The following is a 57,671-nucleotide window of genomic DNA, read 5'->3' as shown; positions in this document are numbered from 1 at the left end:
GGATTTCCCCCTTTTGTTAAAATAAACATCGTTTTAACATTTATTTTGTAGTCTGTAAATCATATTAAAAAATATAATCAACTGATATAAAATACATTAATAACATAATTCTTGTAAGAATTTTTATTTATATTTTGTAGATAATCTTAAAAAAAAGTGATTTTTTCCCTCAAAAAGCATCTTTTTATGGTTTTAACATAGAATTACTCTAGAAAAAACCGTCAGATTTTAGCTTGTTTTAAAAACACCTCTTTTTATTAAAACAAAAAAATATAAAAACATTTATTACTAGAATTCGTTTTTTTGAACAGCAAGATTATGCATCAATTCGATTAAAAAATTATCTTTGCTACCTTGAAATTTTATATCCTTTATCTGGTAAAAAAAGAAAGTTAGGCATATAACCTAATGAATTGATTAAATTAAAAGTAGTGGTAGTATTATGAGGAAGATAATACTAATTTGCTCATATCATCGAATCGATGTAAAACAAATAAAATTAAACTGATGAAACATACCAAAGTAATAGACGTACTGCAGAGTGATAAACTTTTACAGCCTATCATTGTAAAAGGATGGGTTCGTTCTTTTCGTAACGATCGATTTATAGCTATAAATGACGGATCTACCATTAAAAACATTCAATGTGTTATTGATGACAATACTATTGACACTACTATTACTAATAAAATAAGCGTTGGCGCAGCTCTTTCTATTACAGGTACACTTACAGAAAGTGAAGGAAAGGGACAGCGAGTAGAGATTAAAGTTACCAGTGTTGAAATAGAAGGCGAAGCTGATCCTGAAGAATTAAAATTAACAATCCTTTCTCCTAAACGTCATAGTTTAGAAAAACTAAGAGAGCAGGCTCACTTAAGAGTTCGCACAAATACTTTTGGAGCTATTATGCGTATGAGATCAAAATTATCATTTGCCATACACGAGTACTTTCAGAAAAATGATTTTTATTATGTACACACTCCTGTGATTACTAAAAGTGATGCAGAAGGAGCTGGAGAAGCCTTTAAAGTAACCAATTTAGATCTTAATAACGTTCCTAAAGATGAGAATGGTGAGGTTGATTATAAGCAAGATTTCTTTGGTGGTGAAACCAACCTAACAGTTTCTGGACAATTGGAAGCAGAAACCTATGCAATGGGATTAGGCCAAGTATACACTTTTGGACCAACATTTAGAGCAGAAAACTCTAATACTTCACGTCACTTAGCCGAATTCTGGATGGTAGAGCCAGAAGTTGCTTTTTGTGATCTGGATGGCAATATGGATCTTGCAGAGGATTTTATAAAATATGTAATCCAATTTGTTTTAGATAACTGCCAGGACGATCTTGAGTTTTTAGAAAACAGACTAGTTCAAGAAGACAAACAAAAACCTCAGGCTGAAAGAGCTGAAATGTTACTTAGAGATAAACTAAAATTTGTTTTAGAGAACAACTTTAAGCGAGTAAGCTATACCGAAGCTATCGAAATACTTAAAAACTCTAAACCTAATAAAAAGAAGAAGTTTAAATTTCCAATTAACGAATGGGGTGCAGATTTACAAAGTGAACACGAACGTTTTTTGGTTGAAAAACATTTTAAGTGCCCGGTAATATTATTTGATTATCCCGCAGATATCAAGTCTTTTTATATGAGACTTAATGAGGATGGTAAAACTGTTAGAGCAATGGATATTCTTTTTCCAGGTATTGGAGAGATCGTAGGAGGTTCTCAACGTGAAGAGCGCTTAGATGTTCTTAAACAAAAAATGGCCGCTTTAAACATACCAGAAGAAGAATTATGGTGGTATCTGGATACACGCCGTTTCGGAACTTGTAAACATAGTGGCTTTGGGCTAGGTTTTGAAAGATTGGTATTATTCGTTACTGGAATGGGTAATATTCGTGATGTAATTCCTTATCCAAGAACTCCATTAAATGCTGAATTTTAAAATATAGTTTAATTTCTATGTTTCTTTAATAAAATCTCAGAAATTAGATCATCAATTATACTTTGATTATAATCTGATTTCTGAGATTTGTTTTTTGCTTTTTGAATTTTTTCCGAATGTGGAACCTTTCCTGTTTCAGCCAATAACTTCATTGTATTTTCGAAAAAGGTATTCAAAATAGGCATTACATATTGACTTCGAGTGTTTTTATCTCTAAGATGAATAAATTTCTTAGCATACGCCAAAAACAGCTGTGGATACTGAGCAAAAGTTATGATCGCTTCAGTAAAACTCTTTTGCACCTCTTCTTTACCAACAGAATTTCTAAATTTCAGTTTTGTAGCATCAATATGCTTTAGTATATATAGAAGAGCACTTTCTTTTATAAAATTGCTGTAGTCGGTACTTGAATAGTAATAAACCTCCATACCAATATTAGTATTTATAATGAGTACTTCATCTCCTATACTATCCTTAAGAAAAGACTGAAAAGTATCTGCTGTAAATGAAGACATTAATAGACGTCTTTTTATACCGGTAGAACGTATATTGACAGATTTTATATTTTCTATTGTTTCATGTATACTCACTTGGTAACATTCAATAATTCAGAAAAATCAATTCCTTGATTTTTTGCGTGCATCTCCGCGGTGTGTCCACTATTATCCTGTGCAGTAACATCTGCGCCATTCTGTATTAGTAATCGCATAATCTCTTTCTGACCAAAAGTAGCTGCAAAAATTAACGCCGTAGCTTCGTTATAACTCTTTATATTGACATCAGCGCCAGATGCAATCAACAATTCTGCTATTTCATAATATCCTTTAAAACAAACGCCCATCAATGCTGTGTTTCCCGAAGCATCCTTTGCATTAACATTAGGATTATAACTAAGAATCAGTTTTGTAATTTCCATAAACCCATAATACGTAGAGAGTAAAAGTGGTGTAGAACCTCTTTGATCCTTTATATGTATCAAGTCTTTATCCTTATCAAGAAAGCTTTTTACTGCTTCTAAGTTTTCAGACCTTATTGCATCAAAAATTGTATTCATTGAAATAAAGTTGTAATATTCATAATACCTAAGCGATACCGCTCATATTATTTTTGAAGATATCAAAAAAATATATCAGGAATACTCTAATTAGCAGAAATTTATAATTTCAAAGATAAAACTACTCTTCTATCCATTTTCGGAACTCGGATGTAGTGGCAGAACTTGTCATTACCTTTTCTTTTACACCTTTTAATTTTATCAATAATCTATTTTTAAAATGATTTTCGATCGTTTCGATATACTCAATATGAAGAATCTGACTTCGATTAATTCTAAAGAATTTTTTGGGGTTTAGTTGTTCCGTTAAGACTCCAATTTTTTCTAAAACAGGATGTGTTTTTCCGCTTAGATCCGTAGCAACACAAAAATCCCCAGATGCCGCGATCAGACTTATATCAATAACATTTAATAATTGTATTCCCTTTGCTCGTTTAATTACAAAACGTTTTTTGTATTTAACCTGCTCCTCCTGTATTACAGATTTCAAGATATTAATTGTAGTACGATCTAATGGGTTATAAATGCCTTGTTTAAATAAAGACTGGTACTTTTCTAAAGCTTTTTTGAAATCATTCTGTGAATAAGGTTTTAAAATATACGCTACGCCATTGGTATTAAAAGCCTGAAACAAATATTCATCATGTGCTGAACAAAAGATTATAGGACACTCCACCTTTACTGTATTGAATAAATCAAACGACGTACCATCTAATAACTGAATATCTGATAATATAAAATCATATTTGTTATTACTCAGAAATGTGGTTCCATCTGCAACAGTACGGGACCAATCATGAGTGATTTGCTCTTCAAAAAAAGTATTCAAACTTGATGTCAATTTTTGATATGCAGGAATTTCGTCCTCTAAAATTAAAATATTCATAGCCTTAAGATTCATTGCTTAATTTCAAAATCGGAATAGAAACTTTGAATTTTGATTCCGTATTTATAACCTTTACCTCTTGATCAGATAATAATTTGTAGCGTGCTTTTAAATTCTTTAAACCTGTTCCAAAAGATTCTTCTCCGGATTGAATTTTAGTTTTAGTATTTATTACTATTAACCAATTCTCTTCTATACGAACTACTACCTTAATAGTATTCGTTTGCCCAGCTTTATTGTGTTTCACAACATTTTCGAGCAGTGCCTGTATTGATCCGGTAGGAATGAACTTATCTGTAAGCGATATATCTCTTTTAATCTGAAAATCATAATCGCTACCAAATCTGGTTTCTATTAAAAAAATATAATTCTCCGCAAAAGCAATTTCTTCAGAAAGTTCCATCACCTCAGCATCTTTGGTTCTTATCAAATAACGATAAATTAACGATAAGCGATTAATGTATTCCTTAGCTTTTATAGTATCACTATCAATTAATGCATCTAAAGTATTAAGATTATTAAATAAAAAATGAGGGTCTATCTGAGATCTTAATAATTTCAACTCATTCTCCTTTTGTTGTTTTTGTACATTAAAAAACTGAGCCTGACCTTCGTAAAACTTTTTAGCTAATAAAATACCAAACACAAAACCAGCATCATCAGACAACCGAAAGAAACTTCGGAGCAAAAAATCATACCATTTTGGAAATTTACTCCAATCCCCTCCACCAGTCCAATATCCTGATATGTAATCAATAGCTCCAAAAAAACATAGCAATACAAGCCCAAAAAACACAAATTGAGTGTATTTTTTCTCTTTTACCACATAATTAGGAATAAGCCAATACATAAAAATTAAAATGATAACAAAAGAAAGTATAGCTGCTAAAGGAATATCAATAAGATACTCGATAAGGTCGTTATCTTCTCTATAGTAATCAATACAATTAAAGATAATTGTAACTGTATAGACAATAGCTACGATAATATAATCTGATTTGTTTAGCCTGGTATTCATACTCTAAATCTTCTGATTTTTACGTTTTCCAATACGTCGAATAATCCTCTTTACGAAAAACACTATCACAAGAATAAGTAAAATCGAGAAAACACCTATAGTGATATATAATTTTGTATTACCAGGATCTGCTAATAAATAGAAAAACATATCTTGCCCCAATTGTTCACCGTATTCAGAATTAGTAAATAACACGTATCCCCAATCCTTTTCTGTATCTAAAAGGAACCAACTGGTAAAGCCAATATTATTCCCTCCATGACAATAAATATTTGTAAAAGGTATTTGGATATTTGTAAAACCAAGTGTATATCTAACATCAAATTCATCATACGGTACTTTGGAATGAGGTTTTAATAATTCTTCATAGCTATTCTCAGATAAGACTTCCTCATTCATAACAGCAATCATCCATTTAGAAAAATCCACTGATTCAGAATGTATAGAAGCTGGCGCTGAAAATATCCCATCTTCTTTTTTAACCCAATAGTTATTCTCCCAATCCACCCGATTGTTGTCTTCATCATAAGGTTCTGCCTTGTGTTTTCTGGTATACTCATTCTGAATGTAAACCGTGTGATCCAAGCCAATTGGTTTTCCTATTCTTTTCTGAAATTCTGCTTCCAAACCTGCATCATCTATACTTAAAATATGTTTTAAGACTTGAGTTATATATTGGTACCCTTCTCCTGAATAAAAATAATCTGTCCCCGGTTCGAATTGAATTTTCAACGTATTATCTTCATCATCCTCTCTCCAATTCTGAAAACCTGTTTGATGACTTAAAGCCATACGCGTCGTTATTTTTTTGTAACGTTCATCATGAGCAATATCAGGATATTCCATATATTCATATAATGGTTTATCGAGATCAAGAATCCCTTCTTCTACAAATGTCATTACAAAAAAACCAAATACGGGTTTTGATATAGAAGCGCCTTCGAAAATAGTTTGCTCTGTAATTGGTAATTTTTTTTCTACATTAGCATATCCTTGGGTTTTATGGTAAACAACTTCTCCTTCATTAATGATGGCAATAGAAATTCCAGGAATTTTATATTCAGCCATTTTGGAACTTATAAAAGTATCTAAAGAGTCCTTCGGAATATCGAATCTTAAATAACTGTCAACTGAATCATTATTTACGGAAGTACAACCGGTAATTAAAATACCAAGCAGTACAATCTTGCTAATCTGTTTTACAAAGTTTTTCATATTATTATTTTAGTTTTTATCATCTATTCTATCCCGCTCCTCTTCAGAAACATTACTTCTCTTTTTCTTTTTACTAAACTTAGATCCAAAATTATAATTCAACTGAAGAAAAATATTTTGTCGTGGCCAATCATTTACGATCGTTGCATTTACATTATCATAATTTATAGCTCCTAAGAATTTTCTATTCAGAATTTCTTCAAATTCCAAACTCACCTTTAAGCGATCATTCATAAATTTCTTACTTACAGCAACATCAATTCCCGCTATCCATTTATATTCTATTTGTCCTTCTAAACCCCCTGTAGAATAATATCCTGAGATTTCAGAGTTTATACCCCAAGGTAATTTATATTCTGCACTTGTATACCAGGTCAAACTCCATTTTGATACATCCAACGCTGGAGTTAACCGCTCTGATTTATATTCATTATAATTCACGATTACTCCCGTATATCCATCCAATCCTTTTATAAAATCTAATGGCCCAAATAAACTAGCATTAAAATTATTATTCTCTGCAAGATTGATTACAGAGCGAGAGGTTTCTGCAGAAGAATCATTCTGAGTTATGATTTCGAATAATACATCTTTCGTTTGTCCATAACTAACACTAAAAAAAGGTTGATCATCATAGGTTAGATTAAAACGAAAACTATTAGTAAAAGCTGGTTTTAGGTTTGGGTTTCCTTCTTCAAAAGTAAATGGATCGTAATAGTATACAAAGGAATTTAAAGAACTATATGAAGGTCTTTGAATTCGATAACTATACCCTACATTAACTCCTAACTCTTCCGTTATTTCTCTTCCTAAACTTAGACTGGGAAATAACTTAGAAATCTTCCTTGATCTTGTTTCATTCTGTGTTACTGAGGTACCTTCAGTATCACTTTCTTCCCAACGCAATCCTCCCGAAAACGACCATTTATTATATTTTGCATTAAACTTTGAGTAAACTGCTAGGATGCTTTCATCTATTAAAAATCGATTACTTTGATTTACATTATTTATGAATTCACCCTGATCATTCTCCGTTAGCGCTTGTAAATCACTATCAGAATTTACCTGTGAATATTTTGCTCCTGCCGCCCAACTAAAATTATCACTTTGTGTTCGTTTATAATCTCCTTGATAAGTAAAAATTTCATAATAAGCATTCTGAAAATATCGTTGATTATCGTATTCAACCGGACTTACTTCAGTCTTGAATAAATTATTCTCATTTTCAAAAGTATAATCGATATAATTAAAATCTAGAGTCACCTTATTCCTCTGATCATCGTACTCATAATATGGATTTAATGTATACGTTACCCTATCTCTATCATAACTATTATCAGTTAATAGCTCAGTTGATGACGTACCATCGATTATCGTGGTATTATTTTTTGTGATTCGATCTGACAGCGACTGAATTCTATTTGCATTTAAACCAATAGTATTTTTATCATTAACATAATAATCAAAACCACCACTTATTCTAAACGTCTCTGGATCATATGGAGAAATTGATGTTTGATTATAAGTCTCATCCAATACTTGTCTGGAAATTATTAAATCTTCTCGCCAGGAAGATCTATTATATCCAGCACTAGCTTGCCAATTGAGTTTGTTTTTATAACTAGCAAGAGACGCACTAGTTCCGTAAGTAAAGTCATTAACATACCCAATTGTACTTTTTATACTTCCGTGAGTTCCCAATTTCACATTTTTCTTTAAAATGATGTTAACTATAGGACCTGAACCTTCTGCATCATATTCAGCTCCTGGTTGCTGAATAAGCTCCACTCTTGCTATATTATCTGCTGGCATTTCTCGCAGCAAAGACGAAACATCCATATAATCCGTTGTTTTACCATTAATTAGTATTCGTATATTTCCTTGTCCCCCATAATTTAAGTTACCATTAGTCACAATTACTCCAGGAACCTTTTTCATTACATCTTGTAGATTGGTATTGATCATTTCGGATTTTTCGATATCTACAATTAATTTCTCGGCAGTTTGCTTAATAATTGGTTTCTTATACGTAATTAGTACTTCATCCAACTGCTCTGATTGTAACACAAAATCCATAGATAGTTCTTGTGCATCATTGTTAAAACTAAAAGCTTCCGATACCTTTGTTTCATAGCCCAACATTGATACTTCGATTCGGTAGGTCCCTGCTTTAATACTTTCGAAAAAATACGCTCCTTTTTCGCTAGTAGCCATCGCTGAAATTGCTGTGTCAGTTTTGTCTGTGTATAAAATCACATTGGCAAAAACCAAAGGTTCTTTGTTTTGATCTGTAACATTTCCTGTAATCACGTTCTGTCCGCTCATAGTTTTCACTACGATGAGTAAAATAAATAATAGTATTTTTTTGAATCCCATAACTTTTTGTTTCTTGATTGATGATGAAACAAATGTAGATTCATAGGATCCTAATATATAGTCCATTCTGTCCAAAAAGGTTAAAAAAAGGACTAATTGGGTTTAATTCACTTTTAAAATGCAAAACAAAAAAAGGAGCTGTTCGCTCCTTTATTATTTGTTGAATGTATGAATTAGACTAGCCTAGCTTCTCTTTCATTCTAAGCAATTCTTGCTCGATCATTTGTAATTTACCCTCCATTCCATCTGCAAATTCGGGAATACGTTTACAAAAGACATAGCGAACCCTCCACATTTCTTTAATTTCAGAAATCGGATATTCATCATCTTCAATATTCTTATGATCTGCACGCAGCACGACACTATTCTTAGTAATATACAATCTTCTAAAAGTTAATTTTGTATCAGTTAATGCAACTACTAAGGTTCCGTTATTTAGCTTTTTGATGACATCAGAAGGTACCTTTTCACCAATAACGATATCCTTAGGATAAAATCCTTGATCATGATTGGTCATTTCTAAATTTAGCACGGTATACCCTCTAAATTCTTTGGATGGATTTACCGGTAATTGGATAGTAGGCAATTCTTTTATAAAATTGCTCTTATCATATAAAGTTATATACTCACTAGATGTACTCTCGGTAATACAGGGAATTAATGCAAATTGTTCTCTTTTTAAATCTTGTGCATAGGTAGTAAGATCTCCCTTAAACTTCAAAAGTTCATTTACAGTTAGCTCACTAGTTAGTAATTTATCTATTTCTATGCTAAAATAATTAGCTATTTTTATAATAGTATCTATTTTAGGTTCGCTCCTTCCCTCTTCATAAGCCCCTAATGTACCTCGTTTTAGGTCAAAAAGCTCGGCAAAAGCTTGCTGACTCAAACTCTTAACGCTTCTAATTTTTTTAATATTTTTTCCAAAAAATGACATTTTTGCTAATTTTATTTGCAATTATAAAAATTTGTTGTACATTTACACTAACAATATTAGCTAATATATTTAAAAAATGCTAATTTTAGTAGAAATACTTTTCTAAAGTAACTTGATTTTGGGCGAAATCATTAAGAATACTAAAAACCTTAGCAAACAACTAATTCATTAACATAAAACAACAACATACCCATGATAGCAGTAGCAGAATATATTGCCAATTTAGCTGTCGATATAGTAGAAAAGTTATCTCACTTTTTGTAATATTGATACAAGGTCAGAAACAAGAAATAAATTACTAATTATCAATCAAAAAATAACCATCACATGCAAGATCATTTCCAACAGGTGAAAGATTATTTACTGAAACTTAATTTCAACATAATTCACGAAAACAAAAAAGATGGAATTATAATGATCAGTAAAGAGAACGAAGGGATTAAAAATCTCATTCTTGGTGTAGCATTACCAATTTTAATTATTGAGCAACATATTTTCAATATCAAAAACAAAAACGAACTAGTATATCGTAGTTTACTTCAGAAAAACCGAGATATCGTTCACGGAGCATTTGTTCTTGATGAAACAGGAGAAAAAGTAATCTTCAGAGATACGTTACAATTAGAAAATCTGGACCTAAATGAATTGGAAGGAACATTAAATTCTTTAGGCCTATTATTGAGTGAATACTCGCAACAAATTATAAATTTTTCAAAATATTAATACTATGAACTTTTTTAAAAGACTATTTAAAATAGGTGAAGCTGAGGCAAATTCTGCTATCGATAAAATGGAAGATCCTATAAAAATGACAGAACAAGGGATCCGTGATATGAAAGTTGATCTCGAAAAAAGCCTGGAAGCATTGGCACAAGTAAAAGCATTAGCTATCAGGTCTAAAAATGACACTGAAGAATTTGCCGCAAAAGCAGAAGATTATCAACAGAAAGCAATGCTAATTCTTAAAAAAGCACAAAGTGGAGATCTTGATACTGCAGAAGCAGATAGATTAGCAAAAGAAGCATTGATCAAAAAAGAAGAATCACTACAACACGTAAGTCGTGGAAAAGGGGAAACAGAAAAATTTGATGGTTCCGTATCTCAGTTAGAAAAAAATGTGGAAGAGATCAAACAGAATATCAGCAAATGGGAAAATGAATTAAAAACCCTGAAAGCAAGAGTAAAAGTTTCTGCAGCCACTAAAAATGTAAACAAGCAAATGGCAGAAATAGATAGTTCTAGTACGGTTTCTATGTTAGAGCGTATGAAAGATAAAGTAAATCAGGAAGAAGCATTAGCAGAAGCCTATGGGGATATCGCAAATGCATCTAAGTCTATTGATGATGAACTTGATAAAGCTGCAAATACTACAGAAACGAATGCAGAAGATGATTTAGCAAAGCTAAAAGAGCAATTAGGACTGAATGACAAAAAGAAGTAGAAACAACTAATAATCAGACACTTTTAGTCCATTCAGCAAATTATTAACAAAAAAACTAATAAATCATGGTAACATCTACGACAGAAACGATACCTAATAAAGAAGTAATTCAAATTTTAGGAATAGCAAGAGGAAGTACAGTGAGAGCACGAAATATTGGTAGAGATGTTTTTGCAGGACTAAAAAATATAATTGGTGGAGAAATAGAAGAATACACCAAATTACAGGCACAATCCAGAGAACAAGCTATGCAAAGAATGAATCAGGATGCGCAACGATTAGGAGCAGATGCAGTTGTTAATGTTAGACTTACTACGTCTATGGTAATGCAAGGAGCATCAGAAATCCTTGCCTATGGGACCGCTGTAAAACTTAAATAATAAGAATATGGAAATTTTATTTATAGGACTTTTTTGGACATTTCTTATTACATCTCTAATCTATTTAATTATTAGAAGAATTAAAGTTCACAAAACAGAAGATTTTGAGAAAAGAGACAACTAAATAACTATTAATTAACTAAACAACTAAAACATTGAAGGAACTCGTAGAGATAGCATTTTCGCAAGTAAATATGGTATTAACCATACTTATGCTCTTACTAATTTTATATTGGTTATTCACAATGATCTCAGGAATTGATTTTGATCTAGATGTTGACGTGGATATCGATATTGATGTTGATGCGGATGTTGATCTGGATATGGATGCTGATAGCAATATTGAAGGAGGAAATCTTGATTTTGAAGATATCGCTAATACAGAAGTTAATAAAGAAGATGTTGTTGGCAAAAGAAGAAAACCTTTAAAATGGTGGCAAATCTTATTGATTTATTTCAATTTTGTTGGATTACCTTTTATGTTCACATTTACCTGTTGGATATTTATCTGGTGGCTCTGCACAACAATAACTACCACGTTAACCAATAGTTATGACAACAACTTTGGATTCATTTTCTTTCTTGGAGCAATTATTCCATCTTTATTAATAACTAAAATTTTCACTACTCCATTTAAAAGCTTTTTTCGAAACCTCAATAAAGATGGAGATGCACCAATTGATTTACTCGGTAGAAAAGGGATCATACAATCAACCATTTCTAAAGATAAAATGGGCTCGGCAGAAGTAGTAGCAGACGGAAACCCTATGTCCATCTATGTGAAATCATTGAATGGCGAACAAATAGATTATCATCAAGAGATTTTGATCATTAAACAATCAGAAGATAAGAACTTCTATTATGTGCAATCTTATAACGATTAAACAAATTCATAATGCCAGAGAACTTAATTCAGTTGATTAGTATAGCGATTAGCTTTATAATAATACTCATTCTATTTAATTTTGTAATTCTTTTAGTCTTTTATAAAAAGCCTAAACAAGGACAAGCAATAGTAAGATCGGGATTAGGAGGTGTTCGAATTGGAATACATAAAGGAATATATGCTATACCTATTTTTCACACAATGGAACAAGTTGACCTTACCATTAAAAAGATCAATATTCAACATAAAGAAAAAGAAGGGATTATTTGTAAAGATTTTCTAAGGGCGGATATCAATATGAATTTTCATCTAAGAATACCAAATACACCAGATAGTATCTTACAAGTCTCAAGTGCTATTGGTTGCGAAAAAACATTTGACGAAAATAAAATGAAAGACATATTTCAAGCTAAGTTCTCCGAGGCGATAAAAACCGTTGCTTTTACATTTGAATATGAAGAACTACATCAGAAACAAACCGAATTCAGAGATGAAATTTTGCTTCTAATAGGAACAGATCTTAATGGATATAGTATTGAAGATTGTGTTATTGAATATATAAAACAAACACCGATCTCATTTCTAAATCCTAATAATATATTAGATGCAAAAGGAATTAAAAAGATAAAAGAATTAACAGAAATCGAAAATAAATAAAACTAATAAACACTAAACTATTATGACAGGCATTTTACCATTTATTGGCATCGGGATAGGCTTGATTCTATTCTTAATCATTGTATACTTTGCGATCATCGCAATGTTCTACAAAAAAATACCCCAAGGACAAGCACTTGTACGAACTGGATTCAAAGGCACACAAGTAGCAACAGATAAAGGACTATATGTTGTTCCTGTATTTCACAGAGTAGAAATCATGGACATATCCGTTAAGAAAATTCAAATAGAACGTTTAGGAGGTGATGGGTTAGTCTGTAAAGACAATATGAGAGCCGACATTAAGGTAGCCTTTTTCGTTAGAGTAAATAGTGATGTGGATTCTATTAAAAAAGTAGCGCAGACTATTGGTTGTGAAAGAGCTTCAGAGGTATCAACATTAGAAGAATTATTTGAAGCTAAATTTTCTGAAGCTTTGAAAACTGTTGGAAAGAAATTTCAATTCACTGAATTATATGAAGCAAGACGTGAATTCAGAGATGAAATCGTGAATATTATTGGTACAGACCTTAATGGATACACCCTAGAAGATTGTGCTATCGATTACTTAGAACAAACACCTGTTTCGTTTTTAAAAATGGACAACATATTAGATGCAGAAGGTATTAAAAAGATTACTGAATTAACCGCTGCGCAAAACATGAAAGCTAACCTTATCAAACGTGATGAGGAAAAGGTAATTCGTAAGCAGGATGTAGAAGCGCGTGAAGCAATTTTGGAATTAGATAAACAATTAGCAGAAAAAGAGGAACAACAAAGACGTGAGATTTCGAATATCAAAGCTCGTGAAGAAGCAGAGATACTAAAAGTATCCGAAGAAGAAAGACTAAAATCTGAAACAGCTCGTATCTCTACGGAAGAAAAAGTAAAAGTTGCAGAAGAAAATATGCAACGTCAGATCATTGTTGCTGAGAAAAATAAGCAACGTACCGATGCTGTAGAAACAGAAAGAGTAGAAAAAGATAGAATGTTAGAAGCTACGGAACGTGAGCGTATCGTAACTCTTGCTCAGATAGAAAAAGAGAAAGTAGTAGAAGTTGAGAAGAAAAACATTCAGGATGTAATTCGTGATCGTGTTACTCTAGAAAAAGGTGTGGTAGAGGAGCAAGAAAATATGAAAGATATTGAAGCTTTTAAAACTGCTGATCGTGAGAAACAAGTAAAAATTACAATTGCCGAAGCTAATGCGGAAGAAGCATTAATATCAACTATAAAAGCTGCAGAAGCTCAAAAAGAGGCCGCTAAACAAAAAGCAGAAGAAATTAATATAGAAGCATTAGCGCATAAAGAAGCTAGCGAAAAAGAAGCAGCTGCAAGAAAAACACTAGCAGAAGCGCAAGCAAAAGAAGAAGCTACCATTGGTATGTCTGAGGCTCAGGTAATGCATGCAAAAGCAGATGCTCATGAACGTCAAGGAGTTGTAGAAGCATCGATTATTGAGAAAAAAGCCAAAGCCGAAGCTGCTGGTATTTCTGCAAAAGCAGAAGCCTTAAAAGAAGAAGGTGTTGCAGAAGCTGAAGTAATCAAAGAAAAAGCACTTGCCAAAGCAATTGGTGATAAAGAAATTGCATTAGCAGAAGCTGTTGGAATCGAAGAGAAAGCGGAAGCGATGAAAAAACTGGATGGTGTAGGAAAAGAACACGAAGAATTCAAGTTACGATTAGATAAAGAATTACAAGTAGACTTAGCCGAAATCAATATCCAAAAAGAAATTGCATATGCTCAGGCAGATGTGATTGGAGAAGCATTAAAAGCTGCTAACATTGATATCGTTGGTGGAGAAACCATGTTCTTTGATCAAATTATTGGACAAGTAACCAAAGCAAAAGGATTTGACAGACTTGTTAAGCACTCGGATACTGTAAAAGACGTAAAAGATGCAATCTTAGGAAGCGATGATGTAAAAGGAAACCTTTTAGATAAAGTAAAAGAATTCGCAACTAAATACGGAGTCTCTTCAGAGGATATAAAAAATCTTACAATTGCCAATATCCTAATGGATCTTAAACAGAAATCAACGAGTCAAGATGAAAATGACCTGTTTAGTAATCTGTTTAATCTAGCAAAAGGATTAGGATTATCTGACAAAAAATTGAAATAACATTCAGAAAAACTCTCCTCCTTTTTCAAGGAGGAGAATGAATCCGGCAAAGGCGAAGAAAGAGGAGGTTAAAAATCCACAAAACTTTATGAATACAATCATAAATACATTTTTAGACCCATAAAAGTCAATCCCTGAAAGTCTTGAACTCTCTTTGGGGTAGCGAGTGATTGACTAGATGGGATTTGTTTAACTTTTAAATACGGTTTAATTATGAGCATAGCAGCCATGGTTGCTTCGATTAAATTTAATGATCGAAGAAATAAAAGAGACGCTTTTAGCACTATAACTGGAACTACAGATACCAAAAGTCAAGGAATCAAAATAGAACCAGTTTCTGAAGAGACATTACAAGAAATAAGAGATAAGCTTAACAAACAAAGAGTAAAACTTTTTAAAAAGCGATTCATAGTCTCAGCAGGTTTGATAGTTCTGATTACCACCTTAATCATATACATCGCATAATTATGGGAGGATATGGTCATAACTTAAGTAATCTTCTAAAAAATAGTAGAAGACAGGAGCGAAAAGCCTATGATGGATGGACAGAAAGTGATGAAGAAAGCCAAGGAATCAAAGTAGAACCAGTTTCTGAAGAAACATTAAAAGAAATAAGAGATAAACTAAGAAAGCAAAGGCAAGGATTATTTAAACGAAGATTGATTGGTTTTGGAATATTGATAGGTTTTATAGTGACAATGATAGTATATAGTACATTTTGAATTATAAACATGAGTTTGGCTTAAGGTGAATTCTGAAAAAAGCCGTCAAATCGAGTGATTTTTCATAATGAAATGGAGAAAAATTGTATCGAGATTAGGCTTTTTGAGTAGAAAACAACTATTCTCGATACAATCCTTCCTAAGTCGGATCACTCGAATGGACGTTGTTCTTCTATAGCCAATTCAGATTGTAAGAGTAAACTATGGTCTCTTTAGATAACAAAAAAAGAAAAAGATTATGAATAAAAAATTTTTAGGATTAATAGCAGTTTTATTTATAGCGATAAGTGTATTAGCATTCAATACCTATTATAAAAAAGAGGGATTGATAAAAAATGGTGCTGTCACAACTGCAGTCATTGAAAAAATTTCAACAAATAGGATTGATAATGAATTCTCACCTACCGTAGAGAATATACATGTAAAATACTCTTATATTATTGATTCAAAAGAGTATACAAAAACGGAAGAAATTTCGAGGCACGAGCATGATCTATATTTTGAAAAGACCGGAAAAGCAGGAGATTCTATAAAAATCATCTACGATTCAGAAAAACCAACCAATTCTAAAATTGAGAAGATTAAGTAATAGATTTTGAGTAATAATCAACTGCATAATAGAAAATATTTAGAAACCTTTAGAAAAGATCTAAGGAATAATGGAACATCTGCAGAAGCATTTTTGTGGAAGCACCTTTCAAAAAGTCAATTAAAAGGAAGAAAGTTTAGGCGACAACACAGTATTGGTAATTATATTGTGGATTTCTATTGCCCTAAAGAAAAACTAATCATCGAATTGGATGGAGAGATTCATAATAAACCGGAAGTTCAGGAAAAAGATCAAAAACGAACTGATTATTTAACGAGTTTTGGATTTACTGTTATTCGTTTTGAAAATAAAATGATATTTGACAATTTAAAATCAGTACTAAAAGAAATAGAAGATAATTTTAAACCATAAAAGCTCTCCTCCTCCAAAAAAGGAGGAGAATGAATTTCGCTTTGCGGAAGAAAGAGGTGGTTGTGGATCCACAACCACCCTGAATTTGTCAAAGACAAATTCGTCCCTCCTCAAAAAGGAGGGAAACCAATTTTAACTCTGATTAAACCTAGGGTATCAACTATGGAAGAAACCAACAAGAACGACATACAACTAGACGGGGGAACCTATGAGATCATCCAAAAACGTTTGCAAAAACAAAAAGGTGAACTCCAAAACCGTCTTACACAACTAAATGATGCACGAAAAGAAGTTTTTGGTAGTGTAGAAACCAAACTTATTGCCAATAATCGTATCAACACAGAAAATAACTGTATTGCACGAGATATTGTAACTATTGGTGATTTTTGCCTTTTTGGGTATAATGTTCATTTCGGATTACGAACAGAAATAAAACTCGATGATGTATTCAGTATTTATACATATGCTGATAATCATTTTGTAAATAAAAAATTAGACCTCATCAATGATCCTGTTTTTATTGATGACTTTACGAATCTATATAAATATTACAGAAATACGATCTTTTCTAAATTCGCTATTGTTGGTAATTACCTGCACATGGTATTTCAGCTCAGTGAAAGTGTTTCTGACATTAAAACCTTCAAATGGTTGATAAATGAAGGAAGCCTTAGCTATATAGACAATCGTAGTGAACATGAATTTAAGTTTCCAAAACAATATGAATTCGAATGGATCGAAGTCACTCGTGATATGCATCGTTACGGCACACATCCTCATATTTCTATTTTGGATAAAGTTTTTGTAGAAACAGTAGGTGGCGATTTAACCATAAAAATCGAGGACAATACTGATGACGGAAAAGGAATATACGACGAAGCTGTAGAACAAGTAGATCAGACACTAGATGATGGTCAATATCGATATGCAAATCTTGGTAACCTCATTGCTTTAGAAATCAAACCTTTTCAAGAAGCTCCAAGGTATTTCGTGTATAATCATAAAGTGCAAGAGGTTAAAAAAATTGAGTGTATTAAAGATGCCTGTGTCCTTTTACCAGATGATCAAGGAATCATATACCCTAATGGATACTATCTGCAATCCGGAGAAGTAAAACTATTTACCAATGAGATTTCTGATGTTAAATTTCAAGAGAAAATTAGCTCACCAAATGGAGAAGACTTCTTATATGTGTTTTATGAAAGTGAAAAAGGATTATATACGTTGATGTCCTACAATGTCATTGAACAAGAAGTAAAAACCCCAATTGTTTGTAATGGATTTACCATTTTAGCCGGTGGAGAACTTTGTTATTTTAAGACAGAAGATGAACAAACTAAGCATCATGTTATTCAGATATGGCAAACTCCTTTCTTAAAAGGGAACGAGATCCCTTCAGAACATACGGATACTTTATTATATAAAATTGGTAATAAAGATATCGTAAAAGCAATGGCCGAATGTCATGCCTTAATAACACTACTTAACAAAGAAGATAATTATGATGGATTATACGATGATCTTGCTAAATCTTCTAGTGATATAATTGATAGTTATTATTGGATTAGAGAAGAAGACACCTGTCGCTTAGATATACCTTTAGGAGAAATAAGTAATGCTGCTAACGCAGCTATTGATGAGTTTGAGAAAGTAGTACAACTGCGCAGAACTGCTACCAATGTAACTAAAGAAACTAAAGAAGCTGCTCAAAGCATATTTAATAAGATAAAAAGTAGTTCATTTCGGTCTATTGATGATTTTGTACAAGTATTATCACAACTTAGAACCTTACGTGGTGAGGTTATTGGTTTAAATGACATCAGATACATTGATAAACAGTTTATCACCGATCTTGAAAATGAAATCGCAGAACAAACCGAAAAAATTTCGCAACGTTGTGTACAATTCTTATTAGATGATAAGGCACTACTACCCTATCACGCTCGAGTAGAAGAAAAACAACAAGAGCTAGCTTCTATTAAAAAAGTAATAGAAGCTAAAAAACTTGAAGAAGAAGTCAATCAGATTGCAAAAGATTTAGAAATGCTTATTGATATCGTTTCTAATCTTCAGATCGAAGACACTTCCCATTCTACCAAGATCATTGATAACATATCTCTGATTTTCGCAACAATTAATCAGCTAAAAGCTGGAATTAAGAATAAAATAAAATCCCTTGGTAGTAAAGAAGCCAATGCAGAGTTTGCTGCACAATTGAAACTAGTTGATCAGAGTATCATCAACTATCTTGATATTGCCAATACACCAGAAAAAACAGATGAATTACTAAACAAGGTATCGGTTCAGTTAGAAGATCTGGAAGGAAGATTTGCGGATTTCGAAGAGTTTATTACGCTGATTATAGAAAAGCGCGAAGAAGTATATAATGCTTTTGAAGCCAGAAAGAATAGTCTGATCGAGGCTAGAAATAAAAAAGCTGTTGCTCTAGAAAATGCAGCAAGTCGAATATTAAAAGGAGTTACTAAAAAGGCATTAAGTTTTGATTCTGTCGCTGATATCAATGGATATTTTGCATCTGATCTAATGATCAATAAGCTTAGAGATATCATTGCCAATTTAATGGAATTGGATGACGCTGGTAAAGCTGAGACTATTGAAACTGCATTAAAAGTTGCCAAAGAAGATGCTACTCGTAAACTAAAAGACAAACAAGATCTCTATGAAGATGGTGAGAATATCATTAAACTAGGAAAACATAAGTTTGGTGTAAACAAACAACCATTAGACCTTACTATTGTATACAAAGACAATACATTACAATACCATCTTACCGGAACCGATTTCTATCAGGAAATTGAAAACGAAATATTACTAAAGTCTAAAAAATACTGGGATCAAGAGCTAATCTCTGAAAATCAAGAAATATATCGTTCAGCCTATTTAGCGTATAAAATATTTAACACCAAAAAAGATGAATTAGTAGATCTAGGAGAAAAAGAACTATTAGAACTCATAAAATCAGAAAGCAGTAAAAACTACGCCGAAGGATATGTAAAAGGAGTTCATGATGTAGATGCTGCTACAATTCTAAAGGTTTTAGTGAGTAAAGATCATGATCTTGGATTATTACGTTATGACGCACTGTCTAGATCCTATGCACAAAACTTTTGGCATAGTTTAGATACGGAAAAGAAAACCTATTGGAATGATACTATAAAAGCATCCGGAGAAGTTTTAGAGATTTTCTCGGATAGTACAGAATACCAAACAATACTTTCTGATCTAGAAAAGGAGATTTCTACTTTCGCTGATCAGCAAAAGTTGTTTGATAAAAAATATAGTAATGCCATTAGTAACTATCTTTTTGCCGAACTACAAACTAATAATGTGTTTTGTATCAGTCAAACTGCAAATGAATTACACGATATATTTCTGGCTGAATTAGAGAAGAAAAAAGTAGTAACCAAGTTTAAGAAATCTATAGAATTAACTAATGGAAAAAACCAGAAAGATGTAATCCGTTTAACGCTACAATGGGTTACTGCTTTTCTAAAAACCCATCATCCAAAACAGATTGAGTACGCACATGAGATTGTTTGTGTTTTATTATATAAAAAGGAATCTGTTTCAGAAGTAATTCATGTAAATCCTTCACAAATTATTGAAGGATTAAAAGGAAGTCATCCAACTATAAATGAAACTAATTTTGAATTTAATTATCATCATTTTATTACTCGATTATCAGAATTTTCCAACATAGAAGTTCCTGCATACTCAGCATATCGAGAAGCAAAACACTTAGTGACAGAAACTTTAAAAGAGGACCTTAAACTCGAAGAATTTAAACCAAGAGTCTTATCTTCTTTTGTACGTAATAAGCTAATTGATCAGGTCTATTTGCCTTTATTTGGAGATAATCTTTCTAAACAACTAGGAAGCGTTGGAGACAATAAACGTACAGATAGAATGGGGATGCTATTGCTGATATCTCCTCCTGGATATGGTAAAACAACTTTAATGGAATATATGGCTAACCGTTTGGGGTTGGTGTTTATGAAAATCAATGGCCCGGCTATTGGTCACGAAGTTACCTCAGTCGATCCAATGGCAGCCACTAATTCTGCTGCTCGCGAAGAACTCAAAAAGCTGAATCTAGCATTCGAAATGGGGAACAATGTAATGTTATACCTGGATGATATTCAGCATTGTAATCCTGAGTTTTTACAGAAATTTATTTCACTAGCAGATGGTACTCGTAAAATTGAAGGAATCTATAATGGACATCCTAAAACATATGATCTGCGAAGCAAAAAATTCTGTGTAATAATGGCCGGAAATCCATATACGGAAAGTGGAGATAAGTTTCAGATTCCCGATATGTTAGCCAACAGGGCTGATATCTACAATCTTGGAGATATTATTGGCGATACGGCAGATTTATTCAAACTCAGCTTGATAGAAAATGCATTGACTTCTAATCCTGTTTTACATCAATTAAGCAGTAAATATTTTGAAGATATTTATGGATTAATTGAAATGGTAGAATCTGGTACTCAGGAAGGCATAGAACTAAAAGGAAATCACACTAAGCAGGAAATACAAGATTACCTGGCAGTGTTAGAAAAAGTAGTGACCATCCGTAATACAGTGATGCAAGTAAATGCTACATATATACAATCAGCAGCGATGGAAGATTCATATCGTACAGAGCCTTCATTTAAGTTACAAGGATCTTATCGTGATATGAGTAAACTGGTAGGCAAAGTGGTTCCGATTATGAATGAGAAAGAATTACAAACCCTACTCCTATCACATTATGAAAATGAGTCTCAAACGTTAACGAGTGCTGCGGAAGCGAACCTTCTTAAGTACAAGGAATTAACAAATACCATAGTGGACGAAGAAGCTACACGTTGGGAAACTATCAAAGAAACTTTTATCAAAAACAATAAGTTAAAAGGCTTTGGTGATAAAAATGAAATGGCACAAGTATTGGCTCAGATGATGCAGTTTAGTGAACATTTATCGGGAATTCAGGAAGTATTAAAAAAGGGATTAGAAAAGTAATACTATGATAAAACTGAAAACATTACTAAGCTTTGTAATTTTATGTGCTTTCTTTTTTTCTTTAGGCAGTTGCTCAAGAAAAAATCATAACACACAATTAGTTCAAAATTATTATAATCAATTAAATCAAAGTAACTATTTAGAATTATCAAAACTTATTGGAGATAGCATAACCATCAGCGAAGGAGATTATAATATGAATTATTCTAAAGATGATTATTACAAACACTTTCAGTGGGATTCGGTTTTTTCTCCAAAATATGAACTATTAGAAGTTAAAGAAATTGATAAAAAAGTAGTAATTAGAGTTTCTAAAATATGTACTAGAATTAAATTTCTAAATGAAAAAACTATAATTTCCAAGGAAGTAATTGAAATAAAGAATCAAAAAATTTCTAAAATAAAAAACATAGAAATGGACTCTGATTTTAAGCTTTGGAATAGTAAGAAAAGTGAGATGGTAACTTGGATCAAAAAAAATCATCCTGAGTTAGATGGTTTTATGTACGATCAGACAAAAACCGGTGCTCAAAACTACTTAAAAGCAATGGCTTTATTTAAAGAATTTAAGGATATAAATTGAAAGGTTCTTTATCTAGTATAATGAATAATTTTATATTTAATGCCATTCCAGATTTATTCTGGAATCAATTTTCATGAATGTCCCTCCATTTTAGATCCCAGCCTGCACTGGGATGACAAACCATATGGACAAAAGCCAATGAAAAAGTTGTCATTCCGGCGTAGGCCGGAATACAAAATAAATACAAATGCTAAAACCTGAACATCAATATTCAGTTTACATTCTTTCTAACAAGAAAAATGGAACCCTTTATATTGGAATGACAAATAACCTAGAAAGAAGGATTTTCGAACATAAAAATAAATTAATAGAGGGATTTTCGAAAAAATATGATTTAAATATTTTGGTTTATTTTGAAATATATCAATACGTAAATGATGCCATTCTAAGAGAAAAAAGATTAAAAAACTGAAATCGACAATGGAAAATAAACTTGATAGAAGAAGACAATCCCGATTGGAACGATTTGGCATCAGACTGGAATAATTATCATTGATCGTGGATTCTGGCCTGCGCCGGAATGACAAATCCTATGTTATATATCTGACAATTCACTTTGCAACATATTCAGAGGTCAAAATCTATTCGCTTTTACGCTCAAATTGAAGTCGATTTTCAATTTAAAAACAATACCAGTGGAATCATAAAACAAGAATTTCCATTATATAAATTAGCATAACTTAAATCAATTACTAAAAAAAGGGTGGAAATAACACTAAATTATTTCCACCCTTTTTAAAATTAAGTGAATTGCTGAGAAAATATGCTCGAAAGAACTTATCTCTTTATAAATTTTAATGTGTTTTGAATTCCATTATCACGAATTACCATAAAATAAACTCCAGAAGGAATTGTAGATATATCAATAGCATTATTTTCAGATTCTGAAATAGCTATGGAAGACATTACTTTTCTTCCTGTCATATCATAAACTGAAGCCATCCCTTTGGTTAATCCTTTTACATTAATAAAATTTTGAGCAGGATTTGGATATAAACTGAATTCCTTAATATCAAAATCATCCACAGAAAGTGCACAATCAACAAGAACCTCATCTGGCCCAACTCCACTTGGTTTAGTATAAGATTGAGATAGTACAAACTTATCCATTTCCACACCATCTTCTCTCATAGAAAAAGAAATGGTATGTAATCCTGCAGACGGAACATCAATATATATTAGTTCTGCTTCTCCACAATGATTTGCATCGGTTCTTTGTTTACTCTCCCAGGTCCATTGGTTTTTGCCTGCACACCACTGCATTCTTTGTCCTGATTCAGGCCAAGTACCATCGATTCCCACATGAATACCATTATCCTCTGATCCTGTAGAGTACAGTCGTACCCATACAAAATACCTTCCCGGAGTGGTAAATTTCACTTTATAATCCAAAATACCAACAACACCAGGCGTATTTGAAAAGCTTTCTCCGTTTACTAAAGGATCATCATGGGTAACTCTTGTATCTGGTAAAATTTCTAGATATCCACCTCCACTAGCCGAAGCGTGATGACTTGGATCAGGATCTGGTGTTGGTGTAGAAACAGTTCCATCCTGAAAATACCATTTTCTTTTATCAGTTTTTGATTGACCTTCAAAATGTTCTGCCTCCACTGCTACGATTCCATTTTCTTCTAAAGCAGCACAAGTATTGCTTCCATCTCCTCCGTCACCATCATTGCAATCTAATTCTAAAACAAGCTTTGGTCCATTTGAACCTTCTTTTGAAGAGAAAGAAACATCATTCCCTCCGGTTTGCTTAATTACTAGTGAAACAGTTTCTCCAGCGTTAATTCCAGATAAGTTCCATTCATATGATTGACCTTCGCTATATGTTGTATTTAAAGATCCTATCAAGTCTCCTTCTACTGGTTTATTACTATCAGACAAATTACTTTCTGTCCAATTGTTTGAAGTCCCTTTATACACTTCGATAAGTCCATTACCTCCATCAGTGCTAACAGACATTTGTAACTTTACTCCGGTTATGGTTTCTAATAGGGTTGGAACAACAAATTGTAAGTAGGTTACTCTGTTTCCACTTTCTACTCGTAATTCTGAGGAGTTAAATAAGGTAGTTCCCTGTAAATAAGCGTCTTGAAAAACCACTACATTCTGTGTGTTCGTACAATCTGTACCATCAGATTCTCCTTTAATTAAAGCCACCCAATCATTAGTATCTGGTGCTGATATAGCATTAGACACAGCAGTTGCGGCACTTAAACTCCCTCCTGATCTTGGGTTATACCATTGTACTTGCCAGGTTCCTGAAGGCAAATCGATGTTTGTAGATCCACCATCCGGAAGATACACTGCATATACTTCTCCAGGTTTTGCCAATACATAATCATTCGCAGATGTTATACCATCAGAGGATACCATGTCTACCAAATATTCCTGTAAGTAAGATTCAAAGAAATTTAATGCGTGACTGGCATGAGAATATTTAATATCTCTAGATCTGTGATTTTGAGCAGTTAAATCTGTTTCTCCTGTTTGATAACCATAATAGTATTCAACTCCCATACCACCGGCCATAAGAGCACCCCACAATACCTTATCACGAACTAGTTTATCTTCTTTACCGTCTTGGTCCACACCTATATTTGCGCTTCCTTGTTCATCATTAGCAACAACCCATTTTTTTCCTGCATTTCTTGATTTCTCAAGCCATCTTCTTACATCATCATGAACTTTATTTTTATCTGTCTGGACAGATGCTCCTGTAAGTTCAGAGTTAGTGCCTAATAAAGGATCATATCGTTGATCTTGTTGACCAGGATACGTATGTAATACAATATGATTGTCATATGGATCTACATCTTTAATGTAGGAAGCAATTGATTTTGTCACATTATCTGGTAAGGTGGTTTCTTCTGTAATATTCCAATTAAGAGCCAAATGATGCCCAAAACGAGCAATTAACTCACGGTAATAAAGTTTACGTTGTCTCCCATTGGTATTATCATCCATGATATTATCATTTTCGGTCTCCAATGTTTTAAAATGTAGAAATACACCTTTTTTATCAGCGTATTCAAATATCTTCTCCCATTGTGCCATTTTGGAAATATCAAAACGATCTTTATGTACTCCCTGATTCCATTGTTGACTATCATTGTATCCGTTATAAACATTTTCTGAAACCTTTATCAAGTGAGGGAAAACATTTTCATCATCTCCATGAAGACTTAATGTCAAGAAAGAAAAAGCATTTAATCCTTTGGTAGAAAGATAATTAACTACTCCTAAAAGTTCAGTTCCTTGTCCATTCTTCCAGGTATATCCACTCGCATCGCCAGCATCATAATCCTGTTGATGTGGATTCCAATTTTTTCTTCTACCTCCACGATTCGGTGTATTATCAAAATCGTTATACGCTAATGTATTTTCTGGAGCATCTGCTCCAGCTTTTACAAACCAAGGACCGTTTGGGCTCTTAGGATCAGTACCCGAGTGTTGTAGATAATGTTCACCTACATATTGCAGTTTACCTTTATTTTTTGATCTAAAATCTCTCCCAGATTTATCAGATTCTTCTACAATAAAAGATCCTGTATCTCCATCCATAAATCCAGCACTAGATCCGCCTCCATTAATCGCCACATCGGATCCTGTGATAAATTCTGCTGACCAGTCCCAAGTTCCTGTCTGTCCTGGGCTAAAATGTACTTGCCATATATTCCCTGAATCACAACTGGAATCAGCAGCATCACTGCACCCTGCGTAAAATCCTGGAACTATATAAGAAAGATTTCCATTGGTAAAAGTAACTTCTAATCTGTAATCCGAAAAAGGATTTGGATTTGCCGTCTCTGAAGTGCTAGGCCCTTCAAAAGATAAAGTAATTTTGTGCCAACGTTTTAATTCTCCTTCTGGGGTTTGCGCTACTGCAAAAGAAGTCAACATTAGCAATACTACTAAAAGTTTTAATCGAGTTAAAAAGATCATGTGTGGTTAATTTAATATTGAGTTCAGTTCAATTGATTCTAAAAAAGCAATAGACAAAATATCTATAGTTTTAGTAATGAGTTCAGTTATATTCAAAAAAAGTGTAATTTAATAACAACGGAACTCAGAGCTGTATAGTGTCTTTAGATACGTCTTAAATAGTATTCGTAAGCAAAAGAATGATATCCGCAAACACTTGATTAGTATTCGATTAAGTCATATAGATATATCAATTTTCACAAAACCACGGTTAGAATTTCGTTCTACATTATCTAAAAAAATAGCCTATACTTCTAAAAATAAAAAAAATTATGTATTTTTACATAAGTACTTATATAAATACTTATGCAAGATAAATTACAGGAATTTGGAGAATTAGGATTAGGGTCTCGACTGAAACGATTGAGCGATTTTATGATGAAAGAAATTCAGTTGGTATATGACGCAGCACAAATTGATTTTGACCCATATCTTTTCCCAATCTTTAAAACAATTATTGATAAAGAATTTGCAACAACAACAGATATACAAGAAGCAATACACTATACACAACCTGCTATTACACAGGCATTGAAAAAATTGATTGACAAAAAACTTGTTACATACAAAACAGACCCAATTGACAAACGAAAAAAAATATTTAAACTATCTAAAAAAGGATCGTCTTTACACAAAGAAATGATTCCTTTATGGGAAATCATGGATCAACAGGTAAAATGGCTTACAGAAGGAAGCACCACTAGCCTTATAAAACACATCAATCACTTAGAATTTCAACTAAAAGAAAAATCATTACATCAGAGAATATTAGAAACATACAATCAATAATTTATGGAGACAACGAAGAACATTTCAATCATACCTTTTGACTCTAAATACGCTAAAGATTTCGCTGACCTTAATATAGAGTGGCTAGAAAAATATTTTGTAGTAGAGCCACATGACGTAGACTTACTGGAACGATGTGAAGAAACAATTATCAACAAAGGTGGTCATATTTTCTTTGCTAAATCAGAAGATGAAATTGCAGGTACATTTTCTCTAATTAAAATAGAAGAAGGAATCTATGAATTAGGAAAAATGGCCGTGTCGCCAAAATTTCAAGGACAGAGAATAGGACAACAATTAATGTCTTTCTGCCTTGATTTTGCTAAAGATCAGCACTGGACTAAGTTAATTTTATACTCTAACAGAATCTTAGAAAATGCCATACATATTTACCGAAAATATGGTTTTGTAGAAATTGATCTCGAAAAAGATTCTCCATACCTGCGAAGTAATATCAAAATGGAGTTAACACTCTGAAAACTAAAATCCGCCATACAAACACACATGTAAGGCGGACTTCTCCATTAAATAAACTTCTTTATTTAATTGTAAGAATTTATAGTTACTGTATAATTATTACCATAATTATTATCCCAGTATTCGTTTCCATTTACTCTATATACAACTGCATATTCTAACTGGTCTTCTGAAGCATCCAGTCTAGCATAACCTTGCCATCTTTCAATCCCAAAATTATTAGGACTCTGAATAGAATATAAAGGACCGTTTGTCCAAGTTTGTCTAAAAGTAAGTGGCACATACGATTGTGTTTGCCATCCATCAGAAGAGTATACGACCCCAACTTCCTTATTAGGTGATAGATTTCTTACGTCTACAGTAATATTAAACGTGTTTTTGTCATCATAAGGAAAATAAGACAAACTCACAAAATCAGTATCTGCACTAACTTGTAGGCTTTGATCTGCAAAAAAAGATCCTTCCGATCGAGACATTGCATAATTAGAACCATTATTATTATCCCAATAAGTAATTCCGTTAACCTCGTACTTTACCACGAACTCATCGGCATAAATCTGATCAATACTATAACCTCCATGGTTATATTCCACTGTCCAAATTTCATTTTGTCCATCGTTGATACTTTGGCTATATGTTAAGGGTATTTCATCCCAGTTTCCATCCAATCTCTGATGATAAATACTCACGTTTTTATCATATGCGAGATTCGCTACTCTAACTGTAAACTTTCTAGTATACCCTTGATAACCTCTGTATGAACTATACGTAGTCCAGGCTTTGAGAAGACTAACCGGATTTGAGTTTTTAGCAGCTATTTCATTTGTAGTGATTTCTGCTTCTCGATTTTCAATAAAATCGTCCTCTGTGCTACATGATAGCACTAATAAGCTCATAAATAAATAAAAATACTTTTTCATTGTTGTTAGTGATTTGCGATTGTTTGATTGTTAGTATATAATTTTACTCAAAGTGTAATTACTCCCATAATTATTATCCCAATATTCCTGTCCATCTATTTTATAAACAATAGCAAAATCTATGGATTGTACATCTTCGGCCACTCGAATAGATGTGTCATAAACATCTACATCAAATTGATTAGGACTCATTATATAATGGGCATATCCCACTCTAAAATATCTTTGATATGCTAAAGGAACTGTATTTTTTGTTACCCAACCATCAGTTGTATAAACCACCTCCACAGTTGCCGGAGCACCATAATTACGTCTCGCATTAACATTGATAGCAAAGGATGAACCGGTGGGTCTTGTAAAACTTTTGTTAAGCTCTACGTTTATTTCTGGCGATAAATATCCTCCCACATTTACCAGCATACTATAATTCTTTCCGCTATTGTTATCCCAATACGTTTCTCCATTCACAGTATACTTCACTACGAACTCGTCACTATAAATTTCATAATCAGGAGTAACCTCTCCTACCCAGATCTCTTCATCATTCTCAATAGCTTGTTCGAATGTTAGTGGTATATCTACCCAATTTCCATTATACGTTGCATGATGAATTGCAACTTCTTTTTGATATGCTAGGTTTTTAACTTTTACCTTAAATTTTCTCTGATAATTGATATGTACCGGACTACTTCTATTTGCTGTCCAAGCGCTTAATAATTTTACGTTTTCAGAACTAGTTTTTGCTGATAGTTCGATTGATTTCATTTCAGAATCCAAATTGTCTACATCTGATGTACAAGAAAATAGACCCAGGATCACACTAAGTACTAAATAAATTTTTCTCATGATTGTGGTTTTTGTTTAAGATGTTAGTTGTAAAAATTACTTTTCGAAAAGTTTAGTTCATAGCTCTACAGCTACTATGAAGTAAGAGAAGAAAAAATCTATCGCCAATTCTGCGAGGTGTATTTAACAATTATTTTAACGAAAAACGTTTTCGGAAAATTAAAAATTTAACATTTTATTAAGATATCATTTTTGGTATTATAAAGTATCATAATTTGATAGTTTTTATTACGAAAACTCTTTTATACTGCGAAAATATTTCGTCATATATTTCGAAAATATTTAGTACAATATTTTGAAAAATTGCCTGATACGAAAACAAAACTGATTTTGTAGTTAAAACATTATCAATCAGATGTCACGAAAACTTATGTAAAGTATTCTATCTAAGAGGAACTTTTCATTCCCTATCATCAAAAGAGAAGTTGGGCGAGGATGTTATTTCCGTAAACCAACTCTTAACACATCTCACTAAATCCTTCTTCGAAGAGAGATTTACTCTCTCTTTTGAAGAAAATACTAAGGATACACATTTTTTACAAATGAAAATACTTGCAGCACATCACCATAAGACACCTTTCCGCTTTGACCAACTCAGTGTCTTAATAATAATGATGTGCTTATCCCCTTCCTTTGAAACGACAGCGCAATAGCGATGGGCGAGTCGTGGCGTTGGAAAGGGATGGATATTCTTCGCAAAAAACAACGCTTATAAAAAACATCTCCCTAAATCCCTCTTCGAAGAGGAACTTTATTACTACTTCATTTAAAAAGAACAACGATATTCTTGCTCCCTTCCTCTGAAAGAAGGGTTGGGGATGGATGTATCTGCATAAACATAATACTTATAAACACACCTCTCTAAATCGTCCTTAAAAAGGTAGACTTTTTATAACTCACTCTTCTTTAAAAGGATAGATGTTAACCAATAATTACTTATTTTGTCGAAACATCATTACTTACAAAAATGACATTGCAAAAAATATTCCCTTACATAGCTGAAGCCAGAGAGTTCGCAAAAGTGCTCAAAAAAGAAATGACTACAACTGAAAAGGTTATTTGGGATACGATTAGAAAAAGACAACTTGGCGTTCAATTCTTTCGTCAATTTCCCATATTAGAGTATGTCATTGATTTTTATGCTAAAGAAATTGGACTAGCCATAGAGATTGATGGAAGTTTACATGATAATCAATTTCTCGAAGACAGTTATAGACAAGGTCGAATTGAAAAACTGGGAGTAAAATTTATTCGATTTACAAATGAACAGGTTTTGAGTGATCTAGAAACAGTTCTTGTAGAACTTGAAGAAGTCATTAAAAGTCTTAAACAGGAATAATTTTTTTTAATTCTCTGTACACATCCTTCTAAATCTCCATGCCGTGGCGAGGAGACTTCATTCTCATCTTTAATTCTAAACCTTAATCATATTTAACCCCCTTCCTTTGAAGGAAGGGTTGGGGATAGATGTTCTCTACAATACATAAAAAACATCCCTCTAAATCTCCCTTCAAAAGGAGACTTCATTTAACCCCTACATATAAAGGGGATGGATGTTCTCCAAAACAAACACAACCGTTATTCCCCTTTTTATCATAGGGGTGTTTCCCCCTTTTACAAAACCAACCACATCCATAGCAACCTCTTAAAACCATTGTAAATCAACATATTATTTCACTTAATCCACAATTGTAGCAGTCTTAAATTTTTTTAAACTATTTAAAATGGTATTTTTAATTCTTAAAACTTTATAAAACGAAGTTTTAACTTAATAACTTATTTTGGCTAGTGCCAAAATCACACAAACACTTAATAAACCTATATCAAAAATGAAACAACAAACCAACCGCATTAAAAAGTATGTAATTATTGCTTTTGCATTAATTCTTGTAGCTTCTTGTAAAGAAGGACAAACAAATGTTACTGAATTAGCAAATTTAGAAAGAACAATTAAGGAGAAAGATAGCATTATCAACAACCTAAGAGAACAATTAGGAGAAGCAGCTGATGACAAGCGCAGAATACCAAACAATATCATACAATCTGATTTTGCTAAAGAAATTTATCATTTATATGATGAAAGAGAAGAACTAATCAATGAAGTAGTAGGTCAAGATGGAGCTGGAAACGATTTTAAAGCAACACGATCACTGTTTTATGACATTAATGATTTACAAAAATATATTAGATATGTCAAAAGGAAATCACGTAAAGCAAGGGTAAGACCTACTGGATTTAGATTTTACTTTGCACTGTATCCTGATGATTATGTTAGAGATAATAAAGAAAAGAGATATGCAAACCGACAAACATTTTTTATTGCTCCAACTAAAGAGGTAAAAAATGCTGATGGAAATGTAGAACAACTAGGCTACACCTTAGATAACAAATTCAATGTAGCACTATTAAAAGATATTATTGGATTTGATAGTATTAGAAAACAGGACGGTAAAATGTATCAAAAAGCTGGTTTCTTTAATGTAAACCTTAATAACTTATTAGAAGAAGAAAACAGTTTAGTTGCTAATGAATTAGGAGCTTCACCACCAATGGGAAAAGATGAACAATAAATAATAATGAAAATAGATATAGAGACATTAAGGTTATTAATGCGGATTGGAGTATTTATAGAATTATTTGCAGTAGTAATTGGTACAATCTATTTCTATAAGTACAAAAACACTGCATTAAAGTATATTTTATTGCTTTTCTGGTATACCGTAATAAATGATCTCTTAGGAGTTTTCTATTTAAGAGGTGGTTATGAAGATTATAATGCGATAATATACAACATTTACAATGTCATAAATTTCACATATCTATTATTTTTATACAGACATTATATTCAAAATAAAACGCATAAAAAGGCGATACTATTTTTTAGTATCATCTATCTGATTTCATTCGTAATCAATGGTTTTTTTGAAAATTACTTAATTGAGTTTCAAAAATTTCCATATATAATTGCTGCAATATTTCTTGTAATAACAATTTCTCTTTACTTTATAGAAATATTAAACTCTCAAAAAGTTCTCAATGCGAAAAGAAATCTTTTGTTTTGGATAAGTGTCGGTTTTCTAATATTCTTTGTTGGCAATCTTCCTTTTAGAATTTTGACAAATTATTACATGAAATTAACAGATGCAACGATATCTTTTTTGGTTAAACTAACTTTAACAATAATCATGAATATCTGTTTTATTATAGGATTTATATGGAGCGACAAGAAACAGCAATATTAATAGCCAGCATAATTTTGGTAGTAATTATTGTTTTAATGATTGCTCTTTTTTACATTTTTCAAAAGAGAAAGAACAACCTCTTATTACAACAAAAAGAAGCAGAAAAGAAGTTTGAAAGGGCTATTGCAGAAACCCAGATAGAAATACGAGAAGAGACACTTAGAAATATTAGTTGGGAGCTGCACGATAACATCGGTCAGTTACTCACGCTAGCAAAAATACAAGTGGATGTGGCTAAAGAAGATCCAAAAAGACTTCCGGAAGTTACAGAAACCATTACTAAGAGTCTTACAGAACTAAGAGCGCTATCTAAATTGATTAATCCAGATGCGATCAAAAGTCTTAGCCTCACTGAAGCTATTGCCTTAGAAGTGGAACGATTTAATAGATTACAATTTATTGAAGCAACCCTAAGTAGTAATACAGAAATAAGAACCTTAGATGATAAAGCAGAAATCATCATTTTCAGGATATTACAAGAGTTTTTTAGTAATACTATTAAACATTCTAAAGCTTCCAAATTAAATGTAAATGTCCGTTACAGTAAGGATAAATTAATCATCAATGCAAAAGATGATGGAGTAGGTTTTGATATGAAAGACCTTAAATCCCGACAAAATATTGGTATTGGATTATGCAATATGCAGAACAGAGGAAAATTAATAAACGCAGAGGTTAGTTTGGATTCTGCTAAAGGAAAAGGTACTGCCATCACCTTAACGTATCATTATAAAAAAACGGTTACGGAAGAGGAAGCTTATTAACATAATATAAAGTCACAAAAGGCTATTCACACAAAAAATACACTCATGAAGTACTCAGTAGTTATTGTAGAAGATCATATCTTATTATCACAGGCCCTTGCAGGATTGGTAAATGGATTTTCTAAATTCAAAATATTGTACCTGTGTAAAAATGGAAGGGAACTACTCACTCGATTAAAAGATCCTAAAAACATTCCGGATGTTGTTCTTATGGATATCAATATGCCTATTATGAATGGTATTGAGACTACCATTGCTCTTAAGGAAGAATATCCACAGGTAAATGTTCTGGCACTTTCTGTAGAAGAAGATGAAAAAACCATTCTTAAAATGCTTCGAGCAGGTGCTAAAGGATATTTACTGAAAGACACGGAAAAGAGTATTCTCGAAAATGCACTGGTAGAAGTGCAGGAAACTGGTTTCTATCACACCAAAGATGTTACTAATTTATTATTAGGGTCCTTAAATCCAAAAAAAGAAAACAAAGTACTATTAAAGGAGCGAGAAATGGAATTCATCAAACATGCTTGTACGGAAAAAACATATAAAGAAATCGCAAGTGACATGTGTCTTAGTCCTAAAACAATAGAAGGATACAGAGATTCTATATTTGAAAAATTACACTTAAAAAATCGAACCGGACTTGTAATTTATGCGATAAAGAATAAAATTTTTATTCCTTAACTTAATACATTGACTATATAACTACTTCTAAAAAAATCTTTCGTGAAATAATAAATCGATTTTGGCGCGTTTATTGATAAGTTGCATAAAATAGTTTTGAAATTTATTTTTTAAGTATCCTTTAGAACTAATATGAATGAGATCCCGCTCTAAATGCAGGATTAGTTCAACTATCTTTTTTTAATCTTTGCTTTTAGCGAATTTTATAAAGAAGTTTCACTAAACTAACCATCGATTACCTACAGAAGTACGCCGTATTTTGTTTATTTTTGTGAGTATAAGAACATTGACATTTTTATGCTAAAGCAACAATTAAATTTTAAACTTTCTCAAAAACTTTCTCCTCAGCAAATTCAGTTGATGAAGCTAATTCAGCTTCCTACACAAGCATTTGAACAGCGTTTAAAGCAAGAAATGGAGGAAAATCCCGCATTGGATAGCGGTAAGGAAAAAGCTGATGAGTTTGAGGATGCTTTTGGTGATGAAAGTTCTAATGAAGATGATTACGGAACAGAAAAAATAGAAACGGACATCAATGTTGATGAATATCTTAGTGATGATGAAATACCTAGTTATCGTTTAAGCTCTAATAACTATAGTGCTGATGATGAGGAAAAAAATGTTCCGTATGCATCTGGGACATCGTTTCACCAACATTTAGTAAATCAATTGAACACCTATCGATTTGATGAAGAAGAGCGAGAAATTGCAGAATTTCTTGTTGGAAGTATTGACGAGAGTGGCTATATCAGAAGATCTTTAGCAGATATTCTCGATGATCTTGCTTTTACACAAAATGTATATACCACTGAGGAGAAAATAGAAAATGTTCTGAAAATAGTACACCAGTTAGATCCTGCTGGGGTTGGCGCCAGAAATCTTCAGGAATGTCTATTGATTCAATTAGAAAGAAAAGAAATTACTATACCTATTAAATTAGCATCACTGATTTTAGAAAAGTCTTTTGATCATTTTAGCAAAAAGCATTATGATAAGCTTTTAACCAAATTTGACATTACAGAAGATTTATTAAAAGAAGCAATTGAAGAAATTGAGCATCTTAATCCAAAACCAGGTGGTGCTTATGCCGGGAACAATAAACTTATAGAACATGTAGTTCCTGATTTTACGATCAGAATTGTGGATGGAGAACTAGAACTTACATTAAATGGCCGTAATGCTCCGGAATTACACGTTTCCAGAGAATATAACAATATGTTACAAGGTTACAAAGCCAGTAAGGAAAAATCTAAATCGCAAAAGGACGCGGTAATGTTTATCAAGCAAAAATTAGATGCTGCTAAATGGTTTATTGAAGCTGTTAAACAAAGACAACAAACACTTTTTTTAACAATGAGTGCAATAATGCACTATCAAAGAAGTTATTTCTTAAGTGGAGACGAGCGTAATCTAAAACCTATGATCCTTAAAGATATCGCAGATGAGATTGATATGGATGTTAGTACGGTTTCTAGAGTAGCTAATAGTAAATATGTGGACACTCCTTATGGAACGAAGCTGATCAAAGAATTTTTCTCTGAATCTATGACGAATGACCAAGGGGAAGAAGTTTCTACAAGAGAAATAAAAAAAATACTGGAAATTACAATAGGGGAAGAAGACAAGAAAAAACCTCTTACAGACGAGAAGTTAGCAAAAATCCTAAAAGAAAAAGGATACCCTATAGCCAGAAGAACTGTAGCTAAATACAGAGAGCAATTGGATATTTCGGTTGCCAGGCTACGAAAAAAGATTTAATGAACTTTTTATTAAAAAGCATTTCATATATTTTTCACCCCTTATTGATGCCCATAGCTGGCTCAGTAATTTATTTTGTTACTGCCCCTAGATTTATTCCTGAAAATATCATTCAAGCAAAAATTCTTGGATTGGTAGTTGTCACGATATTCATTCCAATAGTTCTCTATTTTTTTCTTAGAACTACGGGTATTATCACCTCTATTCATTTAGAAGACGTAAAGCAACGGAAAATCCCTTTATTGTTACAGTCATTATTATTGCTTCTAGTAATCAAAATGATTATTGATGGATATAATTACCCTGAACTATATTTCTTCTTTCTAGGAGCCTTATTATCATCTTTAAGCGCCATTTTTATTGTGTTTTTTGATATCAAGGCAAGTTTACATATGATTGGAACAGGAGCGGTTACTATGTTTACGATTGCATTAAGTATACATTTCGAAATAAATCTTATTTTGCTTATCGCTGCAATGATCATCGCTAATGGCCTAGTAGCGACATCGAGACTACATTTTAAGGCGCATACTAACCTAGAACTTACACTAGGCTTTTTGATAGGTGTTATCCCTCAACTTACCCTAGTTAATTTCTGGTTATAGGATATAAAACATCAATCCAATTTTAGCAACATTAAAACCAACTTCTTCAGTACCAATTAGCGCATTGCTATTAAACAAAGGATTTAAACTATAATAGAAGTGAAAATTAAAAGTGTTCCATCCGAAGGTAAAAGTAGCTCCTACTCTCCAACGGTTTAATTCATCTATTTTTGTTTGTCCTACTTGATTTCCAGGCTGTTCAAAATTAGAATTGAAATAATACAGATATCCAACTCTTAATCCTGTATAGATTCTCCAAAACTTATGCGTATCTGGCACAGAAGTTCTCCATCTAAATTCTAATGGAGCTTCAACCAGATGTGTTGTAAACCTGTTTCTGTCAAAATCTATTCCTTCAAGACTGCTAAAAATACTCTGGCCTGTTTCCTCATTTTCTCCTATAAATAAATTCTGACCATAGGTATTGATCGAATACCCTAAACCTAATCCGATGGCTACATTACGTCTTTTATTAATAGGCATATCTCTGGTATAACCTAAATGAAATCCACCTGAAAACCCTGATTGACCAACATCCGATGGTGTATTCCAAAGTAAGTTAAATGTAAGACCAACATAGAATTGGTCTTCTCTGTAAAGAGAGTCTAATACTTTTTCCTTTTGTGGACCGAGATCATCTGAAGTTATTTCTTGCCCAAAACTGTTACAAGCTAAGAGAAAAAGGCTTAAAAACAAAAGCAATTGCTTCATCCGGCTAACATTTCTTAACATCCATTCCATAGAGGTTACTAAAATAAATCTATTTATTTAGAAAATAGAAGTACTTTCTAAAAAACAACAAGAATTAAGAATCCCGTGAAAGATCACGGGATTATACGAAAAAAACTTAAAAATACATTATTGTGCGTTATTTGATGCTTGTCCGGTTTTTGTTGTATAATTAATCTTAAGCATATGTACAGCTCTCAATTCCTTTTTTATATCTCCAACAAGTCCCATTTTGGTATCCTTATCTACTTTTAGGGCTGTTGTTAAAAAAGGTCGTAGTTCTTCAGGCTTAGATTTAATCTCTTCCAAAACAAAAGATTTAATCTCTTGAATAGGTGCAAACTTATCATTAAGTTGAATTTTGGCTTCTGTTCCTACATTTTTATATCTAGAACTAGGTTTGCCAGCATAAATATGTATGACCATATTTTTTCTATCTAACTTTTCAATCTGATCTGCATATGGTAATTCATTTTTAACAATCAGCGTATCGTTTCGCATTACTGTAGCAACCATAAAGAAAAACAGTAACATAAAAACAATATCGGGTAAAGATGCAGTCGAAATTGCAGGCAACTCAGTCTTTGGTTTTTTTTTAAATATTGACATCGTGAATAGTTTTAAGTTATTATAATTCTGCAGTTACAGGTTCTGCTTCTGAAAGTTTCTCTGGATACATAGATTGAATTTCTTTTATCCGTTCTCGAAGCTTCGTTTTATCACCGGAGTGATTGACATCTTTAAGTTGCGCTTTCATTTCTGTAAAAGATACACCATATATCCTAAGAGCTTCTCTATTTCGTAATTCATTATAAGCGCTTATAAGCTCATTCTGAACAGCGATATATGTCTCATAATTAGTTTCTCGACTATTGATTAGTGATATTATCGCTTTATTTGGGTTATCCGAAGATTTTGGATCTCTTACACCTTTGCAATACCTACAGTATTCTTTCTCTACTCCTCCACCATTATCTAAAAAAGCGATAGCTGCGGCTTTTAACTGTTCCAATCGTAAAGGTTTCTTCTCCACAAACAATTCATTAACCTGATTTAATTCTACCCTAAATAGGTTCTTTTCTTTAACACGAGCTTCAGGTTTGATTTCTTCCGGAGGTGGAGGTAATCTTCTACTAATTCCATAGTCTGTTTCAATGGTAGTGCTTACTAAAAAAAAGATGAGTAATAAAAAAGCGATATCCGCCATGGATCCCGCATTCACTTCTGGTGCTAATCTTCTAGCCATAATAATACATATTTAGTTAATAATTACTTACTAAATCACACACTGTAAACCTGAAGAGGTATTATTTGGAAGAATAAAACAATTCTAAGTCCATCCATATTTTATAGAAGCTTTGATTCATACAACTTAGAGCAGCTATTATCAAAACTAGGATCATCATAGAATTACAACTGTATTATTTCTACTATTCAATACCACTGGCTTGGAAGGTTAGATATTGATCAGATTAACAGATCACAGTTATAAATAGTAGCAACAATTGTTATGCCAGTATAACAACTTATGTAAAAATCAGGATTTAAATAATCAAAAAAAATGGAACTTACCTAATAGTTTATGAATGCATTATAGTTCCTGTAACTGTCATTATTTATCTTAAACTATTATTTAAATGATCGTTTATATAGAATAATCTCAAATTTAAGACATAAAAAAATCCCGCTAAATAAGCGGGATTTTCAATATATTAAAATCTTTAACTTTTACTGAATATTACCAGTAGCATCACCTTGTCTTGTGGTGTAGTTAATTTTTAGCGCTTGAACTTCTCTCAATTCTTTTTTAATATCGCCAACAAGACCCATATTGGTATCAGTATCAACCTTTAGGGCAGTAATAAGAAATGGCACTTCTTCCTCTCTTTTAGCAGCTCTTTCTGCTAACACAAAAGGTTTAATATCGCTTACCTCAGCAAACTTATCGTTTAACTGAATTCTTGCTTGCGTACCTGCACTTGCTGCATATCTAGAACTAGGTTTTCCTGCGTAGATATACATTACCAAGTTTTTCTTATCCAGCTTTTCTGTCTGATCTGCTTGAGGAAGTCTATTCTCTATTTTTAAGTTATTCTCCCTCATAACTGTTGCAACCATAAAGAAAAACAGTAACATAAATACGATATCAGGTAAAGACGCTGTTGAAATAGCGGGCAATTCACCACCCTTTTTCTTTTTAAACTTAGACATAATTACGTTTTTATGTTATACTTATTTCTTTGGTTCTGCTTCAGAAAGTTTTTCTGGATACATTAACTGTATTTGTTTTATCTGATCCTTAAGTCTATCCTTACTACCAGAGTAGTTCACATCCTTAAGTTCAGTTTCCATTTGAGTAAATGTCTTTCCGTAAAGTCGTTCTGATTCTCTATTTCGTAATTCATTATAAGCTGCAACTAATTCATTTTGTACTGCTATATACGTACCATAACTAGTTTCTCTATTATTACGTAGAGATATTACTGCTTTTTCTGGATTATCCGAAGAACTAGGATTCTTATCTCCTTTACAATAACTACAAGCTTCATCACCACTTCCTCCTCCATTATCTAAGAAAGCAACAGCTGCAGCACGTAAATCCTTTAACTCCATAGGAGCTTCTTCCACTAAAAGGTCATTATTTTTGTTCAATTCTACTACAAAAATATTTTTTTGCTTTAGAACTGGAGGCTCTACTGTTTCATCTAAAGGCGGTGGTAACTTACGACTAATACCTCTATCCGTATCAATGGTTGTAGTAACCAGAAAGAATATAAGAAGTAAAAATGCAATGTCCGCCATAGATCCTGCGTTCACCTCAGGTGCTGATCTTCTTGCCATAATTATTTACCTATTAATTTTTTAACACCTGATAATCCCATCAGGCCAACAGCAATAGCTGCCAAAAAGTAGAAAGCATAAATACCAGCTCCTACCAACTTAGATCCACTTTCAGAAAGCACTTCGCCATCTTTCATTGGTGTCTCTACACCTTCTGCCATTGCATAACCTATACCGAGAACGATTAAGAACGCAACAATTCCAATACCAGCATTTTTTAGACCAGCAGGATTTTTAGCTAAAGCTGAAAAAACAGCAATTAATGTCGCTATTATAATAACAACAAAAATAACCAATGTAAGATTATACATAGGACTCACCAATGAAGTAGCTTCTGCAAAAGCCGATGAAGATGTATCTTTCACCAAATCTTTCGCTTCTGTAATACCATAGTTATCCATAAGTGTGGTAAAATTACCGTTCATTAAGAACAATAATATCGCACCTATAGCACCTATAGCTAGTACAACGTATGATAAAATTTTTGAAATTTTCATGTGACTAATTTTTATTGGGTTGTTATAATTCAACAACCCTATTTTTAAATAATAAATGTTCTAATATGCTATGAAGATTTTATTATCTTAAATAAAATCTAAACAGTCATTTATTATTTTTTGTTTTTGTAAGCTACTAACATATCGATTAAAGTAATCGATGCATCTTCCATATCATTTACTATACTATCGATCTTAGCGATAATGTAGTTATAGAATACTTGTAGTATAATTGCAACAATAAGTCCAAATACCGTAGTAAGAAGTGCTACTTTAATACCTCCTGCTACAAGTGATGGTTGCATATCTCCTGCTGCTTCAATTTTATCAAATGCGTCAATCATCCCGATTACCGTACCCATAAACCCAAGCATTGGAGCAAGAGCGATAAATAAAGATACCCAAGATACATTTTTCTCTAATTGTCCCATTTGTACACCACCGTAAGCAACTACTGCTTTTTCTGCAGCGTCAATACTTTCGTCAGCTCTATCAAGACCTTGATAGTATATAGAAGCAACTGGGCCTTTTGTATTTCTACAAACTTCTTTTGCCGCTTCTACTCCACCACTATTAAGAGCATCTTCTACATTTTGTTGTAGCTTCTTACTGTTAGTAGTAGATAAATTCAAAAAGATAATTCTTTCGATTGCTATCGCAAGACCAAGAATCAAACATAAAAGAACGATTCCCATAAAGCTAGGGCCTCCTTCTATAAAACGTTTTTTAAGGTTTTGGTGAAAGGATTCCTCTGCTGCTGCAGGTTCCTCAGCCTGAATTGTTGTTGTTATTGGAGCAATTAATAATTGCACGTTTGCCGTTAACTGGGCCGGAGCAGTGGCTGCTTGCATATTTCCAAAAGCCATTACTGTTGCGATTGCCAGAATAGAAAATAGTCTTTTCATTGCGCTGATTCTTAATTTTAATTAGTTAAAGGGTTAAAGATAAAAAAATATTACAAAATCCATTAAAAATTTAATAATAATGCAGAGAGGAAGGGATTCGAACCCTCGATACGCTTTTGACGTATACACACTTTCCAGGCGTGCGCCTTCGACCACTCGGCCACCTCTCTATTAAAATATTTGCCAAAAAAATGGTTGAGCAAATAACAAAAAAAATGTTAACTACTAAAATTTGGGGCGTTAATTTTCTGACATTTCACCTCGTAATGAAGTTTCATAAATGGTTTTGAGCACTTTAAGAGGCAATTTTTCTCCTAACAAATACATCAATTTAGCCACAGCCGCCTCCGTTGTTATATCTTTTCCTGATATAACACCTGCTTTTTTTAATGCAACACTCGTATCATACTTACCCATTTCTACACTACCTCCCGCACATTGTGTTACATTTATTACTGGTATTCCTTTTTTAATTGTATCAGAAATAATATCCAAAAACCATGATTTGGTCGTAGTATTTCCCGATCCATATGTCTCAATAATTATACCTTTTATTACTTCTGAAGAAAAAATACTTCTTAAAATCATTTCATTTATTCCCGGAAACATTTTAATTATGACAATATCATTATCAAAATGTGTGTGGTACACCATTTTTTTTCTGCGATTAACAACTTGTAAAAAAGAGGTGTTTACCTTAAGATGAACTCCCGATTCCACTAAAGTGGGGTAATTAAGTGATTGAAACGCCTTAAAATGCTCTGCATTTATCTTTGTGGTTCTATTAGCTCTAAGCAGTTTATACTCAAAATACAACCCAACTTCTGTAATTACTGGCTTTCCTTTTTTTTGTAGAGCCGCAATCTGCACTGCGGTTATCAAGTTCTCTTTGGCATCAGTTCTTAGATCACCAATTGGCAACTGAGATCCGGTAAAAATAATAGGTTTTCCTAAATTTTCGAACATAAAACTGATAGCAGAAGCAGTATAAGACATTGTATCACTACCATGTAATACTACAAAACCATCATACTTTTCATAATTAGAATTAATGATACCTCCTAGTTCTTTCCAGCGTTCAACATCCATATCAGAAGAATCAATAGGTTCTTTAAAACTTATAGTCTCTATATTACAGTCCAATTGTTTTAGCTCAGGAATATTGAGCAATAATTCATCAAAATCAAAAGCTATTAAAGCTCCTGTTTCGAAATTTTTGACCATACCAATCGTACCTCCTGTATAGATCAATAATATATTTGGTGAAGTCTTCATTGAAACCATATATTTATTGGTCTCACAAATGAACAAAATTTATATTACAATCTGCAACCTATATTCCGAATATATCTTTGGAATTTTCTGTTGTAATTCGGGCGATTTCTTCTGGTGATTTTTCATAAATCTCAGATAACTTTTCTACCACCTGAATCAAATAAGAACTTTCATTTCTCTTTCCTCGATATGGAACGGGCGCTAAATAAGGAGCGTCGGTCTCTAGAACAATGTTTTCTAAAGAAAACTCATTTAGAAATTTGTCTATTTTACCATTTTTAAACGTTACAACTCCTCCAATACCTAATTTCATGTTATATCCGATAGCTCGTCGAGCATCATCAATTGTGCCTGTAAAGCAATGAAATATACCAAATAAATCTTCTCCTTTTTCGGATTCTAAAACCTCAAACACTTCTTCAAAAGCATCCCGGCAATGAATCACTATAGGTAGTTTATATTTTTTAGCTAGCTTAATCTGATGTCTAAATGAATCTTGTTGTTGTTTAAGAAACGTTTTATCCCAGTATAAATCTACCCCTATCTCTCCAACTGCATAGAATTTTTTATCGCTATTTTCACTTAGTCTTTTTGCCAGCTCTTCTTCTACATGCTGGAGTTCTTCTTTATAATTTTCTTTAACATGAGTAGGATGCAATCCCATCATTAGAAATACATTATTTGGGTATCTGCTTTCAATATCATACATAGATTGCGTATAACCAGAATCGATAGCTGGAACAAAAAAACGTTCTACTCCAGCAGAAATAGCTCTCCGCATCATTTCATCCTGATCTTCTTCAAAAGATTCACTATAAATATGCGTGTGTGTATCAGTAAATATCATGTCGCAAAAGTAACCAAATTTAGATTTTACAAAACCTTTTATTAACGAGAATAATAACACTTTACTGATTTGAGGTCTTAGCAAAATATTATTGTTAAAAAAAAACTAATACTTATAGGGAATTTGCGCCTAATTTTAAAAAGTTGTATCCTCGAATAGACAATGACACAAATCAATTTGTATTTACATAATTCGATGAATTACAAAATAGAATAGTTCATTATCAATCCTAAAAAGGAGCAAGTCGAAAATCCTAACTAATAATAGAGTAGACATATTCTTAAACTATTTCAAAATGAAAAATTTATTAAGTCTAAACGGAACCAAAGTAATTACTCGAGACCAACAAAAAAGCATAAAAGGCGGAATGCCAATGCAGAACTGCAGTAACGATAGCGATTGCGCAAGTTTTGGTGATTGTTTTGTTTGTTTACCTATCGGTCTATGTTTTATGTTTTTTGACAAACCTTGTGGCGGTCCGGACCCAGAATAACATACAACTAAAAAAACCCTGAGATCTCAGGGTTTTTACTTTTAATACTATATTCTAAATAAAAATACATTTAATTAACACTAATAATTCGTTCTAAAGGAATAATTGTGGATTGCTTTAGAATGACCGATTTATCGGTAATTCCCCAAATGGTTGTTTCTACTTTTTTAGCTCCTTCATCATCTGCAAAAACTATCTTCACCTTTAGGTGTTCTAAATTACCCAAACTCAATCCTCTTACCAATTTACGGTATCGATCACGTTTAGATCTTTTATCGCTTAAAACTTCTTTATGCGGAAAATGCAGATGCTTTATTTGCTCTTTTTGTATTAATTGTATTTGATCATTTACCCCCATGATATATGCTCTTTAAATTTTTAAGAAAAACATTGCTATAATTCACTAAAAGTTACATAATACAACGCTTCTATTAAAGAAAATATTGTTAATTAACAATTTAAACGTCAATGATTTATGAAGATTTAAAGTTTTTTAAGCAATTTTTGTGCTTGCTGATAATCTTCAGCTTCTTGAGGTAAAGATTTTAATAATTCAGTACAGCGGCCTATATTTTTTTGCTTTAACTGATTCAAAGCCTCAAACCAGATAGCCTTGTATTTATATACGGATGTTCCTTGTCGGAGTTTTTCGAAGATCTCTGACGCTTTTTCGTGTTTATCTTGTTCCACCAAAGTGATTCCTAAGTAAAAAAGATATTCTGAATTGGAGTTATCATTGTTTAATAATTCTAACAAATATTTCTCCGCCTCCTCATAGTTTTCAGAATTAAAAGAAGCTTCGGCTTTCTTACTAATTTCATCCTCGCTTCCTCTTTCCGTAATGGATAATTCTGGTATCGAGGCAAAGTCATTATAAGCTGGATCACTTTTAGTAAATGTATATACCCCTAAAACAATCGCAACACTTGCAGCAACCGCATATGCCCAAGAAGGTATTTTTATTACTTTGGTTTCTTTTTTAGCTTGTTTTTTCTCAAAAAACGAATCTCCTACTTTTTTCAAATTCTGTTCTAAATCAGATTGCTCCTGTTCTAAATTCAGATTAGCATCCAAATAAGAACTCCATTCTTTATATATTCTGAATTCTTCAGCAATCGCCTTATCCTCTTTGATTATTTGGGATAGCGTTTCTTCTTCCTTATTAGAAAGCTCCTCACTAATTTTTCGCTCAAAAAGCTCATATTTTTCTTCTGGGGTCATAACAAATTCTTTATTTTATTATACTTAGGAGCGCTTTGAACCATTTTTGTTAACTGGCCAATACATAGCGATTTCTTCTTGCGGACATACCCATAGGATTGCCCTAATTTTGACGCTACTTCTTCCATAGATTTTATAGTAAAAGTGGCTTTTAACAACTCTTTACATGCCTTTCCTAATTGATCAAACACTTCTGTAAAAAGTTTATTTCTAGCCTCAAAAACTACGGTTTCATCAGCATATTGAACACTCTCGTCATTAATAGATACGACCTCTTCATTAATTGTTACCTCTTTTGTGGTATTCTTTTTTAACTCATTTAGCCACTTCCGTTTACAGAGTAAAAAGAAATAAGCATCAAACGGACAAGTAAGCATTAGTTCTTTTTCTTTTGCTTGCTTATATATTGTAATTAAAGTTTCCTGGATTATATCCTGAGCCTTGGATTCGTCTCCACTATTCTTCTTTATGTATCCTACAACTTTAGGAGCGAATTTTTCATAGATCTCTTTAATAACTATGCTGTCATTATTTAAGAGAGCTTCGATATATTTCTGGTCAGCATGCGCTTTGTTATTTCCCATAAATGATTTGGTCTGGACATCTAAATTAAAAAAGTTTTTAAGAAAGAGGGTAACAAAAAATTAGTGTTGTTGATATGAAGATGTAAACAACAAAATTTAGAAAGTCCATAATGGGCAATTAAAACTAAAAAACATGAAAACAAATAGTACAACAATTGCATTACTGAATAGTAGTAAGAATGTAAAACAAAGAATGATTAACTTTTTACTTTTAGGTGTAAGCATTCTTTTATTAGCGAGCTGTAGTAGCAATGATGACAATGACATTATTATCGAACAATTTCTTGATGGATTAGAATTAGAAACTGAGATTATCGAAAATCGTGAAGAAGCTTTACAAACAACTATTCTAAATGCTGGCGGTTCTGGTGAGGTATATGGATCAGAAGGTACCATCTTATATTTCCCTCCCAACAGCTTTGAAGATCAAAATGGTGATCCCGTTACTGGTTCTGTAACTATTGAGTTAATTGAAATTTATGACAAGGCAAAAATGTTATTAACTAAAATGCCCACCAATGGAAAACGTCCTAATGGTGATGTTGAAACATTAGTTTCTGCAGGTGAGTTTTTTATCAATGCTACTCAAAATGGAGAGCAATTACAATTAGCTAATGATTTTCAACTTTTTGCTCCTGCAGATGAATTTGATGAGGATATGAGAATTTTTAATGGTCAAGATAATGATTGCAATGGAGACGAAATGCAATGTGATATTGTATGGGAAGAAGATGAGCAGGGAGGTTTAGAACCTATGCAAAGAGAAGGTCCTAATGGACAGGGAGTTTCTGGATACGGAGGTTTTATTAGCAACTTTGGTTGGACAAACTTAGACCGCTGGTATAATTATGAAGGTCCTAAAACAATAGTATATGCAGATGTTCCTGAAGGTTTTGATAATACCAATAGTAACGTATACATATCTTATGACGGAGAACCTACAGCATTAGCGCTATTAGATATTTACAACTCAGAAACTGGTTTATTCTCTGAACATTATGGGTTAATACCCATTGGATTAGAAGTACATTTCATTTTCGTATCTGTACAAGATGACCAATATGTATATGCAATCCAGGGAGCAACCATAGGAGAAAACCACACAGAAGTAATTGGCGCTACCAGTACTGGAACAGAAGCAGAATTAGTTGCATTAATAAACGGTCTCCCGTAAACAAAACTCACACTGAAATATGCATATTAGGTAATGGGGGTTACAGCAAATTTCAGCAAAAATTCCGGAAGTTGACCTTCCGGAATTTTAATGTACTAAAGATTGTAATATCTGCGATTTAACTTTTTGTTTATCTTTATTAACACTAACAACAAATCATGAATAGATTTTCGGCTTTATTTACAATCGTACTGTTTCCTTTTTTCTGTATTGGCCAAATATTAACCAATGATACCATACCCAGAATAACACCAATATCATATGAAATCCAAGGTAATCAGGTAAATTACAAGGCAGAAATGCCTCCTCTTAATCAAATTGCTGGTGCTCCTAAAGCCTTCTATACCTATTATTGGGAGTTCGGAGACGGTAATTATAGTTTTAAGGAAAAACCAGCACACACCTATAAAAAAAATGGCAAATATGATGCTAAGCTATGGGCAACAAACAACTATGATAACGGAAAACCTCCTGCGAGTAGGCCAAAATCTGTAACAGTCGATAACGCACAAGACGAAGCATCTATTGAAGGTAATTCTCCTTTTACTGAAGATGATGATTTAATTTTAAAAAGAAATCGCGAACCCGTTCCTGATCAAGAAATGGTGTTTATTACTAGCTACAAGAACAATAATAACTATATCTCCAGCGGAAAATTATATCTATTTTATAATGACCGACAATTTAAGAATGATAATTTTACTATAGAAGATACTCGATTACATTATGGAGAACGGATCGTTCCTTTGGATGGTGTTTCTTCAATACTTCCAGAAAATGATGATCATACTTTATTAGCTTCAAATAATATTTCTTTGCTATATAATAAAACGCTTTTTGTACAAGACACTACCAAGCGAAGGAACTTTCCGCTTACATTAGAGGAATCAAAAGCCTTATACCGAAGTTATCAGATCATAGAATTTGACGATATGAAACCCGGAGAAGAGCGCAATATCTTTAGAACACTAAAGACTACTCCGGAAATGATCAAAGACACCAGTGCGATTGTAACGCTAAGAAGTGTATATGTCCCTGACAATAATTTTGATGATCATACCGTAAAGGATACTGAGATGGAAATTGTGACTTCTCATGATCCCAATAAAATGTCTTCTAATGGTTTTTTAATGAATTATCGTTTAGTGAGATTTAAACGATTAAAATTCAAAGTACGATTTCAGAATAACGGAGAAGGTCCTGCTAACACAATAAAACTAGAAGTGGATACCCCAGAAATGTTTGACAAATCTACACTTAGAATTGAGGGCATGTATCCGGAATGTCCAATTTGTCCAAAAGAACGAGAAGTAAATTACAGTTGTCTGGACACTATTTTGAAAAAAGATAAAATCATATTTCAATTTAATAGAATCTATCTTCCCGGAAGTGAACAGAAAAATGTAGCTGAAATTGATTCTACTAAGGGGTTTGTAAAATACTCTATGAAATTTGGCAAAAAATTCCACAAGAAAAAAACGAGAAGCAAGACTGCTATTTATTTTGACAAAAACGATCCTATTATTACTAATTATGCCACTACGCGATTCTTACCGGGGATTTCGATTGGTGCAAAAGCAGGATACATTACAGTTCCTGAATTAAACAATCAAAGAGAATATTTTGTAGGAGCTACGCTTTCTCCATTCAAATCTTATAGAGGATATTATCAAGTAGAACTACTATTTTCTGCATCTTCATTTGATGAAATAAGAAATTTTGAAACTAGGTCTACACAAGCCAATGGAATAGAAAATCTTATTGAATTCTCAGAAGCAAACAAATACAATAGCATCTCAGTATATGCGGTACCAGCTTCTTATCGGTATAACTTCACTAATTTCTTCGCTATGGGAGCCGGAATTCAATTAAAACTGGATCTCACAAGCACAAATGATCAAGAAACAACAGGTACAGGGTTTATTATCGAAGAACAAGGGCAAATAATCACTCCTGATCGAGATTTAGACTCTTTTGTCGTACAAGAAATAGATGATACTTTTACCAATTTTCAAACCGGAGTTTTTGTTGGAATGAATCTAGGGGCTGTTCGGATCGGACCCAGTCTTGGTATTAGGTACGTATACAACTTCGATGCTCCAAATTCTCAAATTCAGTTTTATGGGATTTGGAAATTTTAAAACACTCTTCTTAATTTTCGTTTTTCTGTGTTTGGGAAATGATGTAGTTCTTGCAGAGCAAAAAACCAAGACTTCAAAATTTTTATACAATCAATTAGATTATTTTCTAAAAGATTCATCAAAGTCGCAATTACATAGATTAAGTAAAATCACAGCTTCTAAAGAAGATCAACTTTTATCTAAAGAAGACAAACTTGCGTGGGTTATTGTTCATGCTAATATGGGATATTACTATAATCAATTTGGAAGCATCCCCACAGCTATTGTCTACTATGAAAAATCCTGGAAAACCTTCAATAATAACAACCTCAAAAATTATGATATCATTGAAAACTGCCTGCAACCTCTAGGAAACTTATATCTCAAAATTGGGGATTTACAAAAAGCAGAAAATACAATTACTAACTATTTATATTTGGCGGAGCAATCTCAAAATACGGCTAAAATAATCTCTGCTATCACAAACCTATCTATTGCTTATAACAATCAAAGTAATTATCAGAAAGCGATTAAGGTGCTCCAAAAAGGTGAAGAAATAGCTCCAAAAAACGTGAACATTCTAACAAATTTAGCTACTAATTATCTAGATTCCGGAGTAATGGAAGAAGCTAAAAAGCATGCATTAAAAGTAATTTCGATAGATGTCACCCAGGTAAATGCTTACCAAATCTTAGCAGCAATCGCTCTAGAAAACAAGGAACTACAAAATGCCCAAAACTATATCCACAAGGCAAAACTTCAGCTATTAAAAAAACCAAATACATCAGCTCGAGATATTGCAAAATGGCAATTGGCGTATATAGATATTCTGCTTTCTAAATCAGCATATACTGAAGCATTAAAAAATCTTAAAGAAATCTATGCATACCTACTTCCTGAATATTCCTCAGACATGGATTTTCCGAAAAAGGAGATTCTTATAGCAGACAGAGTCTTAATCAAAGCATTAGATGTACAGGCCTATATCCATCAACAATTAGATGAGCCGATTTTAGCCATTAATGTGTTCGAGGCAGCTTTTGAGGTAAACTCAAAATTAAATACAACGTACCCGTTACAGGATACAAAAATTATTCAGCACAGTCAAAACCGAAATCGTACCGAAACCTACATTGATCTTTTGTATTCCATGTACATTACAACAAAAGATGCGAAGTATCTCATAAAAGCATTTGAAGCAGCAGAAAACTCTAAAGCACCTTTTGTAAATGAAGCATTGCTATCTAAACAACTGCTGTCACAGTACAAAAACGATTCGTTAGTAAAGAAAAACAAACAACTTACTAACGAAATAGCAACATATGACACATACATTTTACAAGAAAAACAAAAAGAAGACAAGGCTGACATCTCACAAATTCAAAAACGGGTATCGGTGTATGAAATGAAATCTATAGAACTTAAGGATGTAACTCAAAGGCTTCAGAAAAAATATCCCAATCTTCTTTTTAAGCAAAAAAAAATCTCAATTACGGAGCTTCAAAGAAAGCTAAAACAAGATGATCTTACCTTAATTGAATATTTTTTTGGTAAAAAAACTGTGTATCAATTCAAAATTGATGCAGATTCAATTGAAATAACAAAAACTCAAGATATTGAGCATTTTAGAAGTGTCATCCAAAATTATATACGTTACTTTAATAATTCATCCACTATTGTTAACAATGTAAAGAGTTTTTCGGAAAGTAGTTTTGAACTATATAATATTCTAAAAATTCCTAACACTAAGAAGCTACTAGTTATTCCTGATGGACTACTCAATTTTGTTCCTTTTGAAACATTATTGACTAAAAAAAGTAATGTTTTAAGTTTCGAGAAGATGCCATTCTTGTTAAAATCAAGTATCATAAACTACGAAATTTCCGCAGGTAAATATTTAAGATCAAATAGCAGGGACACAAAATTAAACATTCTAGGAGTGTTTCCGGTTTTCGAAAACACCAATCTAGAACTTCCTTTCTCTCTTGAAGAACAAAGCCACATACAACAAAAATTTGATGGTGTGTTCTTAGAAAAAGAGGAAGCCACTTATGCACGTTTTCTGGATGAGACAAAAAAACATTCGATTTTACACCTATCTACCCACGCAGAAGCAGGAAGTTTTTCAAGACCAGCTTCTATACAGTTCATAGATCAGAATATTCTGGTAAATCAGTTATATGGATTGCAATTAGAAGCAGACTTAGTCGTGCTCAGTGCTTGTGAAACAGGTATAGGCACTTTGGCCAAAGGAGAAGGTCCGCTTAGCATTGGTAGAGGATTTCAATATGCAGGAGTACAAAATGTATTGTTTTCGTTATGGAAAGTAAATGACAAAACTACTTCTCAGCTAATGCAATATTTTTATCAAAATCTACATCTTTCTAACTCCTATGTATACGAATTGCATAAAGCAAAATTGGATTTCCTTGAAGCAAAAGAAATCTCTAATACTCAAAAATCACCGTATTACTGGGCTTCATTTGTGTATTATGGAAACTATCAATCTCCAACTGAAGGAAAATCAAATTGGATATTTATAATCGGAGGGTTCTTATTAATTATACTATTTTTGTTCGTGATTCGACAAAAAATAAAATGACAACACTCCGCCAGTTTCTAATTGAAAAAGAATATCATCGTATTAAACTTGTGTATACCAAAACCAATCATTTTGAGGTGAAAGCAATGCTTAATGGTATAGAGGGTAATTTTATTGTAGATACTGGAGCCTCTAATTCGTGTGTTGGTTTTGATGCAGTAGAAAAATTTGATCTTTTTGCACAGGATAGTGATGTAAAGGCAGCTGGTGCTGGCGCTACAGACATGCTCACACAGCTTTCTAAAAAAAATACGCTACAGCTTGGCAAATGGTCAAAAAAAAGTATTTCACTTATTTTATTTGATCTTACTCATGTAAATACGGCGCTTATCGCACATCAAGCGGAACCAGTAGATGGGATTATTGGTGCTGATGTTTTAAAAAGAGGAAAAGCCGTTATAGATTACGATCAAAAGTGTCTATATCTTAAATAAATAATTTTTCTGAATCCAAGCTTCTTCATCATCACAATTCTAGTTTTCAACAGAAACTGATCTAAATAGCAGCACTATACACTTCACTTTATTTCTTTAAACCAAAAGAAAATACATTTCCACACAAAAAGGACGATATTATAAGGCTAAAGGTTCCTCTAAAAAGCAGGGAATTATCATTAGCAAACACTTTCACTAAAATTCAGGTAATTATACGTATTGATCAATTTTAATACTCTGTTTAGTTTTGATACACAGAGAAATCAGAAAAAATTATCTGAATAATTTAATCAATATAGCTAGATGTATGTCTGGCGGATTGTAAAACCTTGAATTCATGAAAACAATACTTATCGGAAGCTTTCCTGTCTGCCTTTCTGTATATAACAGCCTATCTAAAGATAATCATTTGGAAGCTGTATGTTTTCAGGAATCTGAAGTTCCGAATCCTAAGGAGAATTTTTGGTTTACCTCCATACAGAAAGAAGGTCTTGACACGTATCTCATCAATAAACAAAATATTAGCACCGCATTCAAAACCTGGTTAGTAAATAAAGCTCCTGATTTGGTATTGGTTTGTGGTTTTTCTATCAAGATTCCTAAAGAAGTATTAGAAATACCAAAATATGGTTTTCTGAATGTTCATTTTGGAAAATTACCAGAGAATAGGGGTCCTGATCCACTATTTTGGTCTATAAAACAAGGAAAAAAACAAACGGCTATCACTATTCATCAGATGGATGAAGATTGGGATACTGGTAAAATTCTATTAGAACGACCTGTTCCTATAATTCCTGGAGAAACCTTGGGAATGGCTAATTCCAAAATGAGTTATATGCTTGATGGGGTTATTCAAAAATCAATTCAGCTGGTAACCGACATTAAAAACTTTAAACCTCAGCCAACAAAAGAAATTACATATTACAACAGACCTATAGAAAAAGACACTACGATTTCCTGGGAAACCCAAACTGCAGATGAAATAGAAAATTTAGTGAATGCTTGCAATCCTAAATATGGTGGAGCAATTACATATTACCAAGGATCTCCTATAAGAATTCTGGAAGTTTCTCCTGTAGACAGTCAACCATTACTTGGCAAAACTGCTGGTGAGATCATCCACGCACATCCACAAGAAGGATTGTATGTGTATTGTAAATACGGAAAAATACTAAGAATAAATGCTATTAGTTCTGATGCAGGCATTTTATCAGGAACAAAATTTGTCCATCTAGGAATACGACAAGGACATTGTTTTATAACAAGTATAAGAATAAAAGAAGAACAAGTTCATTACTAAATAACTTAAATCAATTTATTAATCTTTAAAATTAATTATTTATGGAACCTTTTTTAGGACAAATTATATTATTCGGAGGAAATTTCGCTCCTAGAGGCTGGGCGCTTTGTGACGGGCAATTATTACCAATTTCATCAAACAGTGCACTTTTCTCAATACTGGGCACAGTGTACGGTGGAGATGGCAGAACTACGTTTGCACTTCCCGATTTACGGGGTAGAGTTCCAATGCACGCTGGAAACGGGCCCGGTTTGAGTAATCGTAGATTGGGTTCGAAAGGAGGCGGAGAAACACATACCTTAGTAACTCCCGAATTGCCTTCTCACAATCACTTAACACAAAATTCAGAAAGCACGGATCAAACTATTCTATTAAGTACGGAAAATGCAGTGAATGAAACTCCACAAGCTGGTGATGTACCTGCAGTGGCACAATTTGGTACAGGTCTAAGTGCTACTAAGGTAAAAGCTTTTGGACCACCAACGAACCCTGTAAATGGCCAAACTATTAGAAGTAATGCTGGTTTAACTATTTTAAATAATGGAGGAGGCCAATCACATAATAACATGCAACCTTATTTGACAACTAATTATATTATTGCTTTACAAGGACTATTTCCTTCAAGAAGTTAATGATAAAATAATTTATAAAAAGTAAAAACCTCTAATGAAATTTTATTAGAGGTTTTCAAAAACCAAGAATAACCCTCAATTTATTCCAAATAAAATTAATACCTTTAGTTAAAGGTAAATTTTCCCTAACAAAACAGTTAAACATATGAAACATTATTACTTCAAATCTTCGCTAATTCCGATTGTATATTTTGTGTTTTTTTTAATTCACAAACAATCATATGGACAGACCCCAACTACGATGGAGTTTGGAACATCGACAATCGTCATAGCCAATGGTCTAAATCCTAGTGCTGATCAAAGTTTTAGCACTCTATTAAACGGATTTGATGTATCTATGACCTCTTCAAATTCAAGAATTATTGCTTTTGCATTATCAGGAAATGGAGCAGGTACAAATGCTACAGCAGGAGGATCTGACGCTGCTTTATTCTTTGGGGGTGGTTCTCTCGGAACAACAAATTCATCTACTTTATCCACAGATTCAGGTGGTGAAATAGGCATTACTAGTTTTGATTTTGCTTACGAATATAATTCTGCACCTACAACTTTATCATTTACTGCGTCTGGAAAAAAAGACGGAATAGAAGTAGGAACAAAGATTATTAATGCATTACACAATACTTTAGTGAACGTTGATTTAACAAATCCAACAACAGGATCTTTCTCAGATATTGATGAATTAGTATTAACTCCATCTTCTCCAATTATTGGAGGATGGTCAATAGACAGTATGATTATAATAGCTGCTGTATCAACAAACTCTGCTCCAACGGCTTCAAGCTTCACTGCTTCATCGGGCCCATTTGAGGATCAAACATATACATTTGCTACTGCTGATTTTAGTTATAATGATACGGATAGTGACCCTTTAGACAATCTATTAATAGAAATTCTTCCTGCTATAGGGACGCTATATGTAGATGCCAATAGCAGTGATACTTTTGATACTGGTGAACAACTTTCTATGGGCTCAACGGTTTCAAAAGCTGATTTAGATGCTGGGAACTTACAATATATACAGACAGGCTCAGTAAATACATCTTTTCAATTTGAAGTTAATGATGGTATAGAAAACAGTACTGGAAATTATGTGGCTACGCTTAATGTAACCGCCGTTAATGACGAACCTAGTTTTACCGCGGGGGCGAATGAAGTAGTCAATGAAGATGCAGGTGCACAAACAGTCAACAACTGGGCAACCAGTATTGATGATGGAGACTCAGACGCTACACAAACTTTGACATTTACAGTAACCAATGACAATAATTTACTGTTCAGCGCACAACCAGCCATTAGTGCTTCTGGTAATCTAACCTATACTCCTGCTGCAAATGCTAATGGTTCTGCAACTGTAGATGTTGTACTCTCAGATGATGGTGGAACTGCGAATGGAGGTGATGATACTTTTACTACACAACAATTTACAATTACTGTAAATGCCGTTAATGACGAACCTAGTTTCACTGCGGGTGCGAATGAAGCTGTTAACGAAGATGCAGGTGCACAAATTGTAAATGGGTGGGCAACTGCCATTGATGATGGAGACTCAGACGCTACACAAACTTTGACATTTACAGTAACCAATAACAATAATGGATTATTTAGTGCGCAACCAGCTATTGATGCAACTGGAAATCTAACCTATACTCCTGCTGCAGATGCCAATGGTTCTGCTACCGTAAGTGTAGTATTAACAGATGATGGAGGAACTGCTAATGGAGGCGATGATACTTTTGCTACACAGCAATTCACAATTACTGTAAATGCAGTGAATGATGAACCAAGTTTTACTGCGGGTGCGAATGAAGCTGTTAACGAAGATGCTGGCGCACAAACTGTAAACGGATGGGCAACTGCCATTGATGATGGAGACTCAGACGCTACACAAACTTTGACATTTACAGTAACCAATGACAATAATTCACTGTTCAGCGTACAACCGGCAATTAGTGCTTCTGGTAATCTAACCTATACTCCTGCTGCAGATGCTAATGGTTCTGCAACAGTAAGTGTTATACTCTCAGACGATGGAGGAACTGCGAATGGAGGTGATGATACTTTTGCTACACAGCAATTCACAATTACTGTAAATGCCGTTAACGACGAACCAAGTTTCACTGCGGGTGCGAATGAAGCTGTTAACGAAGATGCAGGTGCACAAACTGTAAACGGGTGGGCAACTGCCATAGATGATGGAGACTCAGACGCTACACAAACTTTGACATTTACAGTAACCAATGACAATAATTCACTGTTCAGCGTACAACCGGCAATTAGTGCTTCTGGTAATCTAACCTATACTCCTGCTGCAGATGCTAATGGTTCTGCAACAGTAAGTGTTGTACTCTCAGACGATGGAGGAACTGCGAATGGAGGTGATGATACTTTTGCTACACAGCAATTCACAATTACTGTAAATGCCGTTAACGACGAACCAAGTTTCACTGCGGGTGCGAATGAAGCTATCAATGAAGATGCGGGTGCACAAACTGTAAACGGGTGGGCAACTGCCATTGATGATGGAGATGCTGATGCAATGCAAACATTGAGTTTTAATGTATCAAATGACAATAATGTATTATTTAGCGCGCAACCAGCTATTGATGCAACCGGAAATCTAACCTATACTCCTACTGCAAATGCTAGTGGTAGTGCAACGGTAACCGTAAGTATTTCTGATAATGGTGGAACTGCTAACGGTGGTGATGACACTTCTGATGATCAAACATTTACCATTACTGTGAACTCCGTAAATGACGAACCTAGCTTCACTGCGGGTGCCAATGAAGCAGTCAACGAAGATGCAGGTGCGCAAACTGTAAATGGATGGGCAACTGCCATTGATGATGGAGATGCTGATGCGATGCAAACATTGAATTTTAATGTGTCAAATAACAATAATGCATTATTTAGCACTCAACCCGCTATTGATGCAACTGGTAATCTAACCTATACTCCTGCTGCAGATGCTAGTGGTAGTGCGACGGTAACCGTAAGTATTTCTGATGATGGTGGAACTGCTAACGGTGGTGATGACACTTCTGATGATCAAACATTTACCATTACTGTAAACTCCGTAAATGACGAACCTAGCTTCACTGCGGGTGCCAATGAAGCAGTCAATGAAGATGCTGGTGCACAAACCGTAAATGGATGGGCAACTGCCATTGATGATGGAGATGCTAATGCAATGCAAACATTGAATTTTAATGTGTCAAATAACAATAATGCATTATTTAGCGCTCAACCCGCTATTGATGCAACTGGTAATCTAACCTATACTCCTGCTGCAGATGCTAGTGGTAGTGCGACGGTAACGGTAAGTATTTCTGATGATGGTGGAACTGCTAACGGTGGTGATGACACTTCTGATGATCAAACATTTACCATTACTGTAAACTCCGTAAATGACGAACCTAGCTTCACTGCGGGTGCCAATGAAGCAGTCAATGAAGATGCTGGTGCACAAACCGTAAATGGATGGGCAACTGCCATTGATGATGGAGATGCTAATGCAATGCAAACATTGAATTTTAATGTATCAAATGACAACAATGCATTATTTAGCGCGCAACCAGCTATTGATGCAACTGGAAATCTAACCTATACTCCCGCTGCAGATGCTAGTGGTAGTGCGACGGTAACAGTAAGTATTTCTGATGATGGGGGAACTGCTAACGGTGGTGATGACACTTCTGATGATCAAACATTTACCATTACTGT

The 57,671-nt window shown here is 33.2% G+C and carries 53 protein-coding genes and 1 tRNA gene; 31 read left to right on the top strand and 23 right to left on the bottom strand.

Annotation, left to right across the window (positions count from 1 at the left end; translation table 11 throughout):
• Positions 1 to 507 precede the first annotated feature (507 nt).
• The gene (gene asnS, locus Q0910_RS18230; RefSeq protein ID WP_299219504.1) at positions 508 to 1,950 is read left to right on the top strand and encodes an asparagine--tRNA ligase; all 1,443 of its coding nucleotides are present in this window, start codon (positions 508 to 510) and stop codon (positions 1,948 to 1,950) included.
• Positions 1,951 to 1,958: 8 nt separating this feature from the next.
• Here asnS and Q0910_RS18225 read toward each other — a convergent pair whose 3' ends face one another.
• The 7 genes from Q0910_RS18225 to Q0910_RS18195 form a co-directional block, all read right to left on the bottom strand.
• Positions 1,959 to 2,465, bottom strand: a complete 507-nt coding sequence (locus Q0910_RS18225; RefSeq protein ID WP_299219502.1) for a hypothetical protein — start codon at positions 2,463 to 2,465, stop codon at positions 1,959 to 1,961.
• A gap of 71 nt (positions 2,466 to 2,536) precedes the next feature.
• Positions 2,537 to 3,004 carry an ankyrin repeat domain-containing protein gene (locus tag Q0910_RS18220; protein ID WP_299219500.1) on the bottom strand — a complete coding sequence of 156 codons (468 nt, stop codon included), beginning with the start codon at positions 3,002 to 3,004 and terminating at the stop codon, positions 2,537 to 2,539.
• 121 nt (positions 3,005 to 3,125) lie between these two features.
• Positions 3,126 to 3,890: a LytTR family DNA-binding domain-containing protein gene (locus Q0910_RS18215; RefSeq protein WP_299219498.1), complete on the bottom strand. Its 765-nt coding sequence runs from the start codon at positions 3,888 to 3,890 to the stop codon at positions 3,126 to 3,128.
• A gap of 4 nt (positions 3,891 to 3,894) precedes the next feature.
• Positions 3,895 to 4,908: a histidine kinase gene (locus tag Q0910_RS18210; protein WP_299219496.1), complete on the bottom strand. Its 1,014-nt coding sequence runs from the start codon at positions 4,906 to 4,908 to the stop codon at positions 3,895 to 3,897.
• Positions 4,909 to 4,911: 3 nt separating this feature from the next.
• Positions 4,912 to 6,123 carry a serine hydrolase domain-containing protein gene (locus Q0910_RS18205; RefSeq protein WP_299219494.1) on the bottom strand — a complete coding sequence of 404 codons (1,212 nt, stop codon included), beginning with the start codon at positions 6,121 to 6,123 and terminating at the stop codon, positions 4,912 to 4,914.
• Positions 6,124 to 6,132: 9 nt separating this feature from the next.
• Positions 6,133 to 8,565 (bottom strand): outer membrane beta-barrel protein, encoded by a 2,433-nt coding sequence (locus tag Q0910_RS18200; protein ID WP_299219491.1) that lies wholly within the window; start codon positions 8,563 to 8,565, stop codon positions 6,133 to 6,135.
• A gap of 112 nt (positions 8,566 to 8,677) precedes the next feature.
• The gene (locus Q0910_RS18195; protein WP_299219488.1) at positions 8,678 to 9,436 is read right to left on the bottom strand and encodes a helix-turn-helix domain-containing protein; all 759 of its coding nucleotides are present in this window, start codon (positions 9,434 to 9,436) and stop codon (positions 8,678 to 8,680) included.
• Positions 9,437 to 9,763: 327 nt separating this feature from the next.
• Here Q0910_RS18195 and Q0910_RS18190 point away from each other — a divergent pair, with 327 nt between their 5' ends.
• The 13 genes from Q0910_RS18190 to Q0910_RS18130 all read left to right on the top strand — a co-directional run bounded on the left by Q0910_RS18190 (position 9,764) and on the right by Q0910_RS18130 (position 22,628).
• A complete protein-coding gene (locus tag Q0910_RS18190) occupies positions 9,764 to 10,159 on the top strand; it encodes a molecular chaperone Tir (RefSeq protein ID WP_299219486.1) in 396 nt (131 codons plus the stop codon).
• Positions 10,160 to 10,163: 4 nt separating this feature from the next.
• The gene (locus Q0910_RS18185) at positions 10,164 to 10,877 is read left to right on the top strand and encodes a PspA/IM30 family protein (protein WP_299219484.1); all 714 of its coding nucleotides are present in this window, start codon (positions 10,164 to 10,166) and stop codon (positions 10,875 to 10,877) included.
• 65 nt (positions 10,878 to 10,942) lie between these two features.
• A complete protein-coding gene (locus Q0910_RS18180) occupies positions 10,943 to 11,257 on the top strand; it encodes a YbjQ family protein (RefSeq protein WP_299219482.1) in 315 nt (104 codons plus the stop codon).
• A gap of 212 nt (positions 11,258 to 11,469) precedes the next feature.
• A complete protein-coding gene (locus Q0910_RS18175) occupies positions 11,470 to 12,141 on the top strand; it encodes a hypothetical protein (RefSeq protein WP_299219848.1) in 672 nt (223 codons plus the stop codon).
• 11 nt (positions 12,142 to 12,152) lie between these two features.
• Positions 12,153 to 12,800, top strand: coding sequence for an SPFH domain-containing protein (locus Q0910_RS18170; protein WP_299219479.1), 648 nt, complete (start codon positions 12,153 to 12,155; stop codon positions 12,798 to 12,800).
• A gap of 22 nt (positions 12,801 to 12,822) precedes the next feature.
• Positions 12,823 to 14,922 (top strand): SPFH domain-containing protein, encoded by a 2,100-nt coding sequence (locus Q0910_RS18165; protein WP_299219477.1) that lies wholly within the window; start codon positions 12,823 to 12,825, stop codon positions 14,920 to 14,922.
• A gap of 213 nt (positions 14,923 to 15,135) precedes the next feature.
• Positions 15,136 to 15,387 carry a hypothetical protein gene (locus tag Q0910_RS18160; RefSeq protein ID WP_299219475.1) on the top strand — a complete coding sequence of 84 codons (252 nt, stop codon included), beginning with the start codon at positions 15,136 to 15,138 and terminating at the stop codon, positions 15,385 to 15,387.
• Positions 15,388 to 15,389: 2 nt separating this feature from the next.
• Positions 15,390 to 15,644 carry a hypothetical protein gene (locus tag Q0910_RS18155; RefSeq protein WP_299219473.1) on the top strand — a complete coding sequence of 85 codons (255 nt, stop codon included), beginning with the start codon at positions 15,390 to 15,392 and terminating at the stop codon, positions 15,642 to 15,644.
• Positions 15,645 to 15,882: 238 nt separating this feature from the next.
• Positions 15,883 to 16,233 (top strand): hypothetical protein, encoded by a 351-nt coding sequence (locus tag Q0910_RS18150; protein WP_299219471.1) that lies wholly within the window; start codon positions 15,883 to 15,885, stop codon positions 16,231 to 16,233.
• A 6-nt stretch (positions 16,234 to 16,239) separates the two neighbouring features.
• The gene (locus tag Q0910_RS18145) at positions 16,240 to 16,605 is read left to right on the top strand and encodes an endonuclease domain-containing protein (RefSeq protein ID WP_299219469.1); all 366 of its coding nucleotides are present in this window, start codon (positions 16,240 to 16,242) and stop codon (positions 16,603 to 16,605) included.
• 162 nt (positions 16,606 to 16,767) lie between these two features.
• Positions 16,768 to 21,633 carry a DNA repair ATPase gene (locus tag Q0910_RS18140; RefSeq protein ID WP_299219467.1) on the top strand — a complete coding sequence of 1,622 codons (4,866 nt, stop codon included), beginning with the start codon at positions 16,768 to 16,770 and terminating at the stop codon, positions 21,631 to 21,633.
• A 4-nt stretch (positions 21,634 to 21,637) separates the two neighbouring features.
• Positions 21,638 to 22,216, top strand: coding sequence for a hypothetical protein (locus tag Q0910_RS18135; RefSeq protein ID WP_299219465.1), 579 nt, complete (start codon positions 21,638 to 21,640; stop codon positions 22,214 to 22,216).
• 187 nt (positions 22,217 to 22,403) lie between these two features.
• Positions 22,404 to 22,628 (top strand): GIY-YIG nuclease family protein, encoded by a 225-nt coding sequence (locus Q0910_RS18130; protein WP_366142681.1) that lies wholly within the window; start codon positions 22,404 to 22,406, stop codon positions 22,626 to 22,628.
• A gap of 365 nt (positions 22,629 to 22,993) precedes the next feature.
• Here Q0910_RS18130 and Q0910_RS18125 read toward each other — a convergent pair whose 3' ends face one another.
• Entirely contained in the window at positions 22,994 to 26,167 is a 3,174-nt protein-coding gene (locus Q0910_RS18125; RefSeq protein WP_299219463.1) for a DUF5060 domain-containing protein, read from the bottom strand.
• A gap of 345 nt (positions 26,168 to 26,512) precedes the next feature.
• Here Q0910_RS18125 and Q0910_RS18120 point away from each other — a divergent pair, with 345 nt between their 5' ends.
• Both Q0910_RS18120 and Q0910_RS18115 read left to right on the top strand, forming a co-directional pair.
• Positions 26,513 to 26,995, top strand: coding sequence for a MarR family transcriptional regulator (locus Q0910_RS18120; RefSeq protein ID WP_299219460.1), 483 nt, complete (start codon positions 26,513 to 26,515; stop codon positions 26,993 to 26,995).
• A gap of 3 nt (positions 26,996 to 26,998) precedes the next feature.
• Complete coding sequence (locus Q0910_RS18115; RefSeq protein ID WP_299219456.1) at positions 26,999 to 27,472, top strand: GNAT family N-acetyltransferase; 474 nt, start codon at positions 26,999 to 27,001, stop codon at positions 27,470 to 27,472.
• A gap of 65 nt (positions 27,473 to 27,537) precedes the next feature.
• On the opposite strand, the gene Q0910_RS18110 is transcribed toward Q0910_RS18115, so the two are convergent.
• Complete coding sequence (locus Q0910_RS18110) at positions 27,538 to 28,392, bottom strand: carbohydrate-binding protein (RefSeq protein ID WP_299219452.1); 855 nt, start codon at positions 28,390 to 28,392, stop codon at positions 27,538 to 27,540.
• Between the two features lie 30 nt (positions 28,393 to 28,422).
• Positions 28,423 to 29,238: a carbohydrate-binding protein gene (locus tag Q0910_RS18105; RefSeq protein ID WP_299219448.1), complete on the bottom strand. Its 816-nt coding sequence runs from the start codon at positions 29,236 to 29,238 to the stop codon at positions 28,423 to 28,425.
• 967 nt (positions 29,239 to 30,205) lie between these two features.
• Between Q0910_RS18105 and Q0910_RS18100 the strand changes: the two genes are divergently transcribed.
• The 7 genes from Q0910_RS18100 (at position 30,206) to Q0910_RS18070 (ending at position 36,291) form a co-directional block, all read left to right on the top strand.
• Positions 30,206 to 30,577, top strand: a complete 372-nt coding sequence (locus Q0910_RS18100; RefSeq protein ID WP_299219444.1) for an endonuclease domain-containing protein — start codon at positions 30,206 to 30,208, stop codon at positions 30,575 to 30,577.
• 490 nt (positions 30,578 to 31,067) lie between these two features.
• Positions 31,068 to 31,808 carry a hypothetical protein gene (locus Q0910_RS18095; RefSeq protein WP_299219440.1) on the top strand — a complete coding sequence of 247 codons (741 nt, stop codon included), beginning with the start codon at positions 31,068 to 31,070 and terminating at the stop codon, positions 31,806 to 31,808.
• Between the two features lie 6 nt (positions 31,809 to 31,814).
• Positions 31,815 to 32,480 carry a hypothetical protein gene (locus Q0910_RS18090; protein WP_299219437.1) on the top strand — a complete coding sequence of 222 codons (666 nt, stop codon included), beginning with the start codon at positions 31,815 to 31,817 and terminating at the stop codon, positions 32,478 to 32,480.
• On the top strand, positions 32,453 to 33,244 hold the full coding sequence (locus Q0910_RS18085) for an ATP-binding protein (RefSeq protein WP_299219434.1): 792 nt from the start codon (positions 32,453 to 32,455) through the stop codon (positions 33,242 to 33,244). Before Q0910_RS18090 ends, Q0910_RS18085 begins: the two co-directional genes overlap by 28 nt.
• Before the next feature lie 45 nt (positions 33,245 to 33,289).
• The gene (locus Q0910_RS18080) at positions 33,290 to 33,928 is read left to right on the top strand and encodes a response regulator transcription factor (RefSeq protein WP_299219430.1); all 639 of its coding nucleotides are present in this window, start codon (positions 33,290 to 33,292) and stop codon (positions 33,926 to 33,928) included.
• Between the two features lie 297 nt (positions 33,929 to 34,225).
• Positions 34,226 to 35,686 carry an RNA polymerase factor sigma-54 gene (gene rpoN / locus Q0910_RS18075; RefSeq protein WP_299219426.1) on the top strand — a complete coding sequence of 487 codons (1,461 nt, stop codon included), beginning with the start codon at positions 34,226 to 34,228 and terminating at the stop codon, positions 35,684 to 35,686.
• Entirely contained in the window at positions 35,686 to 36,291 is a 606-nt protein-coding gene (locus tag Q0910_RS18070) for a hypothetical protein (protein WP_299219422.1), read from the top strand. Before rpoN ends, Q0910_RS18070 begins: the two co-directional genes overlap by 1 nt.
• Here the strand turns inward: Q0910_RS18070 and Q0910_RS18065 are convergent.
• The 10 genes from Q0910_RS18065 to Q0910_RS18020 all read right to left on the bottom strand — a co-directional run bounded on the left by Q0910_RS18065 (position 36,286) and on the right by Q0910_RS18020 (position 43,385).
• Complete coding sequence (locus tag Q0910_RS18065; RefSeq protein ID WP_299219420.1) at positions 36,286 to 37,002, bottom strand: porin family protein; 717 nt, start codon at positions 37,000 to 37,002, stop codon at positions 36,286 to 36,288. The two genes, Q0910_RS18070 and Q0910_RS18065, sit on opposite strands and share 6 nt — an antisense overlap.
• A 147-nt stretch (positions 37,003 to 37,149) precedes the next feature.
• A complete protein-coding gene (locus Q0910_RS18060) occupies positions 37,150 to 37,629 on the bottom strand; it encodes a biopolymer transporter ExbD (RefSeq protein WP_299219418.1) in 480 nt (159 codons plus the stop codon).
• A 19-nt stretch (positions 37,630 to 37,648) separates the two neighbouring features.
• Positions 37,649 to 38,266 carry a biopolymer transporter ExbD gene (locus Q0910_RS18055; protein WP_299219416.1) on the bottom strand — a complete coding sequence of 206 codons (618 nt, stop codon included), beginning with the start codon at positions 38,264 to 38,266 and terminating at the stop codon, positions 37,649 to 37,651.
• 482 nt (positions 38,267 to 38,748) lie between these two features.
• The gene (locus tag Q0910_RS18050; protein WP_118459217.1) at positions 38,749 to 39,231 is read right to left on the bottom strand and encodes a biopolymer transporter ExbD; all 483 of its coding nucleotides are present in this window, start codon (positions 39,229 to 39,231) and stop codon (positions 38,749 to 38,751) included.
• Positions 39,232 to 39,252: 21 nt separating this feature from the next.
• Positions 39,253 to 39,861 carry a biopolymer transporter ExbD gene (locus Q0910_RS18045; protein WP_299219414.1) on the bottom strand — a complete coding sequence of 203 codons (609 nt, stop codon included), beginning with the start codon at positions 39,859 to 39,861 and terminating at the stop codon, positions 39,253 to 39,255.
• Between the two features lie 2 nt (positions 39,862 to 39,863).
• On the bottom strand, positions 39,864 to 40,358 hold the full coding sequence (locus Q0910_RS18040) for a hypothetical protein (protein ID WP_299219412.1): 495 nt from the start codon (positions 40,356 to 40,358) through the stop codon (positions 39,864 to 39,866).
• A gap of 113 nt (positions 40,359 to 40,471) precedes the next feature.
• The gene (locus tag Q0910_RS18035) at positions 40,472 to 41,263 is read right to left on the bottom strand and encodes a MotA/TolQ/ExbB proton channel family protein (protein ID WP_299219410.1); all 792 of its coding nucleotides are present in this window, start codon (positions 41,261 to 41,263) and stop codon (positions 40,472 to 40,474) included.
• Between the two features lie 82 nt (positions 41,264 to 41,345).
• Positions 41,346 to 41,433, bottom strand: a tRNA-Ser gene (locus Q0910_RS18030).
• 70 nt (positions 41,434 to 41,503) lie between these two features.
• Entirely contained in the window at positions 41,504 to 42,538 is a 1,035-nt protein-coding gene (locus tag Q0910_RS18025) for an asparaginase (protein ID WP_299219407.1), read from the bottom strand.
• Between the two features lie 58 nt (positions 42,539 to 42,596).
• Positions 42,597 to 43,385, bottom strand: coding sequence for a TatD family hydrolase (locus Q0910_RS18020; RefSeq protein ID WP_299219405.1), 789 nt, complete (start codon positions 43,383 to 43,385; stop codon positions 42,597 to 42,599).
• Positions 43,386 to 43,680: 295 nt separating this feature from the next.
• Here Q0910_RS18020 and Q0910_RS18015 point away from each other — a divergent pair, with 295 nt between their 5' ends.
• A complete protein-coding gene (locus Q0910_RS18015; RefSeq protein ID WP_299219403.1) occupies positions 43,681 to 43,878 on the top strand; it encodes a hypothetical protein in 198 nt (65 codons plus the stop codon).
• Positions 43,879 to 43,948: 70 nt separating this feature from the next.
• Here Q0910_RS18015 and Q0910_RS18010 read toward each other — a convergent pair whose 3' ends face one another.
• From Q0910_RS18010 to Q0910_RS18000, 3 genes are all read right to left on the bottom strand, one after another.
• Positions 43,949 to 44,236, bottom strand: coding sequence for a hypothetical protein (locus Q0910_RS18010; protein ID WP_299219401.1), 288 nt, complete (start codon positions 44,234 to 44,236; stop codon positions 43,949 to 43,951).
• 125 nt (positions 44,237 to 44,361) lie between these two features.
• Positions 44,362 to 45,099, bottom strand: coding sequence for a hypothetical protein (locus Q0910_RS18005; RefSeq protein WP_299219399.1), 738 nt, complete (start codon positions 45,097 to 45,099; stop codon positions 44,362 to 44,364).
• Complete coding sequence (locus Q0910_RS18000) at positions 45,096 to 45,683, bottom strand: sigma-70 family RNA polymerase sigma factor (protein WP_299219397.1); 588 nt, start codon at positions 45,681 to 45,683, stop codon at positions 45,096 to 45,098. Before Q0910_RS18000 ends, Q0910_RS18005 begins: the two co-directional genes overlap by 4 nt.
• Positions 45,684 to 45,816: 133 nt before the next feature.
• Between Q0910_RS18000 and Q0910_RS17995 the strand changes: the two genes are divergently transcribed.
• From Q0910_RS17995 to Q0910_RS17965, 7 genes are all read left to right on the top strand, one after another.
• Positions 45,817 to 46,857, top strand: a complete 1,041-nt coding sequence (locus Q0910_RS17995; protein ID WP_299219395.1) for a hypothetical protein — start codon at positions 45,817 to 45,819, stop codon at positions 46,855 to 46,857.
• Between the two features lie 158 nt (positions 46,858 to 47,015).
• Positions 47,016 to 48,998, top strand: coding sequence for a PKD domain-containing protein (locus Q0910_RS17990; protein WP_299219393.1), 1,983 nt, complete (start codon positions 47,016 to 47,018; stop codon positions 48,996 to 48,998).
• Entirely contained in the window at positions 48,979 to 51,579 is a 2,601-nt protein-coding gene (locus Q0910_RS17985; protein WP_299219390.1) for a CHAT domain-containing protein, read from the top strand. Before Q0910_RS17990 ends, Q0910_RS17985 begins: the two co-directional genes overlap by 20 nt.
• Positions 51,576 to 52,013, top strand: a complete 438-nt coding sequence (locus tag Q0910_RS17980; RefSeq protein ID WP_299219388.1) for a retropepsin-like aspartic protease — start codon at positions 51,576 to 51,578, stop codon at positions 52,011 to 52,013. Before Q0910_RS17985 ends, Q0910_RS17980 begins: the two co-directional genes overlap by 4 nt.
• A gap of 337 nt (positions 52,014 to 52,350) precedes the next feature.
• Complete coding sequence (locus tag Q0910_RS17975) at positions 52,351 to 53,313, top strand: formyltransferase family protein (RefSeq protein WP_299219386.1); 963 nt, start codon at positions 52,351 to 52,353, stop codon at positions 53,311 to 53,313.
• Between the two features lie 41 nt (positions 53,314 to 53,354).
• Positions 53,355 to 53,945 (top strand): tail fiber protein, encoded by a 591-nt coding sequence (locus Q0910_RS17970; protein ID WP_299219384.1) that lies wholly within the window; start codon positions 53,355 to 53,357, stop codon positions 53,943 to 53,945.
• A 145-nt stretch (positions 53,946 to 54,090) separates the two neighbouring features.
• Positions 54,091 to 57,671, top strand: a 3,581-nt coding sequence (locus Q0910_RS17965) for an Ig-like domain-containing protein (RefSeq protein WP_299219379.1), incomplete at its 3' end; no start/stop codon positions are given.

The organism is uncultured Aquimarina sp. (genome assembly GCF_947495315.1).
GTDB lineage: Bacteria > Bacteroidota > Bacteroidia > Flavobacteriales > Flavobacteriaceae > Aquimarina.
This window is presented reverse-complemented; position numbering and strand designations above follow the sequence as displayed.

Coding starts and splice junctions, on each gene's coding strand:
- asnS (WP_299219504.1), top strand. CDS start 508: ATGAAACATACCAAAGTAATAGACGTACTGCAGAGTGATAAACTTTTA.
- Q0910_RS18225 (WP_299219502.1), bottom strand. CDS start 2,465: ATGTCTTCATTTACAGCAGATACTTTTCAGTCTTTTCTTAAGGATAGT.
- Q0910_RS18220 (WP_299219500.1), bottom strand. CDS start 3,004: ATGAATACAATTTTTGATGCAATAAGGTCTGAAAACTTAGAAGCAGTA.
- Q0910_RS18215 (WP_299219498.1), bottom strand. CDS start 3,890: ATGAATATTTTAATTTTAGAGGACGAAATTCCTGCATATCAAAAATTG.
- Q0910_RS18210 (WP_299219496.1), bottom strand. CDS start 4,908: ATGAATACCAGGCTAAACAAATCAGATTATATTATCGTAGCTATTGTC.
- Q0910_RS18205 (WP_299219494.1), bottom strand. CDS start 6,123: ATGAAAAACTTTGTAAAACAGATTAGCAAGATTGTACTGCTTGGTATT.
- Q0910_RS18200 (WP_299219491.1), bottom strand. CDS start 8,565: ATGGACTATATATTAGGATCCTATGAATCTACATTTGTTTCATCATCA.
- Q0910_RS18195 (WP_299219488.1), bottom strand. CDS start 9,436: ATGTCATTTTTTGGAAAAAATATTAAAAAAATTAGAAGCGTTAAGAGT.
- Q0910_RS18190 (WP_299219486.1), top strand. CDS start 9,764: ATGCAAGATCATTTCCAACAGGTGAAAGATTATTTACTGAAACTTAAT.
- Q0910_RS18185 (WP_299219484.1), top strand. CDS start 10,164: ATGAACTTTTTTAAAAGACTATTTAAAATAGGTGAAGCTGAGGCAAAT.
- Q0910_RS18180 (WP_299219482.1), top strand. CDS start 10,943: ATGGTAACATCTACGACAGAAACGATACCTAATAAAGAAGTAATTCAA.
- Q0910_RS18175 (WP_299219848.1), top strand. CDS start 11,470: ATGCTCTTACTAATTTTATATTGGTTATTCACAATGATCTCAGGAATT.
- Q0910_RS18170 (WP_299219479.1), top strand. CDS start 12,153: ATGCCAGAGAACTTAATTCAGTTGATTAGTATAGCGATTAGCTTTATA.
- Q0910_RS18165 (WP_299219477.1), top strand. CDS start 12,823: ATGACAGGCATTTTACCATTTATTGGCATCGGGATAGGCTTGATTCTA.
- Q0910_RS18160 (WP_299219475.1), top strand. CDS start 15,136: ATGAGCATAGCAGCCATGGTTGCTTCGATTAAATTTAATGATCGAAGA.
- Q0910_RS18155 (WP_299219473.1), top strand. CDS start 15,390: ATGGGAGGATATGGTCATAACTTAAGTAATCTTCTAAAAAATAGTAGA.
- Q0910_RS18150 (WP_299219471.1), top strand. CDS start 15,883: ATGAATAAAAAATTTTTAGGATTAATAGCAGTTTTATTTATAGCGATA.
- Q0910_RS18140 (WP_299219467.1), top strand. CDS start 16,768: ATGGAAGAAACCAACAAGAACGACATACAACTAGACGGGGGAACCTAT.
- Q0910_RS18135 (WP_299219465.1), top strand. CDS start 21,638: ATGATAAAACTGAAAACATTACTAAGCTTTGTAATTTTATGTGCTTTC.
- Q0910_RS18130 (WP_366142681.1), top strand. CDS start 22,404: ATGCTAAAACCTGAACATCAATATTCAGTTTACATTCTTTCTAACAAG.
- Q0910_RS18125 (WP_299219463.1), bottom strand. CDS start 26,167: ATGATCTTTTTAACTCGATTAAAACTTTTAGTAGTATTGCTAATGTTG.
- Q0910_RS18120 (WP_299219460.1), top strand. CDS start 26,513: ATGCAAGATAAATTACAGGAATTTGGAGAATTAGGATTAGGGTCTCGA.
- Q0910_RS18115 (WP_299219456.1), top strand. CDS start 26,999: ATGGAGACAACGAAGAACATTTCAATCATACCTTTTGACTCTAAATAC.
- Q0910_RS18110 (WP_299219452.1), bottom strand. CDS start 28,392: ATGAAAAAGTATTTTTATTTATTTATGAGCTTATTAGTGCTATCATGT.
- Q0910_RS18105 (WP_299219448.1), bottom strand. CDS start 29,238: ATGAGAAAAATTTATTTAGTACTTAGTGTGATCCTGGGTCTATTTTCT.
- Q0910_RS18100 (WP_299219444.1), top strand. CDS start 30,206: ATGACATTGCAAAAAATATTCCCTTACATAGCTGAAGCCAGAGAGTTC.
- Q0910_RS18095 (WP_299219440.1), top strand. CDS start 31,068: ATGAAACAACAAACCAACCGCATTAAAAAGTATGTAATTATTGCTTTT.
- Q0910_RS18090 (WP_299219437.1), top strand. CDS start 31,815: ATGAAAATAGATATAGAGACATTAAGGTTATTAATGCGGATTGGAGTA.
- Q0910_RS18085 (WP_299219434.1), top strand. CDS start 32,453: ATGGAGCGACAAGAAACAGCAATATTAATAGCCAGCATAATTTTGGTA.
- Q0910_RS18080 (WP_299219430.1), top strand. CDS start 33,290: ATGAAGTACTCAGTAGTTATTGTAGAAGATCATATCTTATTATCACAG.
- rpoN (WP_299219426.1), top strand. CDS start 34,226: ATGCTAAAGCAACAATTAAATTTTAAACTTTCTCAAAAACTTTCTCCT.
- Q0910_RS18070 (WP_299219422.1), top strand. CDS start 35,686: ATGAACTTTTTATTAAAAAGCATTTCATATATTTTTCACCCCTTATTG.
- Q0910_RS18065 (WP_299219420.1), bottom strand. CDS start 37,002: ATGAAGCAATTGCTTTTGTTTTTAAGCCTTTTTCTCTTAGCTTGTAAC.
- Q0910_RS18060 (WP_299219418.1), bottom strand. CDS start 37,629: ATGTCAATATTTAAAAAAAAACCAAAGACTGAGTTGCCTGCAATTTCG.
- Q0910_RS18055 (WP_299219416.1), bottom strand. CDS start 38,266: ATGGCTAGAAGATTAGCACCAGAAGTGAATGCGGGATCCATGGCGGAT.
- Q0910_RS18050 (WP_118459217.1), bottom strand. CDS start 39,231: ATGTCTAAGTTTAAAAAGAAAAAGGGTGGTGAATTGCCCGCTATTTCA.
- Q0910_RS18045 (WP_299219414.1), bottom strand. CDS start 39,861: ATGGCAAGAAGATCAGCACCTGAGGTGAACGCAGGATCTATGGCGGAC.
- Q0910_RS18040 (WP_299219412.1), bottom strand. CDS start 40,358: ATGAAAATTTCAAAAATTTTATCATACGTTGTACTAGCTATAGGTGCT.
- Q0910_RS18035 (WP_299219410.1), bottom strand. CDS start 41,263: ATGAAAAGACTATTTTCTATTCTGGCAATCGCAACAGTAATGGCTTTT.
- Q0910_RS18025 (WP_299219407.1), bottom strand. CDS start 42,538: ATGAAGACTTCACCAAATATATTATTGATCTATACAGGAGGTACGATT.
- Q0910_RS18020 (WP_299219405.1), bottom strand. CDS start 43,385: ATGATATTTACTGATACACACACGCATATTTATAGTGAATCTTTTGAA.
- Q0910_RS18015 (WP_299219403.1), top strand. CDS start 43,681: ATGAAAAATTTATTAAGTCTAAACGGAACCAAAGTAATTACTCGAGAC.
- Q0910_RS18010 (WP_299219401.1), bottom strand. CDS start 44,236: ATGGGGGTAAATGATCAAATACAATTAATACAAAAAGAGCAAATAAAG.
- Q0910_RS18005 (WP_299219399.1), bottom strand. CDS start 45,099: ATGACCCCAGAAGAAAAATATGAGCTTTTTGAGCGAAAAATTAGTGAG.
- Q0910_RS18000 (WP_299219397.1), bottom strand. CDS start 45,683: ATGGGAAATAACAAAGCGCATGCTGACCAGAAATATATCGAAGCTCTC.
- Q0910_RS17995 (WP_299219395.1), top strand. CDS start 45,817: ATGAAAACAAATAGTACAACAATTGCATTACTGAATAGTAGTAAGAAT.
- Q0910_RS17990 (WP_299219393.1), top strand. CDS start 47,016: ATGAATAGATTTTCGGCTTTATTTACAATCGTACTGTTTCCTTTTTTC.
- Q0910_RS17985 (WP_299219390.1), top strand. CDS start 48,979: ATGGGATTTGGAAATTTTAAAACACTCTTCTTAATTTTCGTTTTTCTG.
- Q0910_RS17980 (WP_299219388.1), top strand. CDS start 51,576: ATGACAACACTCCGCCAGTTTCTAATTGAAAAAGAATATCATCGTATT.
- Q0910_RS17975 (WP_299219386.1), top strand. CDS start 52,351: ATGAAAACAATACTTATCGGAAGCTTTCCTGTCTGCCTTTCTGTATAT.
- Q0910_RS17970 (WP_299219384.1), top strand. CDS start 53,355: ATGGAACCTTTTTTAGGACAAATTATATTATTCGGAGGAAATTTCGCT.